The 57,671-nt window shown below is 65.4% G+C and carries 49 protein-coding genes and 2 tRNA genes (1 of these 51 running past the window's edge); 23 read left to right on the top strand and 28 right to left on the bottom strand.

From position 1 onward, the window contains the following. The 3 genes from ACPT9U_RS10175 to ACPT9U_RS10165 form a co-directional block, all read left to right on the top strand. Positions 1 to 485: the 3' portion of a class I SAM-dependent DNA methyltransferase gene (locus tag ACPT9U_RS10175; protein ID WP_435750832.1), read on the top strand. The gene continues 2,350 nt to the left of window position 1, outside the view; the window shows 485 of its 2,835 coding nt (coding positions 2,351-2,835); the start codon falls outside the window, past its left edge; the stop codon is at positions 483 to 485. A 146-nt stretch (positions 486 to 631) separates the two neighbouring features. Continuing rightward, the gene (locus ACPT9U_RS10170) at positions 632 to 928 is read left to right on the top strand and encodes a type II toxin-antitoxin system RelE/ParE family toxin (RefSeq protein WP_435750831.1); all 297 of its coding nucleotides are present in this window, start codon (positions 632 to 634) and stop codon (positions 926 to 928) included. Between the two features lie 15 nt (positions 929 to 943). Continuing rightward, entirely contained in the window at positions 944 to 2,062 is a 1,119-nt protein-coding gene (locus tag ACPT9U_RS10165; protein WP_435750830.1) for a HigA family addiction module antitoxin, read from the top strand. On the opposite strand, the gene ACPT9U_RS10160 is transcribed toward ACPT9U_RS10165, so the two are convergent. The 5 genes from ACPT9U_RS10160 to ACPT9U_RS10140 all read right to left on the bottom strand — a co-directional run bounded on the left by ACPT9U_RS10160 (position 2,048) and on the right by ACPT9U_RS10140 (position 7,708). Further along, positions 2,048 to 2,647: a DUF4926 domain-containing protein gene (locus ACPT9U_RS10160; RefSeq protein ID WP_435750829.1), complete on the bottom strand. Its 600-nt coding sequence runs from the start codon at positions 2,645 to 2,647 to the stop codon at positions 2,048 to 2,050. The two genes, ACPT9U_RS10165 and ACPT9U_RS10160, sit on opposite strands and share 15 nt — an antisense overlap. A 15-nt stretch (positions 2,648 to 2,662) precedes the next feature. After that, the gene (locus ACPT9U_RS10155; protein WP_435750828.1) at positions 2,663 to 3,814 is read right to left on the bottom strand and encodes a replication protein; all 1,152 of its coding nucleotides are present in this window, start codon (positions 3,812 to 3,814) and stop codon (positions 2,663 to 2,665) included. A 1,435-nt stretch (positions 3,815 to 5,249) separates the two neighbouring features. Beyond that, positions 5,250 to 5,326 (bottom strand) — tRNA-Pro (locus ACPT9U_RS10150). 47 nt (positions 5,327 to 5,373) lie between these two features. Beyond that, positions 5,374 to 6,342, bottom strand: a complete 969-nt coding sequence (locus ACPT9U_RS10145; protein WP_435750827.1) for a polyprenyl synthetase family protein — start codon at positions 6,340 to 6,342, stop codon at positions 5,374 to 5,376. Positions 6,343 to 6,454: 112 nt separating this feature from the next. Beyond that, positions 6,455 to 7,708 (bottom strand): extracellular solute-binding protein, encoded by a 1,254-nt coding sequence (locus tag ACPT9U_RS10140; protein WP_435750826.1) that lies wholly within the window; start codon positions 7,706 to 7,708, stop codon positions 6,455 to 6,457. 149 nt (positions 7,709 to 7,857) lie between these two features. On the opposite strand from ACPT9U_RS10140, the gene ACPT9U_RS10135 reads away from it, so the two are divergent. The 4 genes from ACPT9U_RS10135 (at position 7,858) to ACPT9U_RS10120 (ending at position 12,584) form a co-directional block, all read left to right on the top strand. Further along, positions 7,858 to 8,217, top strand: a complete 360-nt coding sequence (locus ACPT9U_RS10135) for a hypothetical protein (protein WP_435750825.1) — start codon at positions 7,858 to 7,860, stop codon at positions 8,215 to 8,217. 172 nt (positions 8,218 to 8,389) lie between these two features. Next, a complete protein-coding gene (gene rlmM, locus ACPT9U_RS10130; RefSeq protein ID WP_435750824.1) occupies positions 8,390 to 9,484 on the top strand; it encodes a 23S rRNA (cytidine(2498)-2'-O)-methyltransferase RlmM in 1,095 nt (364 codons plus the stop codon). Between the two features lie 141 nt (positions 9,485 to 9,625). Then, positions 9,626 to 11,125, top strand: coding sequence for a DEAD/DEAH box helicase (locus tag ACPT9U_RS10125; RefSeq protein ID WP_435750823.1), 1,500 nt, complete (start codon positions 9,626 to 9,628; stop codon positions 11,123 to 11,125). A 115-nt stretch (positions 11,126 to 11,240) separates the two neighbouring features. Further along, positions 11,241 to 12,584, top strand: coding sequence for an EAL domain-containing protein (locus ACPT9U_RS10120; protein ID WP_435750822.1), 1,344 nt, complete (start codon positions 11,241 to 11,243; stop codon positions 12,582 to 12,584). On the opposite strand, the gene ACPT9U_RS10115 is transcribed toward ACPT9U_RS10120, so the two are convergent. The 9 genes from ACPT9U_RS10115 to ACPT9U_RS10075 form a co-directional block, all read right to left on the bottom strand. Further along, the gene (locus ACPT9U_RS10115) at positions 12,578 to 12,928 is read right to left on the bottom strand and encodes a hypothetical protein (protein WP_435750821.1); all 351 of its coding nucleotides are present in this window, start codon (positions 12,926 to 12,928) and stop codon (positions 12,578 to 12,580) included. The two genes, ACPT9U_RS10120 and ACPT9U_RS10115, sit on opposite strands and share 7 nt — an antisense overlap. Before the next feature lie 98 nt (positions 12,929 to 13,026). Next, entirely contained in the window at positions 13,027 to 14,406 is a 1,380-nt protein-coding gene (locus ACPT9U_RS10110; RefSeq protein WP_435750820.1) for an NAD(P)(+) transhydrogenase (Re/Si-specific) subunit beta, read from the bottom strand. Continuing rightward, a complete protein-coding gene (locus ACPT9U_RS10105) occupies positions 14,403 to 14,708 on the bottom strand; it encodes an NAD(P) transhydrogenase subunit alpha (RefSeq protein ID WP_004324745.1) in 306 nt (101 codons plus the stop codon). Before ACPT9U_RS10105 ends, ACPT9U_RS10110 begins: the two co-directional genes overlap by 4 nt. A gap of 13 nt (positions 14,709 to 14,721) precedes the next feature. Then, positions 14,722 to 15,846: an NAD(P) transhydrogenase subunit alpha gene (locus ACPT9U_RS10100; protein WP_418363303.1), complete on the bottom strand. Its 1,125-nt coding sequence runs from the start codon at positions 15,844 to 15,846 to the stop codon at positions 14,722 to 14,724. 194 nt (positions 15,847 to 16,040) lie between these two features. Then, complete coding sequence (locus ACPT9U_RS10095; RefSeq protein ID WP_435750819.1) at positions 16,041 to 16,790, bottom strand: PP2C family protein-serine/threonine phosphatase; 750 nt, start codon at positions 16,788 to 16,790, stop codon at positions 16,041 to 16,043. Positions 16,791 to 16,953: 163 nt separating this feature from the next. Further along, a complete protein-coding gene (gene glcF, locus ACPT9U_RS10090) occupies positions 16,954 to 18,198 on the bottom strand; it encodes a glycolate oxidase subunit GlcF (RefSeq protein WP_435750818.1) in 1,245 nt (414 codons plus the stop codon). A 3-nt stretch (positions 18,199 to 18,201) separates the two neighbouring features. After that, on the bottom strand, positions 18,202 to 19,287 hold the full coding sequence (gene glcE / locus ACPT9U_RS10085; RefSeq protein ID WP_435750817.1) for a glycolate oxidase subunit GlcE: 1,086 nt from the start codon (positions 19,285 to 19,287) through the stop codon (positions 18,202 to 18,204). Positions 19,288 to 19,301: 14 nt separating this feature from the next. Continuing rightward, positions 19,302 to 20,813, bottom strand: a complete 1,512-nt coding sequence (locus tag ACPT9U_RS10080; protein ID WP_435750816.1) for an FAD-linked oxidase C-terminal domain-containing protein — start codon at positions 20,811 to 20,813, stop codon at positions 19,302 to 19,304. A gap of 138 nt (positions 20,814 to 20,951) precedes the next feature. After that, positions 20,952 to 21,833 carry a LysR substrate-binding domain-containing protein gene (locus ACPT9U_RS10075; protein ID WP_435750815.1) on the bottom strand — a complete coding sequence of 294 codons (882 nt, stop codon included), beginning with the start codon at positions 21,831 to 21,833 and terminating at the stop codon, positions 20,952 to 20,954. 188 nt (positions 21,834 to 22,021) lie between these two features. Between ACPT9U_RS10075 and ACPT9U_RS10070 the strand changes: the two genes are divergently transcribed. The 6 genes from ACPT9U_RS10070 to ACPT9U_RS10045 all read left to right on the top strand — a co-directional run bounded on the left by ACPT9U_RS10070 (position 22,022) and on the right by ACPT9U_RS10045 (position 28,071). Next, the gene (locus ACPT9U_RS10070; protein WP_435750813.1) at positions 22,022 to 23,725 is read left to right on the top strand and encodes a SulP family inorganic anion transporter; all 1,704 of its coding nucleotides are present in this window, start codon (positions 22,022 to 22,024) and stop codon (positions 23,723 to 23,725) included. A gap of 88 nt (positions 23,726 to 23,813) precedes the next feature. Continuing rightward, on the top strand, positions 23,814 to 24,125 hold the full coding sequence (gene rplU / locus ACPT9U_RS10065; protein WP_297358894.1) for a 50S ribosomal protein L21: 312 nt from the start codon (positions 23,814 to 23,816) through the stop codon (positions 24,123 to 24,125). Between the two features lie 20 nt (positions 24,126 to 24,145). Beyond that, on the top strand, positions 24,146 to 24,409 hold the full coding sequence (gene rpmA, locus ACPT9U_RS10060; RefSeq protein ID WP_324526200.1) for a 50S ribosomal protein L27: 264 nt from the start codon (positions 24,146 to 24,148) through the stop codon (positions 24,407 to 24,409). A 108-nt stretch (positions 24,410 to 24,517) separates the two neighbouring features. Beyond that, positions 24,518 to 25,729 (top strand): Obg family GTPase CgtA, encoded by a 1,212-nt coding sequence (gene cgtA / locus ACPT9U_RS10055; protein ID WP_435750812.1) that lies wholly within the window; start codon positions 24,518 to 24,520, stop codon positions 25,727 to 25,729. A gap of 50 nt (positions 25,730 to 25,779) precedes the next feature. Continuing rightward, positions 25,780 to 26,889: a glutamate 5-kinase gene (proB, locus tag ACPT9U_RS10050; protein WP_418363311.1), complete on the top strand. Its 1,110-nt coding sequence runs from the start codon at positions 25,780 to 25,782 to the stop codon at positions 26,887 to 26,889. A gap of 258 nt (positions 26,890 to 27,147) precedes the next feature. After that, a complete protein-coding gene (locus tag ACPT9U_RS10045; protein WP_435750811.1) occupies positions 27,148 to 28,071 on the top strand; it encodes a THxN family PEP-CTERM protein in 924 nt (307 codons plus the stop codon). 87 nt (positions 28,072 to 28,158) lie between these two features. On the opposite strand, the gene ACPT9U_RS10040 is transcribed toward ACPT9U_RS10045, so the two are convergent. Then, entirely contained in the window at positions 28,159 to 29,022 is an 864-nt protein-coding gene (locus tag ACPT9U_RS10040) for a ThiF family adenylyltransferase (protein ID WP_435750810.1), read from the bottom strand. 263 nt (positions 29,023 to 29,285) lie between these two features. Between ACPT9U_RS10040 and ACPT9U_RS10035 the strand changes: the two genes are divergently transcribed. The 4 genes from ACPT9U_RS10035 to ACPT9U_RS10020 all read left to right on the top strand — a co-directional run bounded on the left by ACPT9U_RS10035 (position 29,286) and on the right by ACPT9U_RS10020 (position 33,620). Beyond that, a complete protein-coding gene (locus tag ACPT9U_RS10035) occupies positions 29,286 to 30,233 on the top strand; it encodes a PEP-CTERM sorting domain-containing protein (protein WP_435750809.1) in 948 nt (315 codons plus the stop codon). Positions 30,234 to 30,363: 130 nt separating this feature from the next. After that, a complete protein-coding gene (locus tag ACPT9U_RS10030) occupies positions 30,364 to 31,593 on the top strand; it encodes an ABC transporter permease (protein ID WP_435750808.1) in 1,230 nt (409 codons plus the stop codon). 11 nt (positions 31,594 to 31,604) lie between these two features. Beyond that, entirely contained in the window at positions 31,605 to 32,825 is a 1,221-nt protein-coding gene (locus ACPT9U_RS10025) for an ABC transporter permease (protein ID WP_435750807.1), read from the top strand. A 39-nt stretch (positions 32,826 to 32,864) separates the two neighbouring features. Then, the gene (locus ACPT9U_RS10020; protein ID WP_418363317.1) at positions 32,865 to 33,620 is read left to right on the top strand and encodes a PEP-CTERM/exosortase system-associated acyltransferase; all 756 of its coding nucleotides are present in this window, start codon (positions 32,865 to 32,867) and stop codon (positions 33,618 to 33,620) included. Between the two features lie 63 nt (positions 33,621 to 33,683). On the opposite strand, the gene ACPT9U_RS10015 is transcribed toward ACPT9U_RS10020, so the two are convergent. The 3 genes from ACPT9U_RS10015 to ACPT9U_RS10005 form a co-directional block, all read right to left on the bottom strand. Beyond that, positions 33,684 to 34,658, bottom strand: coding sequence for a hypothetical protein (locus ACPT9U_RS10015; RefSeq protein WP_435750806.1), 975 nt, complete (start codon positions 34,656 to 34,658; stop codon positions 33,684 to 33,686). A 146-nt stretch (positions 34,659 to 34,804) separates the two neighbouring features. After that, complete coding sequence (locus tag ACPT9U_RS10010; RefSeq protein WP_435750805.1) at positions 34,805 to 36,697, bottom strand: propionate--CoA ligase; 1,893 nt, start codon at positions 36,695 to 36,697, stop codon at positions 34,805 to 34,807. Between the two features lie 96 nt (positions 36,698 to 36,793). Then, entirely contained in the window at positions 36,794 to 37,990 is a 1,197-nt protein-coding gene (locus ACPT9U_RS10005) for a diguanylate cyclase domain-containing protein (RefSeq protein ID WP_435750804.1), read from the bottom strand. 291 nt (positions 37,991 to 38,281) lie between these two features. On the opposite strand from ACPT9U_RS10005, the gene ACPT9U_RS10000 reads away from it, so the two are divergent. Then, entirely contained in the window at positions 38,282 to 39,145 is an 864-nt protein-coding gene (locus ACPT9U_RS10000; RefSeq protein ID WP_435750803.1) for an HDOD domain-containing protein, read from the top strand. A gap of 12 nt (positions 39,146 to 39,157) precedes the next feature. Here ACPT9U_RS10000 and ACPT9U_RS09995 read toward each other — a convergent pair whose 3' ends face one another. Then, entirely contained in the window at positions 39,158 to 39,283 is a 126-nt protein-coding gene (locus tag ACPT9U_RS09995; RefSeq protein ID WP_418363322.1) for a hypothetical protein, read from the bottom strand. After that, positions 39,283 to 40,491, bottom strand: a complete 1,209-nt coding sequence (locus tag ACPT9U_RS09990) for an MFS transporter (RefSeq protein ID WP_418363323.1) — start codon at positions 40,489 to 40,491, stop codon at positions 39,283 to 39,285. The genes ACPT9U_RS09995 and ACPT9U_RS09990 overlap by 1 nt, the downstream gene beginning before the upstream one ends. A gap of 113 nt (positions 40,492 to 40,604) precedes the next feature. Here ACPT9U_RS09990 and ACPT9U_RS09985 point away from each other — a divergent pair, with 113 nt between their 5' ends. Both ACPT9U_RS09985 and ACPT9U_RS09980 read left to right on the top strand, forming a co-directional pair. After that, the gene (locus ACPT9U_RS09985; RefSeq protein WP_418363324.1) at positions 40,605 to 41,180 is read left to right on the top strand and encodes a LemA family protein; all 576 of its coding nucleotides are present in this window, start codon (positions 40,605 to 40,607) and stop codon (positions 41,178 to 41,180) included. Positions 41,181 to 41,224: 44 nt separating this feature from the next. After that, the gene (locus ACPT9U_RS09980; protein ID WP_418363325.1) at positions 41,225 to 42,127 is read left to right on the top strand and encodes a hypothetical protein; all 903 of its coding nucleotides are present in this window, start codon (positions 41,225 to 41,227) and stop codon (positions 42,125 to 42,127) included. 160 nt (positions 42,128 to 42,287) lie between these two features. Here ACPT9U_RS09980 and ACPT9U_RS09975 read toward each other — a convergent pair whose 3' ends face one another. Continuing rightward, positions 42,288 to 44,222: an ATP-binding cassette domain-containing protein gene (locus ACPT9U_RS09975; RefSeq protein WP_435750802.1), complete on the bottom strand. Its 1,935-nt coding sequence runs from the start codon at positions 44,220 to 44,222 to the stop codon at positions 42,288 to 42,290. Positions 44,223 to 44,405: 183 nt separating this feature from the next. On the opposite strand from ACPT9U_RS09975, the gene ACPT9U_RS09970 reads away from it, so the two are divergent. The 3 genes from ACPT9U_RS09970 (at position 44,406) to ACPT9U_RS09960 (ending at position 47,350) form a co-directional block, all read left to right on the top strand. Beyond that, a complete protein-coding gene (locus ACPT9U_RS09970; RefSeq protein WP_435750801.1) occupies positions 44,406 to 46,433 on the top strand; it encodes a site-specific recombinase in 2,028 nt (675 codons plus the stop codon). Between the two features lie 133 nt (positions 46,434 to 46,566). Beyond that, positions 46,567 to 46,641: transfer RNA gene (locus ACPT9U_RS09965), tRNA-Arg, on the top strand. A gap of 49 nt (positions 46,642 to 46,690) precedes the next feature. Beyond that, positions 46,691 to 47,350, top strand: coding sequence for an HAD family hydrolase (locus ACPT9U_RS09960; protein WP_435750800.1), 660 nt, complete (start codon positions 46,691 to 46,693; stop codon positions 47,348 to 47,350). 24 nt (positions 47,351 to 47,374) lie between these two features. Here the strand turns inward: ACPT9U_RS09960 and ACPT9U_RS09955 are convergent, their stop codons facing one another. The 7 genes from ACPT9U_RS09955 to ACPT9U_RS09925 form a co-directional block, all read right to left on the bottom strand. Beyond that, positions 47,375 to 48,184 carry a S1 family peptidase gene (locus ACPT9U_RS09955; protein WP_435750799.1) on the bottom strand — a complete coding sequence of 270 codons (810 nt, stop codon included), beginning with the start codon at positions 48,182 to 48,184 and terminating at the stop codon, positions 47,375 to 47,377. Continuing rightward, positions 48,181 to 49,083: a lytic transglycosylase domain-containing protein gene (locus ACPT9U_RS09950; protein WP_435750798.1), complete on the bottom strand. Its 903-nt coding sequence runs from the start codon at positions 49,081 to 49,083 to the stop codon at positions 48,181 to 48,183. Before ACPT9U_RS09950 ends, ACPT9U_RS09955 begins: the two co-directional genes overlap by 4 nt. A 106-nt stretch (positions 49,084 to 49,189) precedes the next feature. Continuing rightward, positions 49,190 to 50,470, bottom strand: coding sequence for a nucleotide sugar dehydrogenase (locus ACPT9U_RS09945; protein WP_435750797.1), 1,281 nt, complete (start codon positions 50,468 to 50,470; stop codon positions 49,190 to 49,192). 37 nt (positions 50,471 to 50,507) lie between these two features. Beyond that, complete coding sequence (prsT, locus tag ACPT9U_RS09940) at positions 50,508 to 53,312, bottom strand: XrtA/PEP-CTERM system TPR-repeat protein PrsT (protein ID WP_435750796.1); 2,805 nt, start codon at positions 53,310 to 53,312, stop codon at positions 50,508 to 50,510. Next, positions 53,309 to 54,682: a PEP-CTERM-box response regulator transcription factor gene (gene prsR / locus ACPT9U_RS09935; protein ID WP_435750795.1), complete on the bottom strand. Its 1,374-nt coding sequence runs from the start codon at positions 54,680 to 54,682 to the stop codon at positions 53,309 to 53,311. Before prsR ends, prsT begins: the two co-directional genes overlap by 4 nt. After that, on the bottom strand, positions 54,679 to 56,751 hold the full coding sequence (gene prsK, locus ACPT9U_RS09930; protein ID WP_435750794.1) for an XrtA/PEP-CTERM system histidine kinase PrsK: 2,073 nt from the start codon (positions 56,749 to 56,751) through the stop codon (positions 54,679 to 54,681). The genes prsR and prsK overlap by 4 nt, the downstream gene beginning before the upstream one ends. A gap of 78 nt (positions 56,752 to 56,829) precedes the next feature. After that, on the bottom strand, positions 56,830 to 57,671 hold an 842-nt coding region (locus ACPT9U_RS09925), incomplete at its 5' end, for a TIGR03013 family XrtA/PEP-CTERM system glycosyltransferase (protein ID WP_435750793.1).

Raw genomic sequence — 57,671 nt, 5'->3', positions numbered from 1 at the left:
TTCTGCACTCACGCTTCCACGAGCTCTGGGCCCTTCGCCTCGGCACCAGTCTTGAGGATCGGCCGCGCTACACGCCCACGACGACCTTCGAGACGTTCCCCTTCCCCGCAGGCATGACGCCCGCCGACACGGCCGCAGGCGCCCCGACCGGCCCCCAGGCTGAAGCGATCGCCGCCGCTGCCCGCCGGCTCAACGAGTTGCGAGAGAACTGGCTGAACCCGGCTGAATGGGTCGATCGCATCCCGGAAGTCGTGCCGGGCTACCCTGACCGGATCATTCCGAAACCTGGCCACGAGGCCGAGCTGAAGAAGCGCACGCTGACGAACCTCTACAACCTTCGCCCGGCCTGGCTTGATCGCGCACATAAAACGCTGGATGTCGCTGTCGCTGCAGCCTACGGCTGGACGGACTACACGCCTGAAATGCCCGATGACGAGATCCTTCGCAGGCTGCTCGCGTTGAATCTGGAACGAGCTGGCAGCTAGCAGCCAGGCGCAGCTACGCGGTTTCCACCGTAACCCCAGGGTGTCCGGAGCAATCGACGACAGCATGTATAATGCGAACAACCCATCTTTACACCATGTGTAATTTTGGTCATTGACCTCTAACAACACAAAGAGTACATTCCACCATGGAAGTAGAGTTCGACGACGATGACCTTGACCGACTCGAAACCGACGCTCAGTTCACCGCCGGGCTCTCACAAGAAGTCGTGAGCGCATACAGGAAACGGATGCAGCAGATTAGAAGCTTCCTCGACGAACGAGACTTCTATGCGCTGAAGTCTCTCCATTTCGAGAAGCTCAAGGGCGACCGAGAAGGACAGCACTCGATCCGGTTGAACAAGAAGTGGAGGTTAGTGTTAGAGATCAGGGGAAATCACCCTTGCAAGGTCGTCGGCATCATCGAAATCGTCGATTATCACTAAGCGGGGGGAGCAGTCATGAATGCACGAACGCCAGCGGAGGTATTCCCGCCAGGAGAGTTTCTGCGCGAAGAGTTAGAGGAGCGCGGCTGGAGCCAGCAGGAGCTAGCCGACATCATGGGGCGTCCGCCCCGTCTCATCAGTGAGCTCATCTCAGGCAAGCGTGCAATCACCCCCGAAACAGCAAGGGGTCTCGCTGATGCGTTTGGGACGTCGGCTGAATACTGGCTTTCGCTGGAGAACCACTATCAGCTCTCCAAAATCAAGATCGACGACAACAGCGTTTCCCGGAAGGCAGCGCTCTACAGCCGGTTTCCTGTCCGCGAGATACTCAAGCGCGGATGGGTTCAGGCGAGCGAAAACCTCGATGTTCTCGAGCGTCGTTTTTGCGATTTTTTTTGCCTCAAGGACATCAACGCCGAACCAAAGCTCCTTCATTTCGCCAAGAAGACGCATGCACACCTTGATGCCACGAACCTTCAGCAAGCTTGGCTTTTTCGGGTCAGGGCGCTGGCGGAAAGGCTAGATGTGGAGATCTACTCGGAAGAGAAGCTACGAGTCGCCGTCGAGAAGCTCAAAACGCTCCGGGCTGAGCCAGAGAGCACGAGACATGTCAGTCATATCTTGGCAGAGGCTGGAGTACGGCTGATTTTCGTTGAGGCCGTGCCTGGAACCAAAATCGATGGAGCTGCCTTCTGGCTAGATAAGGAGCGTCCGGTCATCGGCATGACGCTCCGGTTCGACCGGGTCGACAACTTCTGGTTCGTCCTGAGACACGAGATCGAACACATTCTTCGCGAGGATGGCAAGGCCAGCGATGAGGCTTTCATCGACTCCGACATAGGTGGTTCGGCAGAGAGCACCGAAGAGTGCGAAATTCGCGCTAACAACGCGGGTTCCGCATTCTGCGTTCCTACTGAACAACTTGATGCCTTCGTTTTGCAGGTCCAGCCCTATTTCTCGGAGAGGAAGGTTCTGCAATTCGCGCTCAACATCAACGTGCATCCGGGACTCGTCGTAGGCCAACTACAACGCAAGCTAGGCCGACACGATTTTCTTCGAAGGCACCAGGTACGCGTGCGGGAACACGTTCTGCAAGACGCGGTTTTCGACGGCTGGGGATCAGCCTCGCAGTAACAAAAACAAACGGCCACGGGGTCGAAGACCGTGACCGTTTGAACTCCCGAAATGCAGCGTGACCAGCGACACGTTGCGCGCGGGGTGTGCAGATGACTCTGCGGTTTGGCGACTTACGAGTCTATCCTGCATCGCTCCGCCGGGCAATCCTTCGCTTGGAAAGGAGGTGCGTGATGCATGTCGACACAGGGTAAGTTGCCTCTCCCCATCCCTGACGGGGTGAAGCTCATATTCAGGCCGTACATCACTTTGAAGAACGGACGCCGGCTCTGGGCTCGCCAGTGCGGGATCCGAGCCTTCCCAATCTACGTCAAGGCCTGATGACAGGCTCGCCGGCGAGAAGCGCTCAACCGCCCTCGCCGGCTTTTTTTCTTGTCTGGCAATCTCGGGAGAGAAGCTCAGCTTGATCAGCAGCCCCACAGGGATGGGGGTAATCGCGAAGGCGACACCCTTCAAATCGGCAAACTCAACGAGAACGTGGTCATGATCGAGCTCCTCGACCACAGCTCCGACCTGGCCGAGACCCACCCGCTGCTCGGGCAGCGCTTGGATGGTTGAAACTACATCAAGAGTTCTGAATTTCATTTTACGTACCCCTGCTCAGCACTGGCGCAGATGCAAGCGCCCCTCTTCCACCGCCTGCATGAAGCGCAGGTTAGCCGGCATCGCAACGCGGCCGCGCTTCGGATCAAACCCTTCGACGTATCCGGTTTCACCGTTCGCGCGCAGCGTCCCGATCGCTTGGCCTTCGGCGTTACGGACCTGGAAACCATCCCCACGTGCAAGCAGCACCGCCAGCTTCTCGGCCAGTCGCTTCATGGCTGAGGGGGTGAGTATGCCGTCGATCGCGCTCGCCGCCTGCTGCTTGAGCAGGTAGGCGTAGTCGCGTTTCTGGCTGAGGATTCTGCGCAGGTAGGCAAAGACCGATCGGCCTCTCAGGTCCTCGATGTGCTTCCAAAAGAGCTTCACTGCTGCGCCGAGAGCCCCTTGCTGACCCTGGCGCTTGGCGTAGGCCATCAGTGTGCAGATCAGCGTCTTGGAGACACCAAGCTTCATGAGTGGCGTCACGTCGTGGGGTAGACGGGTGTGGGGATCGATGTTTTCAGAAGAATCCTTCAGCGACGACGGGTCGGGCAGGGACTCGCGCGTGGGAAGCTGTCCTTTTAGCTGTAGATCAAGGGTAGGTTCACTCTCTTGTATACCGTGTCTCACCACGAGACACGGCGCCTGTGGATAAGTGGGGCATGAATCGACGGCCGTGGGCTCCCAGGGGGCCGTGTCCGCCTCCCAGCCTGTTTCGTCATCCTCCCAGTCGGCGCGACCGTCCTCCCACGCCTCGATGATTTCGGCCTGGTGAAGCGAGTCATCGAATACATCAACGCCCGTGTCCTGTTCGTCCTCCTCAATCGAGGAGTCCTGCGTTGCGGCAGGCGTGGTCGAGATCGGTCGAGGATCTGCCAGTCCGAGCATCACGAGCGCTTTGTCAAGAAAATAGATGTGGCTTCGACTGAACTGCCCGTAGCAGCGGCGGCCCCACGTGCGGACTTGCTCCCGACGGATGTAGCCCTTGTCTTCGGCTTCCTGGAGGCCGCGAAAAAGCGTGGAGCGGCTATCAAGGAAGGTTTCCGCCAGCAGCGTGTCCCGAAAGGCGAACACGGGCTTGTCCGGACGGCCGAGCGTGTAGAACGAAAGTACCCCAAAAAGCGCTTTGCGCGCAGTCCGTGAAAGGTCCTGGCAGAACAGGGGATTCATCACCGCGGCACGTGCGTTGATCAGGGGGGCGGGGAGAAACCGTGGAGCCGGGCCCGGGGTCATAATTTCCCCCTGGCCGATTTCCGACGCTCACGCTCAAGCCGAACCTGGAAAAGTATGACCTCTGCATCACAGCCAAGCTGCTCGATCAGCCGCCTGCTCAGCTCAGACTCAAGGGTTCTCCAAGCCTCGAGTTCCGCTTTTGTTGAGCGCGCGAGAAGCAGCTTCTGCACTGCTGCTCGAACAATGCCGGTTGCAAAAAGCTGGAGTTCATCATCCCAAAATTCAGCTGCTCCACCCCCCACCTGGGACGCGCTCCGCCGGGGCTTCACGCTGCACCCCGCGCGCGCGCTACCGACTCCTCCTTTCGTGGTCGCCCGCGACGGCGAAGAGCGGGAGCAGCCTCAAGCACAGGCTCAGACTTAGACTCCTGGCTCTGCTGACGATGGGCACACAGCCACTCAAGAACATCTGCTCTTATCCAAAGCAGCCGATTTGAGCCAGGCAATATTATCCTGGGCGGCAACAAGAGCGGCGAATGCCCATTCGCCGCCTTATAAATCAACGATTTAGAAACATGCAGGATGGCCGCGAGATCCGCCGGGCCGATGGTCTCAACTTCATTTCTCACAAATCACCTATTCATTTCGAATAGGTGCTAGCGCTACTAGGTCAGCTCAGGAAGGGGCGCGCGAGCGCCCGGAGAGCACTACACCCTGCGCACCAAAGTGGGTGTGCCCCTGCCTGCGCGACCAGCGGTGCGCGGGGGGTCAGTTGGAGCGCGAGGCTCGGCAGAGGCTGCCTCAAAGCCCGCGGAAAAAACGCTGATTAAGTCGTAGCCTGGAACACATCCGCTGCCCACAGCCGCGCAAACAGCAAGACTCAAAAAAGACAGGACCGACACAAAAACGATCATCAAGCCGAGCAGCTCGTGGGACTCGGTGTTCCCAGCAAAAACCAACAACAAACCCATCACGATGAGCGCGGGCACGATCCACCACCTCTCCCTGATCTCCTTCCCCGCGCCCGCGCAACACCAGTTGTCGACGTTCCGCATAACCGACAAGCCAGCGATCAGCATGAAAATCAGCAAGAGGGGGTAAATGTGCTCAGCCACAAAATGATGCTGTCACAAGCTAGCAGCCGTTGTCAAACGCAAGCGTATGATTTTTCTTCCGTTCTAGTAGAAGGAAGAAACCGGCTAGATCTGCATGAGAGGGACGACTTTCTTCGATTCACCAAAGAGGGAGGAGTCGCTTGGACTGAACGTGGCAACAGATGTCAGGCAGTGGAGCCCACCCTACCCCCATCAAACCCGCGCCATCGAATCGTTGACGGAGTGTTGACGGAGTGAACACCTGAAAACATCGGAAAACCGTTGCTAACGGTTGACATAAAAAAACCGCCTAAGTGGCGGTTTTTTCACGGGAATTTATGGTCGGGGAAAGAGGATTCGAACCTCCGGCCCCTGCGTCCCGAACGCAGTGCTCTACCAGGCTGAGCTATTCCCCGACACTTTTTGTTGCAGGCCTTGCTGCCCTGCGAAGCCCTGAACTATATCAGTGATTTCGCCGAACTGCAAAGTCCGATAATTGTAGCAATGCATCCTTGAAATTGGAAGGGGGAAGCCCCGATATCGCTTCGATTGCGAGCGCAGCCTCGGCCTCGGCGTAGCGGCGCGTCTCGTCCAGGGCTCCGGTGTCCTGGATGGCGGCGAGGACCGCAGCGAAGTCCTCGCGCCCGCCATTTTCGATGGCGCTGCGCACCAGCGCAGACTGCGCAGGAGAGCCGTGCTGCATGACGTGGATCAGCGGCAGCGTCGGCTTGCCCTCGGCGAGGTCGTCACCCAGGTGCTTTCCGGTGTCGGCCTCGTCGGCCGAGTAGTCGAGCACGTCGTCGATGAGTTGGAAGGCTGTGCCAAGATGCATGCCGAAAGCCGCCAGGCGCGCTTCGAGCGCCTCATCCGCACCGCCCACGATGCCGCCCAGACGAGCCGCGGCCTCGAAGAGCTTCGCCGTCTTGTAGCGAATGACGCGCAGGTAGTCGTCGATCCGCACGTCGGCATTGTGGCAGTTGAGCATCTGCAGCACTTCGCCTTCGGCGATCACGTTGGTAGCCTCGGCGAGCACGCGCATGACGCGCATGCTGTCTACACGGACCATCATCTGGAATGCACGCGAGTACAGGAAATCGCCGACGAATACCGCGGCGGCGTTGCTGAAACGGGCGTTGGCCGTCGGATTGCCGCGGCGCAGATCGGATTCGTCGACCACGTCGTCGTGCAGCAGCGTCGCGGTATGGATGAACTCCACCACCGCAGCAAGCTCGTGATGATGCGTACCCCGGTAGCCCAGCGCGCCCGCGGTGTAGAGCACGAGCGCGGGGCGGAGTCGCTTGCCGCCGCTTTGCACGATGTACTCGGCGACCGTGCGGATCAGCGCCACGTCCGAATGCAGCCGAAGGCGGATGACCGCATCCACCGCCTGCATGTCGGCGGCGATCGGCGCGAAAAGCTGCTTGACTGACAAGGCGGTGACGCTCGCTGGAAAAGCGGCGATGGTATGGGGCGGCCGCGCCCGGCGTCAAGCCGGCCGCAGCCTTGCCAGTACCCGCACTCGTGGAGGATGCGCAGCCGTGCGACTACTCCTTCAACGCGCGCGTGACGGCATTGTCCAGCGCCTCCTTGGCTGCCTTCTCATCGGCCCACACGCCGGCCAGTTCCTCGTCCAGGATGCGGCGGACCTTCTGCCGCTCTACCACCGGTTGCGCCGAAGACTGTGGTGTCGGGGGCTTGTTACCGAGCTGGTCGACCGCGACCTGCACATTCTCGAGGTCGTCTCCAAGCAGTTCGCTGCGCGATGCGAGCAGCCCGGCACGATTCAGCGGCAGATACCCGGTGCCGCGCTGCCAGGCGACCTGATTGGCAGGCTCGAGCCAGAAGCTGACGAAGCTCGCCACCGCCTTGTACTCGGCAGCCTTCTTCCCGGCCGACACCCACAATGCCGGGCCGTCTGCCACGGTATTCTGCGGCGCGCCAGGGAAGTCGTCATGGTAGGGCAGTCGGGCCACCCCGACGTCGACCTTGCCGGTACGGCGAAAATCAACCCAGCTCGCGGACGGCGCCGCGATCACCGCGCATTCGCCCTCCCCAAAGCGGCGCTCGGCTTCCGCCTGCTGGTCGAACATATGGAGATAGCGCGCACGCGTCCAACTCGCCATCATCGCCACGTGCTTGACCTGGAACATCCCGTTGAAGCGTGGCACGACCTGCTTGCCCTGCTGCATCGCCACCGGCTCGTTGTGCCAGGCGCTGAGATTCTCGACCATCACCCGCCCGGGCTCGGCCACCGTGTAAGGGCAGGCATGGCCGGTGTCGGCCAGGCGACCGAGCGTGTCCTGCAACGCCTGCCAGGTGTCGATGCGGGTGGTCTCCGGGTTCATGCCGGCGCGACGCAACGCATCACGGTTCAGATACAGCACGGGCGTAGACAGACCGATTGGCAGGGCGAGCAACCGCCCCTTCGCGTCGACCGGCGTGCGCGTCATCATCGCCGGCGGGCGCAGGGTCTGCAGTGCCCGGCCATTCTGCTTCATCAGTTCGTGCAGCGGTTTGAAGCGGGGCTTGCCCGCAACGAACGACTCCTCGTCGTCACCCTCGAGGATCAGCATGTGCGCCGCGCTGGATTTCCATTCCCCGGAACGGACCACCACCCGATATCCCTTGGCCTGCGCATTGAAGCGCTCGACAAGCGCCTCGAGCGCCGCGGCCTTGGAAGTGGGCAAACGGTGGAAGAGTTCGATCTGCTGCGGCGCCGCGGTAGCAGCCTGGGGTGCGATGACCGCGAGCCCCGCCGCGAGCCCCGCGAATACACCCCTGATACGGAGGTTGAGCATGAGTTTGACTGGCCTGCACAAGCGCCGGGCCGACGGCCCGGTAACGCGCCGAATTATAGTTCTCCGCTACACCACGAATTGTAAAAGTGCTTCAGAATCCAGCCTCACGCGTCGATAAGATCAAGACTCCGTCTCCGAACCTGCCCGCCATGCGCCGCTCTACTTCGCGCCCCCCCGCTCCCGCCTTCCTGCGCGTCCTCCTGTTCGCCCTGCTGCCTCTGCTGTCGGGTTGCGATCAGGTCGCCGAATTGCTCGAACTGCCCAATCCGTCGCGGGACGCAGCCCGTGCCGAAGCCGAGGGCCGCGCCATCGGCAGCGCATGCAGGCACGCAGGACGGTCCCTGGAAGACTGCTATGCGCTCAACGGCAGCGCCGACAAGGCCGCGATCTTCGCCGGATGGCGCGACATGAACGACTACATGATGGAGCACAAGCTCGAGGTCGTGCCCTCACGCCTGCTCCCGGACGGCACGCCCGTGAAGACGCCTCCGCCCTCGGACGCCGGCTGAGCCAGCCGACGCACCCCTGCGGGATGTCCGCCCGCATCCTGCGCGCCCGTATCCCGCACGCCCCTATCCTCGCCATCGCGCCCGCGGCGGCTTATCATCCGGAACTGCCAGCCTGGCACTCCGGCAAGGCCGGCCACATCCAATCAGTCCGCCGCGTTCAGGCGCCCCCATCATGAACCAGCACACCCCCGCCTCCGGCCTGCAATGCGCCGGCCTCATCGGCTATTGCCGCGCCGGCTTCGAGAAGGAGCTCGCCGGCGAGCTCGACGATCTCGCTGCCGAAGCGGGCCTGATCGGATACGTCCGCGCCGATCCCGATGCCGCCTACGCAGTGTTCGATACCTTCGAGCCCACCCCGCTGGGAGATTTCGGCACCGCCACGGACTGGCGTCGCTCGGTATTCGCGCGCCAACTCCTCCCCTGGTTCGCACGCATCGACGACCTGCCCGAACGCGACCGCGCCACGCCGATCATCGCGGCGGTCAAGGCAAGTGGCCAGCGCTTCTCCGGCGTCGTGCTGGACACCCCCGACACCGACGAAGCCAAGCAGCGCTCCGGCTTCTGCAAGCGCTTCACCGAACCGCTCACGCAGGCGCTGGAGAAATCGGGCTGCCTGCGCACCAGCCGCACTGGCCTGCCCGTGCTGCATGTGATGTTCACCAGCGCCACCACCGCATGGCTGGCCGCCGGCCAGCCGGGGCAGTGCTCGACGTGGGCGATGGGCGTGCCGCGCCTGCGCATGCCGTCGAACGCACCGAGCCGATCGACGATGAAGCTCGCCGAGGCCTTCATGACCCTGCTCGACGACAGCGAACGCGACAGCATCCTGCGCGCCGGCCAGCGCGCGGTAGACCTGGGCGCAGCGCCCGGCGGCTGGACCTGGCAGCTGGTGCATCGCGGGCTGCGCGTGACCGCGATCGACAACGGCCCGCTGCGCGACGCCGTCATGGCCACCGAGATGGTCGAGCACCTGCGCGCCGACGGCTTCACCTGGCGCCCGCCGCGCCCGGTGGACTGGATGGTATGCGACATGGTCGAGCAACCCTCGCGCATCGCCTCGCTGATGGCCGAATGGGTCGCCACCGGCCGCTGCCGCTACACGATTTTCAACCTCAAGCTACCGATGAAGCGCCGGCTCGAGGCGGTCGAACAGTGCCGCGAGTTGATCCGCAAGCGCCTCGCCAGCGTCGGCCCCTTCGACCTGCGCATCAAGCACCTGTACCACGACCGCGAGGAAGTCACCGCCTTCCTCACCCTCAAGCGCTGAGCGCGAGCTCACCCGCCCCGGCCCGCCTCTTCCGGGAAACTGGCAAACCCCTTGGCGGGTAAAGGTTTTTTGCCGCGTGTATAATCCGCGCTTTATCACAACGGCGAAGCATTTGCGATCGCCCACGCCCCGAAGGTACCCATGAGCTTTGCCGATCTCGGCCTCATTCCCGAACTGCTTCAGGCCGTCACGGACGCTGGCTACACCGAGCCCACGCCGATCCAGCGCCAGGCCATCCCCACCGTCATCGCCGGCCACGACGTCATGGGCGGCGCTCAGACCGGCACCGGCAAGACGGCCGGCTTCACGCTGCCGCTGCTGCATCGCATCGCGCGCCACGCCAGCACCAGCACCTCTCCTGCCCGGCACCAGACCCGCGCGCTGATCCTCGCCCCCACGCGCGAACTTGCGATGCAGGTATACGAGTCGGTCAAGACCTACAGCAAGCACCTGCCACTGCGCTCGGTGTGCGTCTATGGCGGCGTTGACATCCGCCCCCAGCAAGCAGAGCTGCGCCGCGGCATCGAGGTCGTCATCGCCACCCCGGGACGGCTGCTCGACCACGTCGAACAGAAGTCCATCAACCTGTCCCAGGTCGAAGTGCTGGTCCTGGACGAAGCCGATCGCATGCTGGACATGGGCTTCATCCCCGACATCAAGCGCATCCTCGCCCTGCTGCCCGCCAACCGCCAGAGCCTGCTGTTCTCGGCCACCTTCTCGGACGAGATCAAGAAGCTCGCCGACCAGATGCTGAAGAACCCGCAGCTGATCGAGGTCGCGCGCCGCAACATGGTGTCGGAAACGATCACCCACGTCGTGCATCCGGTGTCCTCGGGCATGAAGCGCAACCTGCTCGCCCACCTGCTGCGCCACAAGCCCGACACTCAGGCGCTGGTGTTCGTCGACACCAAGCTCGCCTGCGGCCGCCTCGCGCACTTTCTCGAGCGCCACGGCGTCTCCGCCGATGCCATCCATGGCGACAAGGGCCAGCAGCAGCGCACCGAGACGCTCGAAGCCTTCAAGAGCGGCAAGCTGCGCGTGCTGGTCGCGACCGACGTGGCGGCACGCGGCATCGATATCGATGAGCTGCCCTACGTCATCAACTTCGAACTCCCGCATACGGCAGAAGACTACGTACACCGCATCGGCCGCACCGGCCGCGCCGGCCACCAGGGCAACGCGATCTCGCTTGTGTGCGCGGAGGAAAAGCACCGCCTCGCGGACATCCAGAAGCTGATCAAGCTCGAGATCCCGCAGGAGCCCGTCCCCGGCTTCGATCCGGAGCCCGAGTTCTTCGAGGCCGGCAGCCGCACCGGCCGCCACCGCCGTTCCGGCGTCGACCAGGACACTGCAGCCCCCGAGAGGTCCCCGCGCGCGACGAGAACGGCGCCGGTCAGCGAGGGCAAAGGCCGGCAGGACGGCGCCTCCGGCGAGGCGCGCGCACGACAGCGCCGCGGCGGCCGTGGCCACGTGGCCGCAGACGGGTTCGACTTCAGCAAACCCTACGAACCGGCCCAGCCACCAGTCGCTGTTTCCGCCGAGGCCGGCATGGCGGGCCTGGCCGCGGGCGCACAGCCCGAACCCGCCCGCCGCGGGCAGCGCCCGATCGCGGTCCTGCTCGGCGGTCTGGGCCGGAAATAGGCGGCAGCACGCCGCCTATTCCGCCCACGGGCACGGAGCGCACAGGATTAAGCTTCCCTTACCGCGCACCGGCCGAACCACGGCCGGCCTCTCGACTTCATTGCCCAGCCCAGCCGTGACCCTCCCCGGACGCCGCCCCAACCCGCTTGCACCCGCTGCCCTGCCCGCGCAGGATGTGCCCGGCGCGAGCATCGAACCCTTTCTACCGGACCTCTCCGAGGGCGCAGAGGCCGGCGTATATCTCGCGTTGCTCGAGCTGATCGACGAAGGCCTCCTGATCACCGGCGACGATCTCGTGCTCGACGCCAACAGCGCCGCCTGCCGCCTGCTCGGGCGTGACTACCGCGAGGTCGTCGCCCGCCCGCTCGCTGCGCTGTTCCCCTCCGAAGCGGCGTTTCTCGAGGCACGGCGGCGACTCCTGATCGAGGGCGAGCGGCGCGGCACGCTCGCCTTCGCCCGCCCGGATGGGCAAGCGCACGCGCTGAACTTCATTGCCGCCCCCAGACTGCGCCCCGGGCTGCATGCGATCGTCCTCGCCGCGCCGCACGCGCACGCGGCGCCTGAGGCCTCGCACAGCCCGCAGGAACTCGATCAGCGCATGCGCCAGGCGCGCAGCACGCTGGTGCATGCGCGCCGTGTTGGCGGTGCACGCAGCGGCGCCTATCTGAATCCGCTGGACGCCGGGTTCGACCTCGAATGGCTGGAAAAGGGCCTCACGGAGGCACTCGCGCACGATGAGCTGGTGCTGCAGTTCCAGCCCCTGGTCGATGCGCGCACAGGGAAGCTCTTCGGCGGCGAAGCCCTGCTGCGCTGGCAGCATCCCGAACGCGGGCTGCTGCCCTTCCAGCGTTTCGACGACACCATCGGCAACCCCGACCTGCGCATCGCGCTGGACACCTGGGCGCTGTCGAGCGCATGCCAGGCCGCACATCGCTGGCCTGCCAGCAGTACCGGTATCCGGGTGACGGTGAATCTCTCCATCGAGCGCCTGCTGGCGCCCGGCCTCACCGAAGAGGTGCGCACGACCCTGCAGGCATCCGGCCTCGCACCCCGCCTGCTGGAGCTCGACCTCCCCGAACAGGTGCTCGAGCTGGACAACCCACGCATCTCGGAAACCCTGCGCGAACTACGATCCATCGGCGTTCGCCTGGCGATCGACGGCTTCGGCGCTGGGCTGTCCTCCGTTCCCCGGCTGCGCCGCTCGGCGGTGCACGCGCTAAAGCTGGACCCCGGGATCATTCGTGGCGTCGGCAAGGATGAGGACAGCGAGGCGACGGTCGAGGCGATCGGCGCAATGGCGGGCGCCCTCGGCCTCGAGGTGCATGCACGCGGCGTGGAGGATCCGGGGCAGCAGGCCTTCCTCGTGGCGCTTGGCTGTCATCTGCAGCAGGGCCCGCTGTTCGGGCCGCCGGTCGATGCCCGGTACTTCGCGCTCCCCGGCGGACGGCACGCTCAGTAGTCGAGCAGGGTCCGGCAATTCTCTTCACGCCCGGTCATGCTGCTGAAGCGCTGCAACTGCGCACGCACGAAATCATTGGCCACCGTGGCGTCCGCGCAATACTCGCGCAGCTGCATCGCCTGCGCCACGAACTGCAGGCGTCGCGTGACGTCTGCACGCGCCGGGAAGGGATAGCCATCGGTCCTGCGCCACTCCGGCACCGTCCTGGCACCCGGAGCCGGTGCTGCGTCCACGCCCGCCGGCTGTGCAGGCGCAGCGTCCGGCACGACCTGCGGCATCTGAGCCTCCGCCATGGCGAGCGTGAATGCCAGCACCACGCCAGACAGTGCGCGCACAAAACGCATCGGACCGCTCCCGGAAACAGACTGCTTCCGTTCACGGCCCGATGCGGTTCCGACTTGAGTCGAATCTGCCGGCCCAGCGGCCGGCAGCGGGGAGGAAATCATGCTTCCATCGACTTCACGTGCTGGATGACCTCGCCGATCGCTTCCTGCGCGCTGCCGTAGAGCATGCGGCAGTTGTCCTTGTAGAACAGCGCATTCTCGATGCCCGAGTAGCCCGCCCCCTTGCCGCGCTTGACCACGATGACGTTCTGCGCCATGTCCGCATTGAGGATCGGCATGCCGTAGATCGGGCTCGACTTGTCGGTGCGCGCGACCGGGTTCACCACGTCGTTGGCGCCGATCACCAGGGCCACGTCGGCCTGCGCGAAGTCGTTGTTGATCTCGTCGAGGTCGAAGATCTTGTCGTAGGGCACGCCCGCTTCGGCCAGCAGCACGTTCATGTGGCCCGGCATGCGGCCCGCGACCGGGTGGATCGCGAAGCTCACCTCGACACCGCCCTCTTCGAGCAACTGCGCCATCTCCCACACCTTGTGCTGGGCACCGGCCACCGCCATGCCGTAGCCCGGCACGATGATGACCTTCTGCCCGTAGCGCATCAGCGCCGCCGCATCCATCGCCGAGAGCTCGCGCATCGTGCCCTCGACCGTCTCGCCACCTTCGGCCGCGGCACCCGTGATGGGGGCGAAGATGATGTTCCTGATCGGGCGGTTCATCGCCTTGGCCATGAGCTGGGTGAGCAGCATGCCCGAGGCGCCCACCACGATGCCCGCCACAATCAGCGCCGGATTCCCGATCACGAAGCCCTTGAAGCCCACCGCCAGGCCCGTGAAGGCGTTCAGCAGCGAGATCACCACCGGCATGTCGGCGCCGCCGATCGGCATCACCAGCACCACGCCGAGCGCGAGCGCGAGCGCAAAGAACAGGAAGATCTCGAAGCCGCCCGGATGTGCCGAGTACGCCACCGTGAGGCCGATGCCGATAGTGATGACCGAGAGCAGGAAGTTGATGTTGTTCTGCCCCGGCAGACGGATCGCCTTGTTCATCAGCCCCTGCAGCTTGGCAAACGCCACGCACGAGCCCGAGAACGCCACCGCACCGATCACCGCACCCAACGCGAGCAGCGTGGAGGTGACGCTGTCGTGCGGCACTCCGCGCACCAGCTCGATCGCCGCAATGCCCGCCGCGGCACCACCGCCCATGCCGTTGTAGATCGCGACCATCTGCGGCATGTCGGTCATCTTGACCACCTTGCCGCTGTACCAGGCGGCACCGCCCCCGAGCACGATCGCCAGCACCATCAGGCCGACGTTGTGCAGGTCGGGCATGAAGAAGGTCGCCACCGTGGCGCCGATCATCGCGTACCCCGCCCAGACCACCCCCTTGCGGGCCGTCACCGGCGAGGCCATGGCCTTCAGGCCGAAGATGAACACAACGGCGGCGATGAAGTACGCCATGCTCACGAACCAGTTCCCGCTCATTGCTCACCCCCCTGCTTGCGGCCACCGGCCTTGAACATGCCCAGCATGCGCTCGGTGACGATGTAGCCACCGGCCGCGTTGGCCGCACCGAGGAACACCGCGAAAAAGCCGATCAGCAACTGCAGCGGACTCTCCGGGTCGGCATGGCCGAGCGCCACCATGGCGCCGATCAGCACCACACCATGCACGAAGTTCGAACCCGACATCAGCGGGGTGTGCAGGATCACCGGCACGCGCGAGATCACCTCGTAACCGGTGAACGCGGCCAGCGCAAAAATGTACAGCGCGGTAAAACCATCCATGACGCGATCCTCCTTACAGTCCGAGCGCCTGCTTGACGCCGGCGTGGCGAAGCTCGCCCGCGTGCGTCAGGCAGCTTCCGGCCATGACCTCGTCCTCCCAGTCGAGCGCGAGCGCACCGTCCTGGATGAAGGGCGAGATGAAGTTGAACAGATTCTTGGCGATCATCTCCGAGGCATGCACCGGCATGCGGCTGGCGATGTTGGTCGGGCCGATCACGAGCACGTCGTTGATCCACACCTTCTCGCCCGCGACCGTGCCCTCGACGTTGCCCCCGGTCTCGGCGGCCATGTCCACGACCACCGCGCCCGGCTTCATGCGCGCGATCATGTCGGCGGTGATGATCTTCGGCGCCTGCCTGCCCGGGATGGCCGCGGTGGTGATCAGCGCATCGCACTGCGCCACCGCCTTGGCCAGGCGCTCTGCCTGCTTGGCCTTCTCTTCCTCGGTGAGCTCGCGTGCGTAGCCACCACTGCCCGCCGCCGACACCCCGGTATCGACGAACTTGGCCCCGAGCGATTCGATCTGCTCGCGCGTCTCGGGACGCACGTCGTAGGCCTCGACCATGGCGCCGATGCGGCGCGCGGTGGCAATGGCCTGCAGCCCGGCCACCCCGGCGCCGATCACCAGCACCTTGGCCGGGCGGATGGAGCCGGCCGCGTAGGTCAGCATGGGGAAGAACTTGGGCGAGTGGTCGGCTGCGATCAGCGCGCACTCGTAGCCGGCAACCGCGCCCTGGCTGGACAGGATGTCCATGCTCTGCGCACGCGAGATGCGCGGCAGCAGCTCCAGCGCGAATGCGGTGATCTGGCCGTCGACCAGCTGCTGCACGCGCTCGGCGCTCGCCCACGGCTGCAGCATTCCGCACAGCACGCTGCCCGGCTTCAGCGCTGCGAGCACCTGCGCGTCGGGCGCCTGCACACAGAACAGCACGTCGGCCGCAGCGGCCACCTCCGCCGCGCTGTCGACGAACGTCACGTCCGCAAAATCCGCATCCCGGAAGTGGGCCGCCTTGCCCGCCTCCTTCTGCATGACAACCCGGGCGCCAAGTCCCAGGTACTTCTTGACTACATCCGGAACGACCGACAGGCGTCGTTCGCCGGAGCGTGTCTCCGTTGGCACTCCGATGACCAGAGGCATGGGCGTACTCCTTCCAATAGGGCTTTAAAGACGGAACTGAGTCGAATGCGTCGGCCGCATCTTGATTTGTTCTGATCCCCCTGCCCCGCGCAAAGCGCATCGGGGCCGACACAGGACCGATATTACCGTCATTCGGGGAGGGCGCAAGCCGCGCACCAGCCACACGCCGCCGCGGGCGGGCCATCGGCCTGGCGTCAGGCGGGGGGTACGAGCTTGATGACCGCGAGCGAGATGTTGTCGCCGGTCCCACCCGAGCGCTCACGGGCAGTCGCGATCAGGCGCTCTGCGGCGCTGCGCGGCGGCAGCGCCTGCAGCGTGGCCGCCAGTTCGGAATCGGAGAAGTGCCCCCACAGCCCATCCGAGCACAGCAGGAAGCAGTCCCCCGCTACGGGCGACTCCTCGCAGCCATACTCGATGCGCGGCTCGCGTTCACTGCCCAGGCAGGACAGCAGCACGTTGCGCTGCGGATGGTTCTGCGCCTCCTCCTCACTGATGCGGCCCTTGCGCACGAGCTCGCCGACCAGCGAGTGGTCTCGCGTGCGTGACACCGTTTGCGCTCCGCGGAAGTGATACATGCGCGAGTCGCCACAATGCGCCCAGTAGGCCTTGCCCTGCTGCAGCAGGAACACCACCGCCGTGCTGTGCGGGTCCTGCTCGCTGGTGAAGCGCGTCAGCTTGATGACGACATGGGCTTCGTCGATCACGCTGCCGAGCAGCTCTCGCGGCGTCTCGTGCAGGGGCGCGTAGGTTTCGAAATTCTGCCGGGCGCGGATCAGCACCTGCTCGGCCGCCATCGCCCCGCCGCTGTGCCCGCCCATGCCGTCCGCGAGCACGGCCATCACCAGCCCGGAGCGCTTGGGATGGCCGAACAGTGCGACGCGGTCCTGCTGCTCCTTGCGGTCGCCGATATGCATGGCAACACAGGTTTCGGCGGTAAAGGACATGGGGGAGTCAATTCGGTGGCGGCATGCACACCGCAGGGTCAGGATCGGCCGATGATAGCAACCGGCTGCCCACTCCGGAGCGCAAGCCCCGGAATGGAAACACGCCAAGCGGCGCGGGCTGTGACAAATGTCACACCCTGCCCCGCTCGGCGCCTCGCAAGGCTTACGCGTGCATGCCGCGCAGGCGAGCATCGAGCAGCTCGACCCAGTGCCGCACCGGCGTCTGCGTGCCCGCCTGCAAGTGGGTGATGCAACCGATGTTGGCCGAAGCGATGCTGCCCGCCTTGCCTTCGAGCAGGCAGTCGAGCTTGTTCGCACGCAAGCGACCCGAAAGCTCCGGCTGCAGCATCGAGTAGGTGCCCGCCGAACCGCAACACAAGTGTGCGTCGCGCACCGGCGTCAGGTCGAAGCCTGCAACCGTGAGCAGGGCCTCCACCGTGCCGCGGATGCGCAGTCCGTGCTGCAGCGTGCAGGGGGCATGCCAGGCCAACTTCTGGCGCGGCTGGGCGTGCGCTGCCAGCGCAGCCTCCAGGCTGACCACCTCGGCCGCCACCACCTCGCCGATGTCGCGCGTAAGCGCAGCCACCCGCTTCGCCTTCTCTGCGTAGGCCGGATCGTGCTGCAGCATATGGCCGTAGTCCTTGACCTGCACGCCACAGCCCGACGCCGTCATCACGATCGCCTCGACGCTGCTGGCCTCGATCGCGGGCCACCAGGCGTCGATGTTGCGGCGTGCGTCCTCACAGCCGCCCGCCTGGTCGTTGAGGTGAAAACGCACCGCACCGCAGCAGCCCGCACCGTCCGCCTCGACCATGGAGATGCCCACCGCATCGAGCACGCGCGCCGCCGCCGCATTGATCGAAGGCGCCATCGACGGCTGCACGCAGCCCGCGAGCGCAATCACCCGGCGCGCATGCCGCGGCGCCGGCCACATTCCAGCCGCACGCGCCTCGGGCACCTTGGCCTGCAGCGTCTTCGGCAGCAGGCCGCGCACCGACTGACCGGCCTTCATCGCCGCCCCGAACAGCCCGGGCCGCGGCACCAGCGTGCGCAGCGCACGGCGTACGAGCGCGTCCGCGCCCTTGCGCGGCACGCGCGCCTCCACGACGTGGCGGCCGATGTCGAGCAGGCGGCTGTAGTGCACCCCCGACGGGCAGGTCGTTTCACAGGCGCGGCAGGTCAGGCAGCGGTCGAGGTGCAGGCGGGTCTTCTCGGTCGGCTCGGCACCTTCGAGCACCTGCTTGATCAGGTAAATGCGCCCGCGTGGGCCGTCGAGCTCATCGCCCAGCAACTGGTAGGTCGGACAGGTGGCGGTACAAAAGCCACAATGCACGCACTTGCGCAGGATCTCTTCGGCTTCGCGCCCCTCCCGGGTATCGCGGATGAATTCGGCGAGTTGGGTCTGCATGGATCAGAACTCCGGATAAAGGCGGCCCGGGTTGAAAATACCCGCGGGGTCGAAGGCCTGCTTGAGCCTGCGGTGAATGCTTGCAAGCGGCGCGGACAGCGGCTGAAAGACCTCGCCGCCGCGATCGCCTCCGCGGAAGGCGGCCGCATGACCGCCCAGTTCCGCGGCACGTGTCCGGATGCGTGCACCATGCGCCGAAGCCCCATCGCCTTCAGCCACCACCCAGCGCAGCGCGCCGCCCCACTCCACCACCTGCCGGCCCGGCAGCGCCAGCGCCGGCGCCGTGCTCGGCAGCGACACCCGCCACAACACCTCGCCGGGGCCGAGCACGAAGGGCGCCGCCGCGTGCTCGCACACCCCATCCCACAGCGCCGCGGCATCGGTTGGTGCGAGTTGCTCGCCGCCCAAGCGCTCGATCGCCGCGCGTACGGCCGCCTCGGCCCCCGACAGGCGCAGGTGAAGCGCGCCCCCGTGCCACAGGCTGGCCGACACCGGCAATGGCTGGCCGCCCCACTCGTTCACCCGGCGCAACGCCGTCGGCTCATCGAGTTCGAAGCGCAGCGTCGCCTCGGCCACCGGACGGGGCAGCACCTTCAGCGACACCTCGAGCAGGATGCCGAGCGTGCCCAGGCTGCCCGCAACCAGACGCGAAATGTCGTAGCCGGCCACGTTCTTCATGACCTGGCCACCGAACTTCATGACCTCGCCGCGGCCATCCATGAGCTTCACGCCCAGCATGAAGTCGCGCACCGCACCCATGTTCGCGCGCCGCGGGCCGGACAGACCTGCCGCTACGCACCCCGCCACCGTCGCGCCGGCACCGAAGTGCGGCGGCTCGAAGGGCAGATACTGCCCGCGCGCGGCCAACGCCGCTTCGAGCTCGGCCAGGGGTGTCCCACCCCGCACGATCACCACCAGTTCGGTCGGCTCATGCGCCACTACGCCCGCATTGGCGCGCAGGTCGAACGGCTCGCCCACCGGCGTGCGGCCGTGGAAATCCTTGCTCCCACCGCCACGCAGGCAGAGCGGGGTTCTTGCCGCAGCCGCCGCACGCACGCGCTCGGCCCATTCCTTCTCGATCGTCGTCATCGTGTCCTTCCTGCTCAGAAGCGCGGGATGTCCGGATAGGGCACGTGGCCCTTGCTCACCTTCATGCGGCCGTACTCCGCGCAACGGTTGAGCGTGGGGATCGCCTTGCCGGGGTTGAGCAGCCCGGGCGGATCGAACGCGGCCTTGACGCGGAAGAACTGGCGCACCTCGGCAGTGGTGAACTGCGCGCACATCTGGTTGATCTTCTCCAGCCCCACGCCGTGCTCGCCGGTGATGGTGCCGCCCAGCGCCACCGACAGTTCGAGGATCTCGGCGCCGAAGGCTTCGGCGCGCTCCAGTTCGTCCGGCTGGTTGGCGTCGAACAGGATCAGCGGGTGCAGGTTGCCATCCCCGGCGTGGAAGACGTTCATGCAGCGCAGGCCGTAGCGCCCCTCCATCTCCTGGATCGCGGTCAGCATCTCACCGAGGCGCTTGCGCGGGATGGTGCCATCCATGCAGTAGTAGTCGGGGGAAATGCGCCCCGCCGCAGGGAACGCCGCCTTGCGGCCGGCCCAGAAGCGCAGCCGCTCGGCCTCGTCACGCGAGACGCGGATCTCGGTGGCGCCGCTACCTTCCAGCACCGCGCGCACGCGGCCGATCTCCTCGGCGACCTCCTCCGGCGTGCCGTCGGCCTCGCACAGCAGGATCGCCTTGGCATCCAGCGGGTAGCCGGCACGCACGAACTCCTCCACCGCCGCGGTGGCAGGCTGGTCCATCATCTCCAGCCCGGCGGGGATGATGCCGGCGGCGATGATCTTCGCCACTGCATCGCCCGCACGCACGACATCGTCGAAGGCCGCGAGCACGCACTGCGCAAGCTGCGGCTTGGGCACCAGCCTGACCGTGACCTCGGTAAGCACCAGCAGCATGCCCTCCGAGCCGGTCACCAGCGCGAGCAGGTCGTAACCGGGCGAATCGAGCGCCCCCGAGCCGATCTCGACGATCTCGCCCTCGATGGTCACGCCGCGCACGCGCAGGAGGTTGTGCACCGTGAGCCCGTACTTGAGGCAATGCACGCCGCCAGCGTTCTCGGCCACGTTGCCACCGATCGAGCAGGCGATCTGAGAGGAAGGGTCGGGCGCGTAGTACAGTCCGTGCGGGGCGGCGGCCTCGGAGATGGCGAGGTTGCGCACGCCCGGCTGCACGATGGCGGTGCGGGCGAGCGGATCGAGCTTCAGGATGCGGTTGAAGCGTGCCAGCGACAACAGGACACCCCGGGTATGGGGCAGCGCACCGCCCGACAGCCCGGTGCCTGCGCCGCGCGCCACCACCGGCACGCCCAGCTCGAAGCAGATGCGCAGCACCGCGACCACCTGCGCTTCGGTGGTGGGCAAGGCCACCACCAGCGGCAACGCTCGATACGCTGCCAGACCGTCGCACTCGTAGGGGCGCAGGTCCTCGGCGTCGTACATCAGCGTGCCGGGCGGCAGCACGCGGCTGAGCGCCTCGATCACGCGCGCCTTGTCCACGCTGGAAAAGTCGCGCTCGGTCTCGCCGAACGCCAGCACTTCAGCTTCGGTATTCATCGTCTCCGGTCCTCGCCTTGGGCCTGCGGCGGATCCCTTCGCCCGCCACGTCGCGCAAGTATAGGCGCCGGGCAAACGCCACGGCTTGATGCATTTTTGCCGGGGCGTTGAAGAAACTTCGCCACGCCCGACCTTGTATCAGGGCAGCACGCCCTGCAGCCAGTCGACGAAGGCGGCGCACTCCCAGCGCTCGAGTGCTCCCGGCGCCCAGCAGATGTAGTGACCGAAGGGCGAACGCATCGGGCGCTCCGAAAGATTGAGCAGCCTGCCACTGTCGAACCAGGCTGCGCCCAGCTTGTGCCGCACCAGGACCACGCCGAAGCCGCTCGCCGCTGCGTCGTAGGCCAGCCCCAGGTCGTTGAACTGCGCCCCATTCAGCGGCTCGGTGAGCGCGAGCCCGCAATGCGCATACCAGTTCCCCCACGGTTCGAGCGGGCTGCGGATCAGCCGTACGCGGGCGCACTCTGCTTCGTGCTCGAAGCCGTCGAAAGGGCCGAACTCGTCGAGGAAGGCGGGGCTGCACGCCGGGGTCACCACATCGCGCAGGATCAGCCGGTGCTCCACGTCCGTGTAACCCCCCAAACCGTAACGGATCTCGAGGTCGGCTGCTTCAGCGGTGACGTCGCGCAAGGGAATCGAGACGTGCAGCGTGAGCTCGATGTCGGGATAACTGCGACGGAACAGTTCGAGTTTGGGCATCAGGAACTGGCGGCAGAAGGAAGGCGTGACCGCCACCCGCAGGCGGCGCGGCCCGACCGACGCACGCTCGCCCGGCATCTGCTGCAGCGCCGCGAGCGCGGTGTCCACATGCTGCAGATAGGTTTCGCCCTCGTGGGTGAGGGTGAAATCGCCGCGGCTGAACAGGCGCACGCCGAGGTGGGTCTCAAGCTGGCGGAGCCGATGACTGACCGCACTCACCGTCACGCACAGCTCCTCCGCTGCACGGCTGGCGCTGCGCAAGCGCGCCACCGCCTCGAAGGTGAGCAGGCACTGTATCGGGGGGATGCGGCGTGTTGCCATCGGGACGGGACTCCGGACCATCTGAAGCGCCGCCGCATTATGCGCGCGCCCTTGGTGTGAATGCACCTCAGGCACTGCATCCGCAGTTTGATCGTGCCCTCGTTCTCGTTACCATGGCACCCCTGCCCACGGCCAACGCCGCAGCGAACAATTCGCCCGCAACCGGGTGATCGCCCACATCCGCCCAGATGCCCACACTCCAGCGCCTGCTCCCCTTCCTGTCCTGGCCCACGCAATGGCGCGCCGCCGGCGTGCGTGGCGACCTGATCGCGGGGGTGACGGTGGCGCTGGTGATGATTCCGCAGGCGCTGGCCTACGCCAAACTCGCCGGCCTGCCGCCGCACATCGGTCTGTATGCGGCGCTCGTCCCCGCGGTGATCGCGGCGCTGTTCGGCTCCTGCGGCCAGCTCTCCACCGGCCCGGTAGCCCTTACCAGCCTCATGGTCGCCGCCAGCATCCTGCCGCTGTCCGGGCTTGCCGGGGGCGATCTGCTCGGGCTCGCGCTACTGCTCGCACTGCTCTCGGGACTCATCCAGCTCGCGCTCGGGCTCATGCGCCTCGGCTGGCTGCTGAACCTGCTCTCGGTGCCGGTGCTGATGGGCTTCGTGAACGCCGCGGCGCTGATCATCTGCCTCACCCAGGTTCCGCCTCTGCTCGGCCTGGCCATGCCCTACTCGCAGCACCTGGTGCTGGATTTCGCACACGCCCTGGGCGGGCTCGCGGCGCCGCACCTGCCGTCCCTGGGCTTCGGCCTGGGCAGCCTGGCGGCGCTGGTCGCACTCAAGCGGCTGTGGCCGCGCCTGCCTGGCGTGCCACTGGTGGTCGCCGCGGCCACCGTGCTGTCGGCATGGACCGGTTTCGCCGCCAGCGGCGGGGCCGTGGTCGGCGAGATCCCGCGTGGGCTACCCGAACTCAGCCTGCCGCCGATGCGCCTCGACCTCGTGATCGCGATCCTGCCAGCCGGCTTCGTCATCGCGATGGTCAGCTTCATGGAGGCGGCCTCCAGCGCCAAACTGATTTCAGGGCGCACCCGGCAGGCCTGGCAACAGGACCAGGAGTTGATCGGCCAGGGGCTGGCGAAGATGTCCGCCGCCTTCACGGGCGGCATGCCCGTCAGCGCATCCTTCTCACGCTCCGCGCTCAATTATGTGAATGAGGCCCGCACGGGGCTTTCCTCGCTGATCACGGCTGGCCTGGTGCTGCTCGCGCTGCTGTACCTCACCCCGTTGCTGTGGCACCTGCCCAAGCCGGTGCTCGCCGCAGTCATCCTGCAGGCAGTGGCCGGCCTGCTCGACGCCGGGGTGCTGCGGCGGGCCTGGCGTGCAAGCAAGGATGACGGCGCGGCCGCCGCCGTCACCTTCGCCGCCACGCTGGCCTTCGCGCCCAACATCCAGAACGGCATCTTCACCGGCCTCATGCTGTCGCTCGGGCTGTTGGTCTATCGCGGCATGCGCCCACGCGCCGCCCTGCTCGGTCTGCACGCGGACGGCACCTACCGCGACCGCGAGCGCTTCGGGCTCGCCCACCCTCATCCCGAACTGGTGATCCTGCGCTTCGACAGTCCGCTCAGCTTCGTCACCGCCGCCACCTTCGAGGATGCGATGCTCGGCGCCGCGCGCGCGCAGGACAGCGTCCGCATCGTGCTGGTGTCGGGCGCCGGCATCAACGACATCGACGCCACCGGCCTGCACACCCTGGCCGGCCTGATCGAGCGCTTCAACGCCCAGGGCCAGAAGATCGCCTTCTGCGGGCTGAAGAAGCAGGTGATCGACGCCATGGAGCGCGACGGCGTTTGGGCGCGCATCCAGGCGCAGGCGAGTTACCGCACCGAACACCATGCGCTGGACGCGCTGCTGCCCGAACTCGCACCGCGTCAGGCAGAAGCGGAATAACGCACAAGCCGCTGATCGGCATTGACTTTCTCCGCCGCCCCCGCTAGAGTGCGCGATTCTTCGCAGACCCATCAACTGGAGCAACACCATGTACGCGGTGATAAAAACCGGTGGCAAGCAGTATCGCGTTGCCGCTGGCGAAAAGATCAAGGTAGAACAGATACCGGCCGACGTGGGTTCCGAAATCACCATCGACCAGGTCTTCATGGTCGGTGAAGGCGACGCCGTCAAGATCGGCACGCCGGTGGTTGCCGGGGCTACCGTCAAGGCGACCGTGGTTTCCCACGGCCGTCACGACAAGATCAAGATTTTCAAGATGCGCCGTCGCAAGCACTACCAGAAGCACCAGGGGCATCGTCAGAACTACACCGAGCTTCGCATCGAAGCGATCTCGGCCTAAGGCGCAGGAGGTAATCCGACATGGCACACAAAAAAGCTGGCGGTAGTTCGCGTAACGGCCGCGACTCGGAATCGAAACGCCTCGGCGTCAAGCGCTACGGTGGTCAGTTCGTGCTCGCAGGCAACATCATCGTTCGCCAGCGCGGTACCGAATACCACCCGGGCGACAACGTCGGCATCGGCAAGGACCACACCCTGTTCGCACTCAAGGACGGCGTCGTCCAGTTCGCGGTCAAGGGCCCCTCGCGTCGCCGCACCGTGATCATCGTGCCGGAAGCGGCCTGATCGCGCGCGTTTGATCGCACTGCAGTACGAAAGCCCTATCCTTGCGGTAGGGCTTTTTTGTTTCCGGCGCGCGCTTTGCGGTGCGCGCCACGAAGAGGTTGATCAGGCATGAAGTTTTTTGACGAAGCCCGCATCGAAGTCTACGCCGGAGACGGCGGCAACGGCGCGGCCACCTTCCGCCGCGAGAAGTTCATCCCCAAGGGTGGCCCCAGTGGTGGCGACGGCGGGCGTGGCGGCAGCGTGTACGCCGTGGCCGACCGCAACCTCAACACCCTGATCGACTACCGCTACACGCGCAACTTCCGCGCCGAGCGTGGCGAGAACGGCGGCAGCCGCGACTGCTACGGCAAGGGCGGCGACGACATCACGCTGCGCTTCCCGGTCGGCACCGTGATCAAGGACCTCGAGACCGACGAACTGATCGCCGACCTCGACGAAGACGGCAAGACGGTGCTGATCGCACGTGGCGGCCGTGGCGGGCTGGGCAACATCCACTTCAAGTCCAGCACCAACCGCGCCCCGCGCAAGAAGACCATGGGCCAGGAAGGCGAGTACCGCAACCTGCACCTGGAGCTCAAGGTACTGGCCGACGTCGGTCTGCTCGGCATGCCCAACGCAGGAAAGTCGACCTTCATCCGCAGCGTGTCCGCAGCCAAGCCCAAGGTCGCCGACTACCCCTTCACCACGCTTGCACCCAACCTCGGCGTGGTGCGCACCACCGAGGCGCGCAGCTTCGTGATCGCCGACATCCCCGGCCTCATCGAGGGCGCAGCCGAGGGTGCCGGCCTGGGCCACCAGTTCCTGCGCCACCTGCAGCGCACCCACGTGCTGCTGCACCTCGTCGACCTCGCCCCCTTCGACCCGGAGGCCGATCCGGTCGCCGACGCCAAGGCCATCGCGGAAGAGCTGCGCAAGTACGACGACGAGCTCTACGCCAAGCCCCGCTGGCTGGTGCTGAACAAGCTCGACCTGATCCCCGAGGAGGAGCGCGCCGAACACATCCAGGCCTTCCTCGACGCCTATGGTCCCGTCGAGCGCCACTTCGAGATCTCCGCCATGAAGGGCGAAGGGACACAGACGCTGATCTTTGCGGTCCAGGACTTTCTCGACGCCGAACGTGCCCGCATCGAGGCCGAGCGCGCCGAACGCCAGGCCACCGAAGCCGCCCGCCTCGCCGCGCTGGAGGCCGCGCGCCTCGCTGCCGATGCAGCTTACGAGGAAGAGGCATACGCGGAGGACGGCGAAGGCGAGGGCGGAGGCAGCGACGCCCCCCGCGACGACGAAGACACCCTGCCGGAACACCCGCCGCGCAAGGACTGACTCCCTCCCGACTCAACCCCTCCACCTTTGCCCCCAGGCCCATTGCAAAGATGAGAACCAAGATCCGCAACGCCCGCCGCCTCGTCGTCAAGGTCGGCTCCGCCCTCGTCACCAACAATGGTGCCGGCCTCGACAAGGACGCGCTCGACGCCTGGGCGCGCCAGATCGCCGCGCTGCGCGCCGAAGGCCGCGAAGTGGCGCTGGTGTCCTCGGGCGCGATCGCCGCCGGCATGCAGCGTCTGGGCTGGGCCAAGCGTCCGCATGAGATGAACAAGCTGCAGGCTGCCGCCGCCGTCGGCCAGATGGGCCTGGTCGAAGCCTACGAGAAGGCCTTCACCTGCCACAGCCTGCAGACCGCGCAGATTCTCCTCACCCACGAGGACCTCGCCGACCGCACCCGCTACCTCAACGCCCGCAGCACCCTCACCACCCTGCTGCAGCTCGGCGTGGTGCCGATCATCAACGAGAACGACACCGTAGTCACCGACGAGATCAAGTTCGGTGACAACGACACCCTCGGCGCCCTGGTCGCCAACCTGATCGAAGCGGATGCATTGATCATCCTCACCGACCAGCAAGGCCTGTACACTGCCGACCCACGCCGCGACCCCGCCGCCACGCTCATCCACGAAGGCCGCGCCGAAGACCGCCAGTACGAGGCCATGGCCGGTGGCGCCGGCACCGGCATCAGCCGCGGCGGCATGATCACCAAGATCCGCGCCGCCCAGCGCGCCGCCCGCAGCGGCGCGCACACCTGCATCGCCAGCGGCCGCGAGAGTGACCCGCTGCTGCGCCTGGCCGCGGGCGAGGCGCTGGGCACCCTGCTCTACGCCAGCAGCACGCCACTGCAGGCGCGCAAGCAGTGGATCGCGGACCACCTGCAGCTGGCAGGTGACCTCGTCATCGATGATGGCGCCGTCGCCGCGCTCAAGGGCGGCAAGAGCCTGCTCCCGGTCGGCGTCATCGAGGTGCGCGGCGACTTCAAGCGCGGCGCGGCGGTCGCCTGCCGGACCCTCACCGGCGAGGAGGTGGCACGCGGACTGGTGAACTACTCGGCTTCGGAATGCCGCCGTATCGCACGCAAGCCCACCGCCGAGATCGAAAAGCTGCTCGGCTACATCGACGAGCCCGAACTGATCCACCGCGACAACATGGTGTGAGCCGCGGCATCTTGCCCCGCTTGCAGTGTCGGATTTTTTGACACTCACCCCATTTCGACACCGAGCATCAGAAACACATCCGTCATCCAGACAACAGACTCATTGCATTCCGAGTATTTTTTTCTAGTGTTTTCATAGCATTACGATTTTCCGCTTTCAAAGAACCAAAAATCGAGGGCGCACAAAAGACCCTGGCACGCGAAATGCTTTGTTCTTCGCAAGGATTGCACAGCATCCGTTCCGCGAAGGAGAAGGAAAATGAAAGCGAGCACAATCACCAAACGCACGATGAAGCCGATGGCCATCGCTCTGGTCGCCGCCTTGGGCACCTTCGCCGGCAGCGCGAGCGCCGCGATGGTGACGCAGTGGTCCTACTCGACCAATGCGGTCTTCGTGGCGGGCTCTGCGACCTGGGATAGCGGTGGCGGCACGACCACCGAACTTGCATCGGAGCTCTCCTGGGGCACGACGGGTGGCAGTTTCACCGGCGGAACGCGCAGCGCGCTGACCATCGGCGACTTCAGCGAGAGCCCGGAAACCCTCACCGGCGGCGGCCCGGCCACCGGCTTGGTCACCACCGACGAAGATGGAACACTTGCGGGCAGCGAAATCGCGAAGGGCATTTCGATCTCGCACTGGAACAACCCACTGAGTTCAGCCCTCGCCACCCTCACCGGTGCAACGATCCTGGACACACTCAGCCTGACGCCGGTTCTGCCGAGCGGCGGCCCGACCGAGCCAGGTCCGGATCTGCAGTTCGTGTTCAAGTTCAGCGAAACACCGAACGCAGGCGGTCTCGGCGGGCTCTGCGCCGACGGCACTTCGGCCGCGGCGTACCCGGGTGGCTGTCCCGACCTCTTCGGTTATCAGAACCTGAGCATCGTGAACCAGTTCTTCAACTACGATGGCTTCACGTATTTCGTCAGCGTGCTGTCACTGAACGCAAACGGATCGGTTGACAGCATCGGCATCGGCAACCTGACGAACGGTGAGTGCTCGGCACTCGGCCTGTCCAATGGCTGCTTCGGCTTCCGCACTGCTGAAGGCGGTCTCACCACCGAGCGCTTCGGTTTCGCGATCAGCGCCCGCCCGCTACCGGTGCCCGAGCCTGGCACGCTTGCACTGCTCGGTATGGGTCTGCTGGGCATTGGCGCCAGCCTGCGTCGTCGCAAGGCCTCCTGAGGCGCAACCGGGTCGTTCAGACCCGGCGCGCGAGCCACAAAACGGGCCCAAAAAAGCCGCTCTCCGGAGCGGCTTTTTCGTTGCGCCTCACTTCATGTGCAGGCGCGGTCGGATGAAGGCCAGCAGTAGCTTCTGCAAGGGATTGCGATTGCCGAGTGGACGCCAGGTGAAGCGCAGCTTCTGCCGGTAGGCATCGAAGTGCATGCCCCAGGGCGCCGGCCGCAGCAGTCCGCGCTTCAACAACACCTTGAGCACCGCCGTCCCCATCACCCCCGCGCACAGTTCGCAGGCCATCCCGGTGGACGGCCCGCGCTGCTCGCCAAAGTTCACTGCTTCCGGCGCCACCAGATAGGTCCGCTGCAGCATCGCCGGCGAGAGCCCCGCCATCAGGCGCGCAAACTGTTCCTGCCGGCTCTGCCCCTCGAGGCAGAAATACTCCTCGAAGCTCATCCCGCCCGGCTTGAAGTACAGCAGCGCCACGCCCATACCCAGCGGCGCCGCCGTCAGCGCCGGAATGCCGCGCTCCGCACAAGCGCGAAAGAGCATGCGCCGCGCATCCATGGCGAAGAAGTCGATCCCGTCCACATAGACATCCACCCCATCGAGAAAGGCGTCCACGTTGTCCTGGGTGACGCCCGCCGGAAAGGTCCGGATGTCCGCCTCGGGGTTGATGTCCGCCGCCATGCGCGCCAGCACCTCCACCTTGGGCTGATCGAGCGTGGACATGAACGCGCCCGCCTGGCGGTTGAAGTTGTGCACCTCGAAACGATCGAAGTCCGAGACATGAAAGGCGCCGATCCCCAGCCGCGCAAGCGTCAGCAGATGCGCGCCCCCAACCCCGCCCAGGCCAGCGATGGCGATACGAGCGCCACCGAGCGCAAACTGCTCAGCAGCCGAGACCCAGCCGATGTTTCGCGAGAAGGCAGAGACGGAACTGAAGCCAGCATTCATTGCAGCACCCGAATGTTGAGTTTCTCGGACGCATTATGCGCATTTGCGCCCGCAGATGCTGAAATCGCTACACGCTGAGAGTGTCGGTTTTTTTTACACGCCCCCGATCCCACACGATCTTCGCAGAACGAGAAGAGCCGAGATGCACCCCAATACACCTTATTGTTCATTGACTTACGAACATATCCCAGGCATGACATGCCTACTGGCACAGAGTGTGCTTTTACCTTCTCACCATCACCTGGACTCGTTGGAGAGGACAAATGAAAAAGTCACTTCTAGGCGCAGCAGTCGCCCTCGCATTCTCCGCATCTGCCTACGCGGGCCCGTTCTATATCGACTCCGGTTTTGACTTCGGCGGGAATGGTTCGACTCGGACCAGCGAGCTTGCCGAATTGGGCTATTCGGGCACCTTGGCCACTTCGATCTACCTTGGCGATCCGAACACCTCCGGTGTAAATGTATCCGTCATCGACACGAACATTGAATCGATCATGAACAGCTACGGGTTCAACACCGTCGCTGGATCGAATGGTTTCGGTTACGCGGCTCCGGGACAGCGCAACGTCGACACGCTGAACCAGGTCACGGGGACCACCCTGGACACCAACGGGTTCCGCGGCGATCCCAGTGACTGGGGGGTTGGTGGCCGTTTTGGTATCGTCTATGACTACTACCTGCTCGGCGCCGGCAACGTTGTCGACGGTGCTCTGTTCGGCGGCGGCTACTTCGACATCTTCTTCACGGAAGATCCGACCGCAACCGCCAGAACCCAGATCGCCCGACTGAACGTTCTCGGGACGCAGCCTGTTGTCGGCAACCAGTTCAAATACACGATCTTTGGCAACGTCAGCTTTGACTGGACTGAAGACGGTGTGGATGACACAACGTCGGCGTTCCAGCGCAATTTCTTTGTTGATGCAGACAGCAACAAGACCTTCTACGAGCTCTGGCTGGACAACATCGCAGCACCGCTGAACCTCGCCGTGCAGTGGGAACTCGATACCAATATCAATGCTGATGGCACCGCCCCGGCGGATAACCTTGGCGGCGTGCAGGCGGTGGATTACGGTGACGGTCAAACCTCCTACATGCGGCAGACCACGCTGGACGGCAGCATCGTCTTCAGCGTACCCGAGCCCATGTCGCTCGCGCTTATTGGTGCCGGCCTACTTGGCATCGGCGTGACACGGCGCTTCAAAGCGGCCTGAACGCTGCAGCATACGGATCCAGAACTGCAGCCTACGGGCTGCAGTTTTTTTGTCTTCGTCAAATAGAGGATGCATACTGCTGACGCGAGCCGATCGACGCCGCATCGCCTTCGGACGGGGCCTTGAGCTTGTGACCCAACAGCACACATTACGTACTGCCTGGCGCAACATCACCCGCCAGATCCACCGCAGCCGCGCCGCCCTTACGGCAATTGCCTTCGGCGTAGTCGCCATGGTGCTGGCAGCGGGGTTCATCGACTGGAACCTGCGCTTCGGACGCGACAACACGATCGAGTCCCAGCTCGGGCATCTGCAGCTGATGAAGCCCGGCTTTCTGGAGAACGGCCGCGCCGACCCCTACGCCTATCTGCTGCCGCCGCAGGGCGAGGCCGAGCATGCTGCACTGCAGGCGGTGAAGGGCTACCGGTTCACTGCGCCGCGCCTGCTGCTCGCGGGGCTGGCGAGTTCGGGTGAAGTCACGCTGTCCTTCATCGGCGAGGGGGTCGATCCGCAGGCGGAAGCAGGCATGCAATCGGGGCTGCGCTTTCCGCAGGGGCGCAACCTGGCGCCGGGCGAACCGAACACTGCAGTCGTGGGGCGTGGATTGGCGCAGAACCTGGGACTGGAGATCGGCGCTTCGCTGGTGCTGATCGCCAACACCGAGAGCGGTGGCATCAGCGCCGTGGAGGCACAGGTGGTGGGCATCTTCGAGTCTATCTCGCAGGCCTACGACGATGCGGCGCTGCGTGTGCCGATCGGGCTGGCGCGGGAGCTGATGCGAACCGAGGGCGAGCACCTCCGGCTGGTGTATCTGGACGATGTCGGCTCCGTACCGGCCGCGCTCGACCAGCTCTCGCGCAGCCTGCCCGCGACCGAGGTGCAGGTCGTGCCCTGGACCGAGCTGGCCGACTTCTACAACAAGACCGCGGCGCTGTTCGCCAAGCAGGTCGGCGTGATCTACGTGATCATTGCCGTGATCATCGTGCTGTCGATCTCGAACACCATGACCATGATGGTCATGGAACGTGTGGGCGAAATCGGCACCCTGATGGCGCTCGGCATCCGGCGCAGCGGCATCCGCACCCAGTTTCTGCTCGAGGGGCTGATTCTGGGGCTGGTCGGCATCTCCATCGGCCTGGTGGTCGGCGTGCTGCTGGCAACACTCGTGAGCGCGGTGGGGATACCCATGCCTCCGGGGCCAGGCATGAGCTGGGGCTACGATGCGGGCATCCTGCTTTCGGCCCGCTCGCTGCTGACCGCAGCCGGCATCGCGCTGGTGACAACACTGGCAGCAAGCCTCTACCCGTCGTGGCGAGCCTCGCGGCTCGAAATCGTGGACGCCCTGCGCGCCCGCCAGTGAGGAGCCACGCCATGCACAATCTTTCCCGGCTGGCACTGCGCAACCTGCTGCGCAACCGCGTGCGCACCCTGATCACGCTGGCCGCGATCATGTTCGGCGTGTGCGGGCTGATCCTGTCCGGCGGTTTCGTGCGTGACATCTTCGTGCAGTTGGGCGAGGCGCTGATCCACTCCCAGAGCGGACACGTGCAGATCGGCCAGGAGGCGGTCTTCACCCACGGCTCCCGCACCCCGGAGCAATACCTGATCGAGGAGCACGCAGCCCTGCGCAAACAGGTCGGTGCGCTGCCGCAGGTCAAGGACGTCATGGGCCGGATCGCCTTTTCGGGCTTGCTCAACAATGGCCGGACCGACTACCCGATCCTGGCCGAGGGCGTTGAGCCCGGCCGCGAGAACGCGCTCGGCACCCATCTTCACCTGGTTGCGGGGCGCACGCTGCGAGACGATGACCGCTTCGGCGCGATGATCGGCGAAGGCGTGGCGAGCGCGCTGCGGCTCGCACCCGGCGACCAGGCCACGCTGCTGGTGAGCACCATCGATGGCGCAATGAACACGCTGGATATCGAGGTGGTCGGGGTGTTCCAGACCTTCTCGAAGGACTTCGATGCGCGCGCGGTGCGCATCGCCTTGCCGGACGCACAAGATCTGCTCGCCACCACGGGTGTCAGCCGGCTCGTGCTCGCGCTGCACGACACCGCAAGCACACAAACGGTGGTCGACACCCTGCGCCCGCTGTTGGCCGCGCAGGGGCTTTCCGTGCGCGACTGGATGGCGCTCAACGACTTCTATGGCAAGACGGTGGAGTTGTATCGCCAGCAGTTCGGCTTCCTGAAGGGGATGGTCCTGCTGATGGTGTGCCTGAGCGTGATCAACACGGTCAACATGAGCCTGGTGGAGCGTTCATGGGAGTTCGGCACCATGCGCGCGCTGGGCAACAGCACGCGCACCGTGGCCTCGCTGATCATCGGCGAGTCCGCAGCGCTGGGCTTCGTCGGTGCGACCGGGGGCACGCTGCTGGGGGTGGGGCTGGCGGTGCTGATTTCGGGCGTGGGCATCCCGATGCCACCGCCGCCGAACGCAGACCTGGGCTACGATGCATTCATACGGATCGTACCCTCGGTGGTGGCCGAATCCTGGCTGATCGGCCTCCTCGCCACGGTCGTCGCGGCGCTCTACCCGGCATGGCGGCTGTCCAGGCTCAGCATCATCGGCGCGCTCAGGACGCGCGAATGACGGGTGGTTCGCCACCCCTTCCAGGTCACGGAGACTATGTTGTCATTTCTCGAAAATCTGAACCTCGGACACGGCTTCCGCAAGTACTTCCGCATTGACGCCGCGCTCGGCGAAAGCCTGCACGATGAGGTGTACCGCATCCGGCACGAGGTCTACTGCGAAGACCTCGGCTTCGAGCCGGTCCGGGACGACAGGCGCGAGACCGACGCATTCGACGTGCACAGCCTGCACTGCCTGCTGCGCACGGTGGGCGAGCCGTTCCGGCCAGTGGGCTGCGCGCGGGTGGTGATGACCAACCCGGACGACCGCGACAGCCTCCTGCCCTTCGAGCGAGTGTGCGCGGAGGTGCTTGATCGCAGCATCATCGATCCTTCCAGACTTCCGCGCGAACGCATCGCCGAAGTCTCCAGGCTCGCGGTGCGCAGAGCCTACCGGCGACGCAAGGGTGAAGAGCGGCAGGAGATCAACGACGTCAGCGACGAAGACTTCGGCACCGCACAGCAACCGCGCTTCCCGTACATTCCGGTCAGCCTGTACATGGGCAGCATCGCCATCGCCGCCCGCCAGGGCGTGGACACCCTGTTCGTTCTCACCGAACCCCGCCTCGCCGCCCACTTCGCCCGGCTCGGCGTGCGCATCACCCGCATCGGCGGGCCGATCGAGCACCGCGGCACGCGCGTACCCTCGATGATCGACGTGCAGGACGTGATCGCCAACATGCGCACGCTGATGAAGCCGCTGTGGCGGGAAGTGCACGCTGAGGTCGAAAAAAGCTTTGAGGCAACGCCCGACTGAGCGCTGCCTCAAAGCATTCAACCTGGGGCGCGCATTCCTCGCGCGCCCCGCTGCAGTGCTACCTCAGGCGCGATAGCGACCCACACCCAGCAGCAGCAGGCCCGCACCCAGCAAGGCCAGCGTCCCCGGGGTCGGGACGTCGTTCTGCACAAGCGGGTCGCGCACCCAGAGCGAGATGTGGGAGAAGTCTTGCGGCTTGCCCTTCTTGTTCAGGAAGTCCTGCGTGTTCCAGGTACCGGTGAAGGAGTACGGGGTCTCGAAGTCGAAGTCTCCCCCTGCTGCAAGGAACTGCGGTGCCAGGATGTTGAAGTCGAAATCGTAGATCGCGTAGCGGTTGCTGGCCTTGATCACCAATGCCAGATGGTCGAAAGCATTGCGACCCAGTTCCTTCTGCACGATGTCGATGATGTTCAGCTCGGTTTCGAGCGACCAGGTGCCGGACGTACAGGCATCCCCACCACTGCCCGTGCACAGCAAGGTGAAATCGAGAATGGTCGAGATGTCCAGCGGTTTGTCGTAAGCGGAAAACCCCCTGCCCTGCTGAACATCACCGAGGAAGATCCAGCCTGGGTCGGTCGCGGTGCCATCGCCATCCAGATCGAGCAACTGGTCTTGGGTGATGAACTGAAGCGGGCTGATCAAACCGCCCTCTCCATTCAGCAGGCCATCATTCAGCTGACCAATGTTCGGATCCGGCGCGCTCAGCCCCCCTTGGTGGTCGTTGCCAGCGATCACGCCAAAACAGCTGGTCGCATCAATCGGGGCGCCAAGGGTTTCGGTCGGATAGATGATCTCTTGCCCATCGAGGGGGCTCTTCTCGATGGTGTTGATCGTCACCCGGTAGTCCTTGCACGTATACGGGTTGGTGATGTAGGGCGCCGCGACGGCACTGCCCGCGAGGAACATCAGACCCGCAGAAAGCGGAAGGACAAGGGAGAGACGGCGAATGGCTTTCATGTTGACCACCTGGATTGCAGAGATTTTTATTCTTCCTGTCACACATGTAGCAATATTCGCGCCACAAACGAGAAAAACCATTCAGTACCGAATGTTGCACACTTCCCCGCGCCCTACATCCGGGGCTTGTGTAAAAAATGCCGACACTTCCCGCCCCGCAGCCACCTGAAACAGGAAGGCCCGCTCGCGCGGGCCTTTTCGTGCTTGAGTGGTGCAGCTCTATGGCTTCAGCCCTTGAGCGCTTCCCGGATCTGCTCGAGCGTGCTCGGATCGTCGATCGTCGTCAGATCGCCGGCGTCGCGCCCCTCGGCCAGGGCCTGGATGGAGCGGCGCAGCATCTTGCCGGAGCGCGTCTTGGGCAGACCGCCGATGAAGTGCACACGGGCCGGACGCGCGATCGCGCCCAGGCTCTCGTCCACCTTCTTCATGACCTCCTTCTCCAGCGCGGCGCGCTTCTCGGCAGTGTCGACCGTGCTGGCGTCCTTGACCACTGCAAAGGCCATGGGCATCTGCCCCTTGAGCTCGTCCGCCACGCCCACCACTGCCACCTCGGCAATCGCCGGGTGGGTCTGCACCGCCTCCTCGATCTCGCGCGTGCCGAGACGGTGGCCAGCGACGTTGATGACGTCGTCCATGCGGCCGAGGATGGTGAAGTAGCCCTTGTCATCCTTGATCCCCCAGTCGGACGAGGAATACACCACCGGGTCGGTGAACAGGCTGAAGTAGGTGCTGACGAAGCGCTCGTCCTGGCCCCACACGGTCGACAGGCAGCCGGGCGGCAGCGGCGGCAGGATGCCGACGATGCCCTTCTCGTTGGCGCCGCACTCGCTGCCGTCCTCACGGAAGATGCGCAGGTCGTAGCCGTACACCGGGAAGGCGGGCGAACCAAGCTTGATCGGGCTGTCCTCGATACCGCGGCAGATGGCGAGCATCGGCCAGCCGGTCTCGGTCTGCCAGTAGTTGTCGATGACCGGGATGCCCAGCTCGTCCATGATCCACTTGTGGCTCGTCTCGTCGAGCGGCTCGCCAGCCAGGAACAGGTGCTTGAGCGAGGACAGGTCGTACTTCTTGAGGAAGGCCGGGTCCTGCTTCTTCAGTACGCGCACCGCGGTGGGTGCGGAGAACATCACGCTGACCTTGTACTTTTCGACGATCTGCCACCAGATGCCGGCGTCGGGGCGCAACGGCGTGCCTTCGTACATGATCGTGGCCATGCCGGCGACCAGCGGGCCGTAGATGATGTAGCTGTGGCCGACCACCCAGCCGATGTCCGAGGTCGAGAACATGGTCTCGCCTGCGCCGCCAGTGAAGATGTGCTTCATGGACGCGGCCAGGGCCACGGTGTAGCCGCCGGTGTCGCGCTGCACGCCCTTGGGCTTGCCGGTGGTGCCGGAGGTATAGAGGATGTAGCTCGGTTCGGAGGATTCGACCCACACAACCGGCACCTGGGCGTCCATGTGCTTGGCGCGCAGCTCGGCGTAATCGACGTCACGGCCGGCGACCTTGGGGAAGCCCTTGTCCAGGCCGCGGTCCACGATCAGCACCTTGGCGGGCGGAAACTCGGCGAGCTTGCAGGCCTCGTCGACCAGGTGCTTGTAGGGCACCGGCTTGCCGTTGCGCATGCCGGCGTCCGAGCTGACCATCAGCACCGGCTTGGCGTCGTCGATGCGGGTGGCGAGCGAGCCTGCTGCAAAGCCGCCGAACACCACCGAGTGGATCGCGCCGATGCGTGCGCACGCCAGCATCGCGAAGGCGGCCTCGGCGATCATCGGCATGTAGATCAGCACGCGGTCGCCGCGCTTGACGCCAAGTTCCTGGTAGATCGCCGCCATGCGCTCGACTTCGCGCTGCAGCTCAGCGAAGGAGTAGACCTTCTCCTCGTTGGTCTCGGTCGAGATGTACACCAGCGCGCGGTCGTTCGGGCGCGCGGCGGCGTGGCGGTCGACCGCGTTATAACACAGGTTGGTTTCGCCGCCCTTGAACCACTTGACGAACGGCGGCTTGGAAAAGTCGCAGATCTGCTCTGCGGGCTTGTTCCAATGCACGAGTTGGGCCTGCTCGGCCCAGAACCCGTCGCGGTCTTCGATGGAACGGCGGTGAAACTGCGGGTAGTTGCTCATTGATTCCTCTCCCTTCAATGTTTCTGAAACGCAATTGACGTGAGACCCGCCGTGCCGCGCCGGGATAGCGCTGCAATGCAGGCCGACACACCTTTGTCAGACGACGGTGCGCGTAAACCCACCCTCATCCTTGCCGGATCCGCTCTTGTCATGGAACTCGCCGAGTCGGGCGAGCGGTATGCCGGCATGAAGCCTTGATTCTAGCAATTCGAGCAGCGGCATCAGGGCACCGACGATCTGCGGCAATTGCGCCGCGACCTCTTCGCGCTCACCTGCGCGCAACTGCCGTAAAACGTGGTCGATGCTGGGCGCACGCCCGAGCATGCGCTCAACCTCATCCGGGTCAACCTCTCCGTCCCGGCCCACCACGCGGTTGCCGCCCTGAGCGCGGGCCTGGGCCGCACGCTCGAGCGCCAGCGCCAGCAGTTCGCTGACCACCTCGCGCCCATCGCTCATCGCGTTGGCCACTCCGATGCTCAGGGTGACGCGGATACGTTCCTCGCGGTACACCATGACGAGCCGTTCCACGCTGCTGCGCACACGCAGGGCAAAGGCGCAACTCGATATCCGGTCGATGCCGGGCGACAGCAATACGAACTCGGAGGCGGAATGCTGGGAGAGCGTATCCTCCGCACGGATGCGCCCGGCGAGCATCTTGCCGAGCTTGCGCAGCACGAGTTGCGCCACTTGCTCACCATAGCGCTGCTCGAGCGCATCGAACTGATCGACTCGCACCACCATGGCGCTGATGTCGCCCCCCTGACGCCGGGCTTCGGCCACCCCCTGTACCGCACGCTGCTTGAGATACGCCGGGCTCGCCAACCCGGTTTCCGTATCCACTACGGCAGCCGCGCCCTGATCTGCATGCGCCGCGCGGTTGCGCTCAAGCTCGCTTTGCGCCTTGGCAAGGCGAACGAGCGACGAGAGCGTGGCGATGAGTTCGACGCTGCCCGTACCCTTGGCGATGAATCCATTGGCACCCAGCGTCAGCGCACGCTCGCGGGCGGATTCGTCCTCGTCGCCCGAGATGATGACGACCGGCAGGTCGCGCACACGCGACACCCTGGAAGCGCGGATGCGCTCGAGCAGGCCATAGCCGTCCAGCCTGGGCATGCCGATATCGGTCAGTACGAGTTCGATGTCCGGGTCTACGAGCAGCGTCTGCCACCCCGCCTCGCCATCGGCTTCTTCACGTACCTCGAAGCGGCCGCGGATGTGCTTGACGATGGTCGCACGAACCATGCGCGAATCGTCCACGACGAGGATGCGGGGCAGCTTGCCGTCTTCGTTCATCTCCCCCTCCATGCCCGTGTTCGCCTCAGGCTCCGCGACCCGGTACACAGCCGCCCTGGCCAGCAAGCGCGCGCCTGGTGCCCTCATCGATCTGGAAGGCCTTGAAGGGGCTCATCCGGTAGTCTCCTCGTCCTGTATCCGTCAGCGCATGCGCCGCGTCATGCATAATTATAGCCACAACTCGCGGCCGCCCCGCCGCATCGTGAATTCAGCACGTGACGCGCTCAAGAAGAGCGTTCAGACTGCCGTAATCTGACCCGCACACACCCCATGCCGCACCACGAGGCCCGTATGCCTTTGCTGCATTCTCCCCTTTCGTCGGTCTCCGCGTATGTGGACGCGTTCTCCGCGACCCCGCTGCCGGTGCTCCGCCATACAGTACGTGCGCTCGAGACATTGAGAGACAGCGGCGAATCGATCAATGCCCGCAAACTCTCGGGCATCGTGCTGACCGACCCCTTGATGACGCTGCGACTGCTCTCGTACCTCGAACGTCATCGCCGAGCGTCGCAGAACCACGACATCACGACCATCGAACGTGCAGTAATGATGATGGGGGTGGAGCCCTTCTTCAAGGCCTTCGACGAACTGCCCACGGTCGAAGACGCGCTCGCCGCGCACCCCAGAGCACTCGTGGGCGTGCTTCGGGTCATCGGAAGGGCGCGCAGGGCGGCCGAGTACGCACGCGACTTTGCCGTGCTGCGCCGCGACCTCGACGTGCAGGAGATCACCGTCGCGGCGCTGCTGCACGACACCACCGAGATCGTCACCTGGATTCACGCGCCCACGATGAGCCTGGAGGTCCTGCGCCGCCAGCAGGCACAGCCCGGGTTGCGATCGGCCGAGGCCCAGCGCGCCGTGTTCGGCGTCACCGCTGCCGAACTGCAGCTCGCGCTGGTTCGCGCCTGGCACATGCCGCAGTTGCTGGTGGCCCTGCTGGACGACCGCGAGCAGCAGAACCCGCGCGTACGCACGATCCGGCTGGCGGCCGACTTCACGCGCCACCTCGCCCATGGCTGGGATGATCCAGCACTGCCTGATGACCTCGCCGCACTCGAGGATCTGCTTCATCTGGGACGCGAAACCCTCCTCACCCGCCTCGGCGCGCCCGAACAGGCGCTCGAGCGCCTGCTCGCGCCACCCGCTGGCGGCTGAGCCCGCGCGGGGTCAGCCGCACATCAGGAGCAGGCTGCCGAAATCCAGCAGCAGTGCGGGATGCTGATAGGCGGCGAAAATCACCCCCAGCACCAGCGCAGCAAGCGCAATCAGCACGATCCGCAGCCACGCGTGCATCAGCGTGCCGCCGTTCGCAGCAGCGGCGCTTCACGCACCGGCAGCGACAGCGCGGCCGCCATCACCGACAGCGCAATCGACAGCCACCAGGCCATCAGATAGGAGCCGCTCAGGTCGAAGATCCGCCCGCCCAGCCAGGCGCCGAGAAAGCCGCCGATCTGATGGCCGAGGAAGACGATGCCGTACAGCATGCCCATGTAGCGCAGACCGAAGATATGCCCGACCAGGCCGCTGGTCAGCGGCACCGTGCCCAGCCACAGCAACCCCATCACCGCCGCGAACAGATAGAGCGTGAGCTGCGAGAGCGGAAACAGCAGCAGCGCAAGGATCGCCACGATACGCAGCGCATAGATGCCCGCGAGCAGCCCCTTCTTGCTGTAACAGCCGCCCAGCCAGCCCGACAGGAAGGAGCCGAAGATGTTGAACAGACCGATCAGCGCCACCGCAGTCATGCCGATGTTGGCCGACATGCCGCTATCGACCACGAATGCGGGCAGGTGCAGCATGATGAAGGCGGTCTGGAAGCCGCACACGAAGAAGCTCCAGAACAGGTAATGAAAGCTGGGCGTGCGCATCGCCTCGCCGAGCGCTTGGCGCAGCGATTGCTCCACACCGCCGCCACGCTCGCTGGTGCCGGTCACGGCCGCGGCAAGCGGGATGATCAGCGCAATGCCGAGTGCGAGCCACAGCAGGGCATCCTGCCAGCCGACCATGCTGATCAGCCCCTGCCCCACCGGCAGCACCGCGAACTGGCCGAAGCTGCCTCCGGCGGAAGCAAGGCCGAGGGCCATGCTGCGTTTCTCCGGCGCCGCCATGCGACCGACCACGCCCAGCACCACGCTGAAGGTGGTGCCCGACAGGCCCATGCCAACCAGCAAGCCCGCGCCCACGTTGAGTCCGAGCGCGGTGTCGGCATGGGCCATCACCACCAGCCCGAGGATATAGAGCAGCGCACCGCCGACCAATGTGCGGCCCGCACCGTGGCGGTCGGCGAAGGCACCGGCGAAGGGTTGGAACAGGCCCCACAGCAGGTTCTGCAGCGCAATCGAGAAGGAGAACAGCTCGCGCGACCAGCCTTGGTCGAGCGTCATCGGCTGCAGGAACAGTCCGCCCGTGTGGCGCACCCCCATGGCCAGCGTAAGGATCAGCGCGCCGCAGACGAGCACCACGGCGGGCCTGCGCAGAAATGAGGAGGAATCGGGGGTCAAGGCTGCAAGTTTTCCGTTATCCGGCACCCTTTATTGAGTGCGACTGTGGCATGCGTAACGCTTGTGGCAAGGACGGGAGTATATGATGCAGCCCGAACGAACAGGAGTCCCACATGAGCATCGGCACTGCAGTCTTTCTCGGCCTCATCGTCCTTGCCCTGGTGTACGGCATCGTGGTCTACAACGGCCTGGTGCAGCTCAAGCACAACCTCTCCAAGGCCTGGGCCAACATCGACGTGCTGCTCAAGCAGCGCCACGACGAGCTGCCAAAACTCGTCGAGGTTTGCCGCCAGTACAAGCAGTTCGAGCAGGAAACACTGGCACGGGTAACCGAAGCACGCGCACGTGTGGCGAAGGCGCGCGAGGCGCACGACGTACCCGCGCTGGGTGCCGCCGAGAACCTGCTGCGTGCCGGACTCGGGCAGATCTTCGCGGTGGCCGAGGCCTACCCCGAGCTCAAGGCCAACGAGCATTTCATGCAGTTGCAGACACGCATCACCGCACTGGAGAACGGGATCGCTGACCGGCGTGAGTGGTACAACGAGTCGGTGAATCTGCACAATGTCCGCATCGAGCAATTCCCGGATCTGATCATCGCCCGCCTGTTCGCCTACAGCGAGCAGCCGCTGCTGCAGTTCAGCACCGAGGAAAAGGCCGACGTCGACCTGAAGGCCCTGTTCCGCGCCTGACCTGGCGACACCCTCTGCCTAACGCCGCCCCGTCGGCCTGAGCCATGCTCGTGCATCTGCGCCATGTGCGCACCGACCTCGCGCTGCCCGCAATCCAGCTCGCGGCCGTCGCCCTCGCCTTGCGCTTCAGCGAAGGGGCAGGCACGGCGGTTGCGATCGCACTGCTGCTGGGCACCGGCCTGCTCGGCTGGGTACGCGCCCTGCGCCATGCGCGCCTGATCGCCGACACACCGACCGCACGCATTGCGTCTGCCGCCCAGGGCTACACCGAACTGCAGGGCCGTGGTCAGCCGCTGGACGGCATGCCGCTGCTCTCCCCGGTGAACGGCCTGCCGCTGCTGTGGTACCGGCTGGTCACCGAGCGCCGACAGTCGGACGGCAAATGGCGTGTGACCGGCACGGAAACCAGCGACGCGTCCTTTTTGCTCGACGACGGTAGCGGCCAGTGCGTGGTGGACCCGGACGGCGCCGAGATGCTGGTGCGCCGCTGCGACGTTTTCCGCAACGGCGACCTGCGCTACCGCCAGTGGTCCCTGATCCGCCACGACCGCATCTATGTGCTGGGCGACTTCGCCACCCTGGGCAGCGCCGATGTCGCGACCGATAGCGCCGCGCAGGTCAGGGAATTGCTCGCACAGTGGAAGCTGAACCACCCCGAGTTGCTGGCCCGCTTCGACCTCGATGGCAATGGCGAGATCGACATCCGCGAATGGGAGCTGGCCCGCGCGCAGGCCAGGCGCGAGGTGCGACGGATGCAGACGGAGGCCCTGGCCGCGCCCGACCTGCACGTTGTGCGTCGCCCGGACGGGCGCCGCCTGTTCCTGATCTCCGACCGCGATCCGGAAGAGATCGGCCGCAACTACCGCTGGCTGGCCGCTTACCACGCCGCGGTGTTCGTCGGTGCGGCAGGTGCCGGGGCCTGGTTCGTGCAGATTGGCGTGATCTGAAGTCCATCGTCTTGCCGCGAACGTGTACCCGCGACGCCCCGTTGGGGGGCGCGCTCGCGAACATCGCAGGTTTCACGGCTGCATGCGCGGGCAAGTCTGCCTGGACGGGCCATCCCATGGGCGGAGCCGTCCGCAGCGTGCCGGCCCCCTCGCGACTGCATCAGCCCTCGGCGCGCGACTCGAGCGACTCCCAACGCAGCATCGCGGCCTCGATCTCAGCCTCGAGCGCCTCGAGCCGGGCCTTGATCTGCGCAACTTCCTGCGGAGCGCCCTGATACAACGCCGGGTCGGCCAAGCGTGCATGGAGCGCGGTCTGCTCGTCCTCGAGCGCGGCGATGCGGTCTGGCAGCGCCTCCAGTTCGCGCTTGTCGTTGAAGGAGAGCTTGGCCGGCCGGCTTGCGCTACGCGTGTCGGCCACGCGCGGCCTATCGACCGCCGGCGCACTACGCTTCGCGGATTCGCGCGCTGCCGCCTCACGGCCCGCTGCATCTTCGGCGCGGCGCGCCTGCACACGCTGCCAGTCCTCGTAGCCGCCCGCGTACTCGCCCCAGCGCCCGTCGCCTTCGGCGGCGATCACCTGCGTCACAACGTTGTCGAGGAAGGCCCGGTCGTGGCTGACGAGGAAGAGCGTACCGTCGTATCCGGCGAGCAGCTCTTCGAGCAGATCCAGCGTTTCGATGTCGAGGTCGTTGGTCGGCTCGTCGAGCACCAGCACGTTGGCCGGGCGTGCGAACAGGCGCGCCAGCAGCAAGCGGTTGCGCTCGCCACCGGACAGCGACTTGACGGGCGAACGCGCGCGCTGCGGCGCAAACAGGAAGTCGCCCAGATAGCCGATGACGTGCTTCTTCTCGCCCCCGATCTCGACGTAGTCCGAGCCCGGGCTGATGACCTCGGTGAGCGGCAGCTCGGGGTCGAGCTGGGCGCGCAGCTGGTCAAAATACGCCACCGTCTGCCGGGTACCGCGGCGGACCGTGCCCTCGTCGGGCTCGATTTCGCCCAGGATCAGCTTCAACAGCGTGGTCTTGCCGGCGCCGTTCGGACCGATGAAGCCAATGCGATCGCCGCGCAGGATACGGGTTGAAAAGTCGCGCACCACCACCTTGTCGCCGTAGCGCTTGGTGACATGGGTGAGTTCGGCCACCATCTGACCGCTCTTGTCGCCGGTGTCGACCGTGAGGCTGACGTCGCCGAGGCGGTCGCGGCGAGCAGCGCGCGCACGGCGCAGGGACTCGAGCCTGCGCACGCGCCCCTCGTTGCGGGTGCGGCGAGCCTCGACCCCCTTGCGAATCCAGACCTCTTCCTGCGCGAGGAACTTGTCGAAGCGGGCAGCGGCTTTCTCCTCGGCCTCCAACTCCTCGGCCTTGCGGCGCTGGTATTCTGAGAAGCGCCCTGCGTAGCTCGCCAGATGGCCGCGGTCGAGCTCGATGATGCGGGTGGCGACGTGGTCGAGAAAGACGCGGTCGTGGGTGATGACGATGACCGCGCCGCGAAAGTCGCGGATCAGCTCTTCGAGCCACAGGATGCCGTCGAGGTCGAGATGGTTGGTCGGCTCGTCAAGCAGCAGCAGATCCGGCTCGGCGACCAGGGCGCGCGCCAGGGCTACACGCTTGACGCCGCCGCCCGAGAGGCTGGAAACCAATGCCGTCGGATCGAGTCCGAGACGCGCCACGACCTGTTCGACGCGCTGGTTCAGGCGCCATGCCTCGGCCGACTCGACCGCATGCTGCAGGGCATCGAGCCGGGCCATCGCCTCAGGCGTGGCGTGTTCGGCCACCGCGAGCATCGCTGCGTGGTAGTCGACCAGTAGCTGCGCCGCTGCACCCAGGCCGTCGGCGATGGTCGCGAACACGTCGCGCTCCAACTGGAAGTCCGGCTCCTGCGGGACATAGGCGGTGACCATTTCAGCCTGCCGCCAGACTGTGCCATCATCCAGCGCCGCCTGCCCGGCAAGCGCACGCAGCAGGCTGGATTTGCCCGAGCCGTTGCGCCCGATGAGCGCAACGCGCTCGCCGAGATCGAGCTGGAAGCTCACGTGGTCGAGCAGATCGACGTGACCGAAGGCAAGGCAGGCGTTCTCGACCGAAAGCAGGGGCATCGTGGGTTGTGCAGCGACGGCTACAGGGTGATGGGAAAGGCTGAATTCTAGCCCCCGCCAAGGCGCTGGTGCGGAATGCCGCATAATGCATCGCCGAAAGGGCCGGGCGCAGAGCGCGTGTACCGACCGGGGCCCCCTGCCCGCCCAGCGCTCCGGGCCGGCAGAATCGACACGAAAGGGATCATGGAACGACTTCTCGAACGTTTTGGTCGCTCCGACCAGGATCAGGCTGCCCTGTGGGCATCGCTGATCAACAAGCTGCGTCCGCCGCAAGCCACACAGGCTGACAAGGCTGCGGAGAACCTGCGCGCGTTGAGCCACCTGCTCGCGCGCCGCTCCGACCTGCTCGCCAACCTGCGCGACGCACTGCTGCGCCTGTTCGATGAGCACAAGCAGGTCACGATGTACGTCTCCTCGGGCCTGCTGCCTTCGACGGGCTTCTTCTCCGAAACCTTCCGCCGCGTGGGCGGGCGGCTGCTGCCCGAGATCATCGACACAAGCTATTTGAAGGACTTCATCTCTGCGGCCTTCCACCGCGTCGACGACGAGATCTGGGTGAACGCCATCCCGGACGAGGACTGGCAGGCCTTGCTGCATCTGCTGGTAGGCCACCAGACACCGATGTTCGAGGAGGATGCCAGCCCGCTGCCCAACGCGGTGGAGGAGATTCTCGAGTCGCTGCGCGTGCTGTCCTTCCACGTCTCGGCAATCGGACTGGACCGCGAGCTGGTGCGCATCGACCCCAATCTTGAGGAGCATGAGTCGCCCTTCCTCGCGCAGAACGCGGAGTTGCTCGCCTACATCGAACACTACAAGAAGTGGTGGACCACCCCCGGGGCGCTGATCGCCGACGACAAGCACCTCACCGTGATGCTGCACCAGTGCGACGAGATCCTGCAGCGCGTGCGCAAACGTGCGATGCGCATCGGCACCAGCCTCACCCTCACTTTCAAGCTGGAACGTCTGCGCCAGCATCTTGAGCGCATCCACGACCTGATCGAGCTGCTCGGCGAGCTTCGCACGCGGCGGGTGGTCGAGGATGCTGCACCACGCATCGTTCGCCTGTTCAAGACCCTGGTTCGCGCCGAATGCCGCAAGAATGTGCTCTCGGACTACTGGGGGCAGAACGTGGAGCTGTTGTCCCTGCGCATGACGGAGAGCGCGAGCCGGACCGGCGAGCACTACATCACCTCAACCCGGCGCGAGTATTTCGGCCTGCTCGCCTCCGCTGCGCTCGGCGGGCTGATCATCGCCTTCATGGCGGCGAACAAGATCGTACTCGGTGGTCAGGGCATGGCGCCGCTCAACGAACTGCTTTCGTTCTGCCTGAACTACGGCCTGGGTTTCATGCTCATCCACATGCTCGGCGGCACGGTGGCGACCAAGCAGCCGGCGATGACCGCCAATGCGATCGCCGCCTCGATCGGCGAGGCGAAGGGCAAGACGCGCGACCTGGAGGCGCTCGCCGACCTCATCGTGCGTACCATCCGCAGCCAGGCCGGCGCCATCCTGGGCAACATCGGCGTGGCGATCCCGGTGGCGATCGGCGTCGGGCTCCTCATCCACCTCGCCACCGGCGACCATTTCGTATCGCCGGACAAGGCCGAGGTGCTGCTGCAGGAAATCGACCCGCGCGGTGGCGCCCTCTTCTACGCAGCGATCGCCGGCGTGTGCCTGTTCATGTCGGGCCTGATCGCCGCCTACTACGACAACCTCTCCGCCTACAACCGCGTCCCGCAACGCCTGCGCCAGCTGCGCAGCCTGCGACGGCTGCTCGGCGAACAACGCCAGGCGCAACTGGCCGAGTACGTCGAGGAGCACATCGGCGCGCTCGCGGGGAATTTCTTCTTCGGCTTCCTGCTCGGCGGCGCTACCGCGCTCGGGGTCCTGTTCGGCCTGCCGATCGACATTCGCCACATCGCCTTTTCGTCGGCCTACCTGGGCTATGCAAGCGCCGCGCTGGACTTCTCCATTCCGCTCGGGACGGTGCTGCTGGCGTTCTCTGGCGTGTTGCTGATCGGTCTCACCAACCTGCTGGTCAGCTTCCTGCTCACGCTGAGCGTGGCGATGCGCGCGCGCCGCATCACCTTTGCCCAGAGCCGTGCCTTGGGCGGCCTGCTGCTGCGCCGCCTCCTGCGTACGCCGCACGCCTTCCTGTTCCCACCCCGCTCGGACGAGCCCGCCACCGCGCCATCGCAGGACACCCGCTGAGCACTGCCGAACTCGAGCGGAGGCCTGATCAACCAGGCATGGGGAGCCTGGCTGTTGGCAGCCGGGCTCCCTACAACCCCCTACACCGGGCTTGGTCTAAGGCCTCCGAACGGCTAGAATGCCGCCCCTGAGTCTCGCCATAGTTCAATGGATAGAACGGGCGCCTCCTAAGCGCCAGATCCAGGTTCGATTCCTGGTGGCGGGACCACTTGCTCAAGCTTGCGCGACTTTGCGCGGCCGACCTCGGTGACCCGCCCATGCCGCATTACGCCCACGTGCTCTTCGACCTGGACGGCACGCTCGTTGATTCTGCGCCGGCCATCCTCGCAAGCTATCGCGACGCGTTCAGCGCTACGGCGCGCGAACCGGTGACCTCCATCGACGCCTCGATCGTAGGCCCGCCGCTGCTCGAGACGCTGCAGATGCTGGCCGGGACCGAAGACCCGGGCGTGATCGATGCGCTCGCAGGCGCGTTCAAGGCGAGCTACGACAGCACCGGCTACCTTCAAACCGCGGCCTACGCGGGCGTAGGCGAGTTGCTTCAGGCGCTGGTGGCCGGTGGATGCACGCTTGCGATCGCGACCAACAAGCGCCTGCACCCCACGCAGCTGATCCTTGAGCACCTCGGCTGGGCGCGGCATTTTGCGGCGGTGTATGCGCTCGATCTGTTCACCCCCCGGCTGCCGGACAAGGCCACGATGATTGCCCGCCTGCTGGCAGACCGCGGCATCGCGCGCGAGCAGGCCGTGTATGTGGGCGACCGCAGCGAGGATGGCGAATCGGCCGACGCCAACGGCCTGCCCTTCATCGCCGCCACCTGGGGGTACGGAAGCCTGGGCAGCCACGAACTGGCCCCGCACTGGCGCGCCGCGACCTCGCCGGCCGAGCTGGCCAAAGCCATCCTCGACGCAAGCTGAACACAAGGCGGACGCGGGTGGGGACTACTGAACGCCCGACAGCAGACGCTGAAGATACTCGACCGGAATCGCGTAGCTGATACCCGAGGGATCGGACAGTACGTTCTCCTTGGTCGATTTGACGAACACCATGTTGAGCACGCCAATCACCACGCCCGTCTCGGGATCGTAGAGCGGGCTGCCGCTATTGCCTGGATACGCGGTCGCGTCGAGCTGATACACGCGGAAGGGATCGTTCGCAAGGCGCCGGATCAGCGCCGGGTTAAGTGCGCGGGAGTTGGCCTGGGGAATGGCGATCGGGGTGATTGCGGCGACGATACCGCGATGCGTGACCGGCGTCATGCCGAGCACGTTGCCAATCGGGAACCCGGTGAACGCAACCTCCTGCCCCTCTTGAACACGCGCGCCTGAAGACAGACGCAGCGCAGGCAGCGGTGCGCCGCCCAGGAGGCGGAGTACGGCGAGGTCGCGCTCGCGCTCGGTGGCGACGACGCTGGCCGCCTGCACCCTGCCCTCGTCAGCGTCACCCGCGGTGACGATGACGAGTGTCTCCATCTTGTCGCCTTCGAGGCTTTCCGGGAGCACATGGGCATTGGTCGCAACGAGTAAACCATTGCCGACGACGAAACCGGTGCCCCGAAACTGGAAAGCAGGACTGCGCGTGCGCTGATACGTCCCCACCGCAACCACGGAGGGTTTGATGCGGGGAACGGTGTCCACCAAGCCCGCGCCCGCTGTGATCGGAAACGCCGACAGCACGGACAGCGCAAACGCAGCGACGAGGGTGCGTCGGCGCGGCGCCGACGGGGCTTCTGCCCGGCGTTCAGGGCTCACGTTTCGTGTTCCTCCTGGCTGGCGAGGCGAAGTTTGCGCAGCATCGGGCTGGGTGCCACCACGCTGCCATCGAAGGGATGATGGTCGTGCCCGACGTGGCGAAGAATGCGTTCGACATACGCCTGGGTTTCACGGTACGGCGGCACGCCGCGGTAGCGGTCCACCGCGCCCTCGCCCGCGTTGTACCCAGCCGCGGCAAGCGCGATATCCCCCTCGAAGTACGCCAGCAGCCAGCGTAGATAGGCCAAGCCACCGCGGATGTTCTGCTCGGGATCGTAGGGACGCGTGACATTGAAGCGCTCGGCGGTGGCGGGAATCAGTTGCATCACCCCCATCGCGTTCTTGGGCGACAGGGCTTGCGGGTTGAGCGCTGACTCGGTCAGCCCGATCGCGAGCGCAAATTGCGGCAACACCCCGTAAGCAGGCGCAAGTTCAGCGAGCAGTTGGGCCACCTGCTGGCGCTCCGCAGGCAGACGGGCGACAAGCGCCGCGACCGGCCAGCGTTCCGCGAGGATGGAAGAAGGCGTCTTGAGACAGGCCGGCGGTCTCGCAGCCCCCTCCGCGCCGCCGGTGTAGCGCAGCATCCGTGCCGCGTGCTCGTCGCCCCTGTCGGCCGCCATCGAAAACAACGACGCCGCGTGCGCATCGTCGCGCTCGACCCCGCGACCGTTGGCATACATCCAGCCCAGCGCGTACATGGCCTGCACATTGCCCAAACGCGCCGCTTCGCAATACAGCCGCGCTGCATAAGGCTGGTCACGCGGGACACCCTCGCCATGCTCGTAGCCGATCGCTTCCGCGGTGAGATAGGACGCCTGCTCGGCAAGGACACGCGCGACAACATCCTTGCCTGCAGCGAACACGGGGGCAGCAAGGCCCAGGGCGAAGGACAAGCCCATCACCGGCGCCAGGCGAATGCCTGCGCCAAGACGCCACGGGCGAAGCACGGTTCGAAAAGAGGCTTTACGCGTTTTCTTTTCCATGCTTCTTTATGGCATGCCAAGGTCAAAGACGCCAGACCCGCGCGCCCTTTGCCGCAAGCGCGGCCGGATCGTAGCCGGACTTCACGTCGGCGAAAACGCCGCCTGGGGCAAGCTTGGTGAGCAGCCGCTCCAGTGGCATCTCGACATACTCCCGGTGTGCAACCGCAGCCACGATCGCATCGGCTACCGGCAGTGCGTCCCAGTCACACAGCGACACGCCGTACTCGTGCTCGGCCTCAGCGGACGATGCCACCGCGTCGTGCACGATCACCTCGCAGCCGTAGCTCTGCAATTCGTGAATGACGTCGATCACCTTGCTGTTGCGCAGATCGGGGCAGTTCTCCTTGAAGGTCAGGCCCAGCACCACAACCTTCGCACCCTTGATGCTGGAGCCGGCAACGATCATCTGCTTGACCGTCTGCTCGGCCACGTATTTGCCCATGCCGTCATTGATGCGCCGACCGGCGAGTATGACTTCGGGGTGATAGCCGAGCATGTCGGCCTTGTGCGTGAGGTAGTAGGGATCGACCCCGATGCAGTGCCCACCCACCAGGCCAGGGCGGAAAGGGAGAAAATTCCACTTGGTACCCGCCGCCTTGAGCACCTCGAGCGTGTCGATGCCGATCTTGTGGAAGATCACCGCGAGTTCGTTCATCAGCGCAATGTTGAGGTCGCGCTGGGTGTTCTCGATCACCTTGGCAGCCTCGGCGACCTTGATCGAGCTGGCCGGATACACACCTGCGGTGATCACCGAGCCATAGATCTCCTGCACCCTCGCCAGCGTTGCGGGGGTGTCGCCCGAGACCACCTTGAGAATCTTGGTAACGGTGCGCTCCTTGTCGCCCGGGTTGATGCGCTCGGGCGAATAGCCGACGAAGAAACCCTCCTTCCACTTCATGCCGGACTGTCGCTCGAGGATGGGGATGCAGACCTCCTCGGTAGCGCCCGGATAGACGGTGGATTCGTACACCACGACTGCGCCGTGCTTGAGGTGCTTGCCCACCGTCTCCGAAGACTTCACCAAGGGTGTGAAATCCGGCTGATGCGCGGCATCGACCGGCGTCGGTACGGCCACGACGACGAAGTCGGCCTCGGCGAGCACGGCCGGGTCGGTGTGACAGCTGAGCTGCGTGGCGGCACGCAGATCCTCGGACGCGACCTCGCCGGTCGGGTCGCAGAATTCGCGGTAGGCTGCAACCTTCTCGGCAGACAGGTCGAAGCCGAGGGTGCGGTACTTCTTGCCGAACTCCACGGCGAGCGGGAGTCCGACGTAACCGAGCCCGACGACGGCGATGGTGGTCATGTAGCGTGTTCCTTGTGAGTTTGGAGATGCGGTTCGTTCAAAGCGTGCCCTGCACCGCAAGCGCCTCGCGGTGCAGTGAGGTCCCTTCCTTGAGGCGCGGAAGCAGCGCTTCGAGCATTGCGCGCGCCTCATCCTTGCGCCCTGCGATCGCGAGTGCGCGCGCGAGGTTGAGCTGAAGCGGCAGCAGGTCGGGGCCGAGCGTAACCGCTCGCTGCAGGTTCACCAGGCCCTTCTCGATATCGCCGCCTTCCACCTGGATCATGCCCACGGTGTCGAGGATGGCGGGGTTGTCGGGGGCGAGGCGCAAGGCTTGCTCGCCGTACTCGAGCGCCTTCGGGTCCTTCATCTCCTTGGCGGTCCACGCCAGATTGTTCAGGATCAGTGCATTCTGGGGGACCATCTCGTGCATGCGCGAGAGCAGCGTCATCGCATCGGCATGACGCCCCTCTGACAACGCGATTTCCGAAAGGTAGCCACGAACAATCAGATCATCCGGTTGCTTCTCCAGCCACGCAGCGGCGGCACGATCCGCCTCGGTCCGGCGTTCCGCGCGCAACAGGGCGCCATGCAGACGCACCGCAGCCGGTCCGCCGCCGTTGGCCTCCAGCGCCTTGCGATAAGCCTCCGCGGCTTCGTTCCACTTGCCGCCATTGGCATGGATCTCACCCTCGAGCAGGTAGCCTGCGGGGCGTTCGGCCTGGCGCGACTGCGCCTCGCGCGCGAGCTTGAGCGCGCCATCGCGGTCACCACGCTCGACAAGCAGCGCGATCAGCCGCTGCTGGGCCTCGGTCGCATCCGGCGCGATCGACAGTGCACGACGCAAGGCCTGCTCCGCGGCACTGTTGTCCTTTAGCGAGCGCTGCACATCGGCCAGCATGATGTGCGGCTGGGGCGAACGTGGCAGCAGGCTGCCGAGGCGATTCAGTGCCGAGATCGCCTGCTGGCTGTCACCCGAGGCCAGTTGGGCGCGGGCAAGAATCTCGACCACCCGGGCGTCGTTACCATGGGCCGCGGCGACCTTCTGCGCGAGTTGCAGCGCACGCGGAAAGTCACCCTGGCCGAGGTGGTGGCGAACGATGGCGAGGTTGGGCGCGACCGCTCCGGGCGACGCGGCCTCGGCGCGCTCGAGCGAGGTGAGCACCTCGGCGGGCTTCGCCCCCGTTGCGCGCTGAATCTCCGCCAGCGTGAGGAGGGCCTCCACGTTCTGGGGGTTCTGGTCGGCAACCGTCTTGATGCGCGCGATCGCCTGTTCGCTCTGCTGTTCGGCGAGGTCGAGACGCGCCAGATTGACGGCGGCGGCAAGGTAGTCCCCCTTGATCGCAAGCGCCTTCTCGAACGCTTCCCGGGCAGCTGGCACATCACGCTTGGCGAGCATCAACCCGCCACGAAGATTGTGCACCAGTGGATTGTCGGGCTGCTTGCGTTCGAGTTGCGCCTGCGCCTCGAGCGCCTTGTCTGCTTCGCCGCGGCGCAAATGCCCCATCACGATCGCGAGATCGGCCTGGATCCCGCTTTCGTCCATCTGCGCAGCATTCTCCAGGTCGGCAAAGGCGGCTTCGGCATCGCCGGTCGCCATGCGGGTGATACCGAGCCGTACGCGCGCACGCGGATCTTCGGGCGCGGCCTGGGCGGCGCGGTCGAAGTAGGCCTCCGCACGTTCGAAATCCCCGTTGGCGAGGAACACCTGCCCCGCCAGTCCGAGCTGGCGAGCATCGGGCTCGGCCATCTGCAACAGCGGCTCGAGCAGTTCGAGGGCACGCTGCGCCTCGCCGGTGGCGAGATGCGAAACAATCAGAGACTGCCGCGCGAAGACGTCACGCGGGGCACGTTCGAGCACGCGCCCCAGATGGGTGCGCCCAAGCGCGTGCTCGTTCAGCCGCACGAGCACCGCCCCGGCAAGCAGTTCTGCAGGCAGGTGGTTGGGCGCATCCTTGAGCACGAGCGTCAGGTTGTCTCGTGCTTCGGCAAGCCGGCCATCACGAAAGTCGATCACGGCCTTGATGTAGCGCGTGAGCGGGTGATTGGGCGCGGCCGCCTGCATCGCCTCAAGCGCCTTGCCAGCCTCGTCGGCCTTGCCCGAACGCAGCAGCTGCATTACGTAGGCATTGTGGTAATTGACGTTCTTCGGCGCCAGACGAACCGCCTCACGCATCGCATCCAGCGCCTGGACAGGCTCACCCCGCATCAGCCGGGCGTCTGCGAGGGAGGCATGCGCGATGGCCAGCTCGGGGTGGCGTTCAACACCCAGGCGAGCTTCACGCTCCGCGGCTTCCAGGTCGCCGGAGACGAGATGGACCCGCGTCAGCCCGATCCGCGCCCTGGCATCGTTGTCATTGGCCACCAGCGCATCCAAGAACGCCGCGCGCGCCTTCTCGAGGTTGCCCTTGGCGAGGTGGGCATCACCGACCGCCGCAAGGATCGACGCCTGGGCCTGAGCATTGCCGACACGCAGGTCGGCGAACTGCTCGAGCAACTTGTCGAACTCCCCCGCATCCGCCAGTGCCCGGGCAAGCAGCGGCGCGGTTTCGTCCCTGGCATAACCGAGTTCCTGCGCTCGCTGCAGTTCCTTGACCGCCCCGAGCACATCCCCCTGCTCCAAATGGATTCTGCCAAGCAGGAAGCGCGCCTCGGCAAGGCTGCCATTTTCCTGCAGGGCGTTCTTCAGCTGAATGCTCGCCGCAGCAAGATCCTGCTTGTCCAGGTAGGTCTTGGCTGAGGCCAGCATCTCCTCGGGGCTCTGGCCGCAGCCCGCGAGAAGTAGCGCGGAGAACGCGAGCGCAGCAGCGCCGCGGGCGCGCCCGGACCAGGCGATCGGGCGCAGTACGGGTTTTCTTGAGCTCACGAACCATTCTCCTTCTTCAGGCCGAAGCGGCCGAGCAGATCGTACAAAGAGGGGCGGCTGACGCCGAGGATCTCGGCCGCCCGCGCAATGTTGCCATTGGTGCGGGCGATGGCCTTGAGCACCGCGGTCCGCTCCGCCTCCTCCCGGACATGACGTAGGTTCAGGTGGGACAGATCCTCGTCAGCGGCACCAAGACCGAGATCCACCGCACCGATGCAGTCGCCGTCGGCCATGATCACCGCACGCTTCATGCAGTTTTCAAGCTCACGGACGTTGCCCGGCCATCTGTACGCCTCGATGGCGGAGAGGGCATCCTCGCCCAGCACCGGCGGGCGCCGCCCGTTCTCGCGCGCATAGCGCTGCACGAATGCGTGCGCGAGCAAGGCAGCGTCACCGTCGCGCGCACGCAGCGGCGGAATCTCGATCACGATCTCCGCCAGGCGATAATACAGATCCTCGCGGAACACCCCCGCCTGGATCTGTGCCTTCAGGTCACGATGGGTGGCGCAGACGATACGGACATCGACCGGAATCTCATCACGGCCGCCGATGCGCTCGATGACGCGCTCCTGCAGGAAGCGCAGCAACTTGGCCTGCAGCGGCAGGGGTAGATCTCCGATCTCGTCGAGGAAGAGCGTTCCCTTGTGCGCCGTCTCGATCTTGCCCGGAGTCTGCTTCACCGCACCGGTGAAGGCTCCCTTTTCGTAACCGAACAGTTCGCTCTCGAGCAAGGTGTCCGGGATTGCCGCACAGTTGATCGCCACGAAGCGCTCCTGCGAACGCGGCGACAGCGCGTGCAACCCACGGGCAAGGATCTCCTTGCCGGTTCCGCTCTCCCCCAGCAAGGCGACCGTGACCGACGCGGAGGCCAGGCGCTCGATCGTGCGGCAGACCTTGAGCATGCCCGGGTCGCGCGTGAGCAGCCCCGACATCGGGCTACCTGCGAGCGCTGCAAGCCGGGCGTTCTCCATCTGCAGGTCGTGCATGCGGAAGGCGCGATCAATCGTCAGATTGAGCAACTCGGGCTCGAAGGGCTTGGCGAAAAAGTCGTATGCACCCAGCCCGACCGCTCTGACCGCGTTCTCGCGATCATGCTGGCCGGTCAGCACGATGACCTTGGTGTCGGGCGCCAAGGAGAGGATCTCGCGGAGAAGTTTGAAGCCCTCAGTCACGTCGTCCGGGGCTGGGGGTAGTCCCAGATCCATGGTAACCACGGCCGGCTCGTGCTTGCGCAACTGTGCAATGGCGCTTTCCCGGTCGTCGGCAACAACCGTATCGCAGGCGTCGAAAGCCCATCGCATCTGCTTTTGCAGCGCCGGATCGTCCTCCACGATCAGGAGCGTGCGCTGCTTGTCGGGCGTCGTATTCACTGTATTCCTGTAATTTCCGAACGTTGACGTTCGCGCTGGACCACCGGCAACTCGATCGTCACCCGCGTACCGCGCCCAGGCTCGCTGTCGTAGCGCAGACTCCCGCCAATTTCCTCAAGGTACTGCCGGGTCTCGAACACGCCGATGCCCATGCCGCTCGCCTTGGTCGTCTCGAATGGGCGCGACAGGCGTTCGCGAATGAACGCACGCGTCATACCGCAGCCGGTATCTTCAACAACCAGACTCGCGCAACCTGGCGTCGCGTGATCGACACTCAATGAGACCTTACCATCCTCGGGCGTTGCGTCGAGTGCATTTTGCACGACATGACCAATGATTCTCTCCAGCCGTTGCGGGTGCGCCGCGACCTCAATGCCATGCGCCTCGTTCAGTGCGAGCTCGACCGCAGGCCGCTGGCTGCGCCGCCGCTCGCATACGGTGCGCAGCAGGGTGCACAGATCGACCGCGCGCGGCGGATCGATCGAGCGCTTCTCCTGCAACTGCGTCATCAATCCGCGCATGCGCGACTCCACATGCGCGACGGTCTCGAGCATGTCCTGCTGGAATTCGGGATTGTCTCGATGGCGCTCGGCGTTGCGCAGCATCAGGGAGAGTTGTGCGACAAGGTTCTTCAGATCGTGCACGACGAAAGCCGACATGCGGTTGAACGAGTCGAACTTGCGTGCCTCGAGCAGTGCTTCTGCCGAGAGCATGCGATCGAGGTAACCTGCTGCCTGGCGCTGCGCGGTTTTCAGTAGATCCAGCACCTCCCAGTCGATCTCGAACGGGGTGCGTGGCGAACTCAGCACCACGAAGCCGATCAACCCGTCCGGCGTCTGCAGCGGAATCACCGCCCAGGCCTCTTCCAAACGGCACAGCCAGCCCGGCAACACCATCCCTTCGTACCGCTCCGGGCGCTCGGCATACTCGCCCAGATCGACCACCCAGCCTCGTTCATCCATGAAGCGGCAGAAAGCCGAATCAGCAGGTTCGAAAGCATCCACATCCGGATGATTGAAACGCGAATGCAGGGCAAACGCACCCCGCCCGTTGGCAAGCCACAGCGCCCCTCCCGGGCTCTCGACAAGATCCGACAGCGCCTTGATGACCGTCTGCCCGAGGTCCAGACTCTTGTCTGCGGACGCCAGCGCCTGCGTGAAGCGCAACCACTCGTTGCGGTAATCGTAGCGATAGGGAAAGAGATGCTTGTTGATCAGCACACGCAGCTTCGCCCGCAGCGCCCCTGAGAACAGCAGCGCACCGAGCAGCACCAATCCGGCAAACAGCAGCGCGAGTTGCAGGGCCCGGCCCCAGTCACCGCCAAAATAACGCACGTAGTAGGCTGCGCCAGCGATCACAAGCAGATAGAGGCCCGCTCCCGCGAGCGCGGTGGAGTGAAACACCACCTCTCTGGAGACGGACATGCGCAATGTCCACGAGGGGCTACGCGCACCCGAGAGCGCGATAAGTGGAATCACCAGCGCATGAGCAAGCCCGCGCACAGCCCAGACATCTTCATCGATACGAGAGAAAAGGGCCGCATCCGCAAACAGGTAGAGCTCGAAGGTATAGCCCGCAGCAAGCGCAAGACATAGCGGCTTGATACCCCAGCGCGAGGCGGGGGGCACGTTCCTGTAGAGCTGCTCGACGAGCATCAGGCCAACAATGGCATGACCCAGCCAGGCGGCCAGCAGCGGACGAATCGCCAGGGCAGCACCGCCCAGATAGAGCTCGGCAATGAGCGCGGCGAACTGAATCAGTACCGTCAGCACGGCCAGTTGCGCAGGCCAGCGCAGTCGCCCCCCCCACAAGGGACGGGCGAGCACGATCAGGAAGGCATACCAAGCACCGATCCGTAGCACGTCCGCAACGCTTGCCGCCAGCGAAACGCTCATTCCTGAACCGGTCACACCCAGAGCGGAAAGCCCGCTCCAGAGCGCCGACAGCGTCACCGCCGCAAACAGCACACCGCCCGGCAGCGCCCCGCGCCAGGCAAAGAAGATGTACAGCCCGAAAGCCAGATAGGCGAACGCAGCGACTCCGTAACTCCAGGCTGCGACTTCAAGCATTCATCCGCTCCGCCTTAAGCTTGTACACGCACACCCCTGCCTCCGAACCCTGGCACTGCCTCACCGGACACGGCGAGCTCAGTGCGCCCCTTCTCCCGTAAGCACCACACGCACAGTTTCGAACAGCACCAGTGTATCGAGAACCAGGGTGTGGTTCTTGACGTAGTAAAGGTCGTACTGCAGCTTCTCCGCTGCATCATCGACCGAAGCCCCGTACTGGTAGCGTACCTGCGCCCACCCCGTTACCCCTGGCTTCACGCAATGACGAACCGCATAGAAGGGAATCTGCTCCGTCAACTGCTCGACAAAGAACGGCCGTTCGGGTCGCGGCCCCACCAGACTCATGTCCCCGCGCAGCACATTGAACAGCTGCGGCAACTCATCGATGCGCAGCTTGCGGATCACCTTCCCGATCCGCGTTACACGATCATCGTTAGCGCTCGCCCAGCGAGGCTTGCCATCCCTCTCGGCATCTCGGCGCATGCTGCGGAACTTGACCACCCGGAAGATTCGCCCGCCCAGACCGACCCGATCCTGGGCGTAGAAGATCGGCGCACCGTCTTCGAGCAGGATAAGGACCGCCGTAACGATCATGATCGGCATGAAGACCAGTAGGAGCAGCAGGGCCACCACAAGATCGAAGCACCTCTTCACGAAAGTGCGCAACCACCCCTGGCGGAACCCGTCTCCATAGATCAGCCAGCTTGCACGCAGGGAGTCGAGGCGGATCTGCCCCTGGACGCACTCGAAGAACGACGAAAGATCCCGAATCCGCAACCCGGCAAGCTTGCAGTCGAGAAGCTCGCGCAGTGACAGCACGCCCCAGGGCCATCGCACTCGAATGACATGGCCTTTCTGAAATTTGCCGAAAAAGTGGTTCACGTTCAATAGGTTATGCAGCCATCTTGTGAACCCTCTCA

It is taken from the genome of Thauera sp. AutoDN2, assembly GCF_051280715.1.
GTDB lineage: Bacteria > Pseudomonadota > Gammaproteobacteria > Burkholderiales > Rhodocyclaceae > Thauera.
This window is presented reverse-complemented; position numbering and strand designations above follow the sequence as displayed.

Coding starts and splice junctions, on each gene's coding strand:
- ACPT9U_RS10170 (WP_435750831.1), top strand. CDS start 632: ATGGAAGTAGAGTTCGACGACGATGACCTTGACCGACTCGAAACCGAC.
- ACPT9U_RS10165 (WP_435750830.1), top strand. CDS start 944: ATGAATGCACGAACGCCAGCGGAGGTATTCCCGCCAGGAGAGTTTCTG.
- ACPT9U_RS10160 (WP_435750829.1), bottom strand. CDS start 2,647: ATGAAATTCAGAACTCTTGATGTAGTTTCAACCATCCAAGCGCTGCCC.
- ACPT9U_RS10155 (WP_435750828.1), bottom strand. CDS start 3,814: ATGAATCCCCTGTTCTGCCAGGACCTTTCACGGACTGCGCGCAAAGCG.
- ACPT9U_RS10140 (WP_435750826.1), bottom strand. CDS start 7,708: ATGCTCAACCTCCGTATCAGGGGTGTATTCGCGGGGCTCGCGGCGGGG.
- ACPT9U_RS10135 (WP_435750825.1), top strand. CDS start 7,858: ATGCGCCGCTCTACTTCGCGCCCCCCCGCTCCCGCCTTCCTGCGCGTC.
- rlmM (WP_435750824.1), top strand. CDS start 8,390: ATGAACCAGCACACCCCCGCCTCCGGCCTGCAATGCGCCGGCCTCATC.
- ACPT9U_RS10125 (WP_435750823.1), top strand. CDS start 9,626: ATGAGCTTTGCCGATCTCGGCCTCATTCCCGAACTGCTTCAGGCCGTC.
- ACPT9U_RS10115 (WP_435750821.1), bottom strand. CDS start 12,928: ATGCGTTTTGTGCGCGCACTGTCTGGCGTGGTGCTGGCATTCACGCTC.
- ACPT9U_RS10110 (WP_435750820.1), bottom strand. CDS start 14,406: ATGAGCGGGAACTGGTTCGTGAGCATGGCGTACTTCATCGCCGCCGTT.
- ACPT9U_RS10105 (WP_004324745.1), bottom strand. CDS start 14,708: ATGGATGGTTTTACCGCGCTGTACATTTTTGCGCTGGCCGCGTTCACC.
- ACPT9U_RS10100 (WP_418363303.1), bottom strand. CDS start 15,846: ATGCCTCTGGTCATCGGAGTGCCAACGGAGACACGCTCCGGCGAACGA.
- ACPT9U_RS10095 (WP_435750819.1), bottom strand. CDS start 16,790: ATGTCCTTTACCGCCGAAACCTGTGTTGCCATGCATATCGGCGACCGC.
- glcF (WP_435750818.1), bottom strand. CDS start 18,198: ATGCAGACCCAACTCGCCGAATTCATCCGCGATACCCGGGAGGGGCGC.
- glcE (WP_435750817.1), bottom strand. CDS start 19,287: ATGACGACGATCGAGAAGGAATGGGCCGAGCGCGTGCGTGCGGCGGCT.
- ACPT9U_RS10080 (WP_435750816.1), bottom strand. CDS start 20,813: ATGAATACCGAAGCTGAAGTGCTGGCGTTCGGCGAGACCGAGCGCGAC.
- ACPT9U_RS10075 (WP_435750815.1), bottom strand. CDS start 21,833: ATGGCAACACGCCGCATCCCCCCGATACAGTGCCTGCTCACCTTCGAG.
- ACPT9U_RS10070 (WP_435750813.1), top strand. CDS start 22,022: ATGCCCACACTCCAGCGCCTGCTCCCCTTCCTGTCCTGGCCCACGCAA.
- rplU (WP_297358894.1), top strand. CDS start 23,814: ATGTACGCGGTGATAAAAACCGGTGGCAAGCAGTATCGCGTTGCCGCT.
- rpmA (WP_324526200.1), top strand. CDS start 24,146: ATGGCACACAAAAAAGCTGGCGGTAGTTCGCGTAACGGCCGCGACTCG.
- cgtA (WP_435750812.1), top strand. CDS start 24,518: ATGAAGTTTTTTGACGAAGCCCGCATCGAAGTCTACGCCGGAGACGGC.
- proB (WP_418363311.1), top strand. CDS start 25,780: ATGAGAACCAAGATCCGCAACGCCCGCCGCCTCGTCGTCAAGGTCGGC.
- ACPT9U_RS10045 (WP_435750811.1), top strand. CDS start 27,148: ATGAAAGCGAGCACAATCACCAAACGCACGATGAAGCCGATGGCCATC.
- ACPT9U_RS10040 (WP_435750810.1), bottom strand. CDS start 29,022: ATGAATGCTGGCTTCAGTTCCGTCTCTGCCTTCTCGCGAAACATCGGC.
- ACPT9U_RS10035 (WP_435750809.1), top strand. CDS start 29,286: ATGAAAAAGTCACTTCTAGGCGCAGCAGTCGCCCTCGCATTCTCCGCA.
- ACPT9U_RS10025 (WP_435750807.1), top strand. CDS start 31,605: ATGCACAATCTTTCCCGGCTGGCACTGCGCAACCTGCTGCGCAACCGC.
- ACPT9U_RS10015 (WP_435750806.1), bottom strand. CDS start 34,658: ATGGTTTTTCTCGTTTGTGGCGCGAATATTGCTACATGTGTGACAGGA.
- ACPT9U_RS10010 (WP_435750805.1), bottom strand. CDS start 36,697: ATGAGCAACTACCCGCAGTTTCACCGCCGTTCCATCGAAGACCGCGAC.
- ACPT9U_RS10005 (WP_435750804.1), bottom strand. CDS start 37,990: ATGAACGAAGACGGCAAGCTGCCCCGCATCCTCGTCGTGGACGATTCG.
- ACPT9U_RS10000 (WP_435750803.1), top strand. CDS start 38,282: ATGCCTTTGCTGCATTCTCCCCTTTCGTCGGTCTCCGCGTATGTGGAC.
- ACPT9U_RS09995 (WP_418363322.1), bottom strand. CDS start 39,283: ATGCACGCGTGGCTGCGGATCGTGCTGATTGCGCTTGCTGCGCTGGTG.
- ACPT9U_RS09985 (WP_418363324.1), top strand. CDS start 40,605: ATGAGCATCGGCACTGCAGTCTTTCTCGGCCTCATCGTCCTTGCCCTG.
- ACPT9U_RS09980 (WP_418363325.1), top strand. CDS start 41,225: ATGCTCGTGCATCTGCGCCATGTGCGCACCGACCTCGCGCTGCCCGCA.
- ACPT9U_RS09975 (WP_435750802.1), bottom strand. CDS start 44,222: ATGCCCCTGCTTTCGGTCGAGAACGCCTGCCTTGCCTTCGGTCACGTC.
- ACPT9U_RS09970 (WP_435750801.1), top strand. CDS start 44,406: ATGGAACGACTTCTCGAACGTTTTGGTCGCTCCGACCAGGATCAGGCT.
- ACPT9U_RS09960 (WP_435750800.1), top strand. CDS start 46,691: ATGCCGCATTACGCCCACGTGCTCTTCGACCTGGACGGCACGCTCGTT.
- ACPT9U_RS09950 (WP_435750798.1), bottom strand. CDS start 49,083: ATGGGCTTGTCCTTCGCCCTGGGCCTTGCTGCCCCCGTGTTCGCTGCA.
- ACPT9U_RS09945 (WP_435750797.1), bottom strand. CDS start 50,470: ATGACCACCATCGCCGTCGTCGGGCTCGGTTACGTCGGACTCCCGCTC.
- prsK (WP_435750794.1), bottom strand. CDS start 56,751: ATGCTTGAAGTCGCAGCCTGGAGTTACGGAGTCGCTGCGTTCGCCTAT.